The organism is Amycolatopsis minnesotensis (genome assembly GCF_039529815.1).
Lineage (GTDB): Bacteria > Actinomycetota > Actinomycetes > Mycobacteriales > Pseudonocardiaceae > Amycolatopsis > Amycolatopsis minnesotensis.
Genome location: NZ_BAAANN010000049.1, coordinates 1 through 53,323, shown reverse-complemented (window position 1 = coordinate 53,323; position 53,323 = coordinate 1). Strand labels below are relative to the sequence as shown.

The window sequence follows — 53,323 nt, the reverse complement described above, 5'->3', positions numbered from 1 at the left end:
GCCCCCGCAAAACCCTCAACTGGCTCACCCCCAAAGAAAAACTCACCATGCTACTGTCCTAAATAGAGCATGTTGCGACCACCGCATGAATCCGCCGGGCCTTGGGGGAATCTGATGCCGCGAAGGCGCCCTTCGGGGCATGCGCGTCGCCGTGCCGCGCGCCGTGAGGGGTGAGATTGGGGCGTCAGATTCCCTGAAGGTGCCCTTCGGGGAATGGGCTGGGATTCGCAGCTCGTGCCCTCTTTCTCGTGTCCGCACTGGTGTCCCGGAAGGGGCTTTCCTGGGCGTGAATGCCGCGGATGGGGTTTTGTGGGCCTGCTCTGCTCCGCCGCGCATGCCCCGAAGGGGTCCTTGGGGGAATCTGATGCCGCGAAGGCGACCTTCGGGGCATAAGCGTCGTAGTTCCGCGAACGGCACCCGGTTGCGGCTCTGGACGTGTTCCGCGAACCAGGAGTGGAACGCGCCCTGAGCGCAGGCCCGGCTCCCGCGCGGGGTCAGGCCAGGTCGAGCAGGCCGCTCGCGTCGACCTCGATGTCGTGCAGCACCAGCCTGCTTCGCAGCTCGCGGACGCCGTGGTCCCGTTTGAGCAGGTCGACGACGGTTTCGAACTCCGCCGGATCGACGCACGCGAGCCTGAGCTGGTAGTCGTACTCGCCGGTGAGCCGGGCGCCCGCGACCACCTGCGGCACCGAGCGCAGGCCGTGTTCGAAGGCCGTCCGGTCGACGTGCTCGCGCAGGCGGATGTCGCTGACCATGGTGAGCGCGCGGCCGAGCGCCGCCGGATCGACTTCGGCGCGGAAGCCGCGGACCACGCCGGAGGCGCGCAGCCTCCGCACGCGGTCGGCGACCGTGTTGGCGGACAGGCGCACGTCCTTGCTCAGCTCGTGATAGGTCCGGCGGGCGTCCTGTTCCAGCAGCCGGACGAGCGAGCGGTCGATGTCATCCACATCGTCATTGTGGATAACTCGGTGATTAACCACAATCACTGTGGATAACTCGGCGTTTCGGGCCGTCATGGCTCGATTTCCGAGCCATCTGCGCCGTCGTCCGTGGAAACGTCGAGTGCATGGAAGTCCTGGTGCTGCGCCTGGCCCTGCCCCTGCTCACGATGCTGCTCGTCACCGCCGCCCAGCGGCGGTTCGGCCACCGCCTCGGCGGCAGGCTGGTCGGGCTGCCGCTGACGTCGTGCCCGCTCCTCGTCGTAGTCCTGCTCACCGAAGGGCCCGGCGTCGCGGCGGGCACCGCCGCCGGGATGGCGGCGGGGCAGGCCGGGGTCGCCGTGTTCTGCTTCGCCTACGGCAGGTTCGCCGATCGGCTGCGCCGCCCGCTCCTGGTCACGGCCGCCGCGCTCGCGCTGACCGCGGGCACGCTGGCGGCGGTTTCCGCGATCGGGTCCACCGCGGTGGTCTTCGCGCTGGTCGCCGTCCTCGCCGTGGCCGGGCTGCGTGCCTGGAAACCGGCCGCCGTGCCGGTCGGGCGGACCGGTGCGGCCGTGCGATGGGAAACGCCGTTGCGGATCGCCGTCACGGTCACCGTCGTGGCCTGCCTCAGCGGCGCGGTGAAGGCGCTCGGTCCGCACCTGGCAGGCGTGCTGGCCTGCACTCCCGTGGTGCTCGCCATCCTCGCGCCGCTGACCCAGCACGGCTCGGGGCCGCGGGCCGCGGCGGCGTTGACCCGCGGCGCGCTGCGATCCGTGCCCGGGGCGCTGGCGTTCGTCGCGGTGCTCGCCTGCGGCTTGCCGTGGCTCGGCGCGGCGGCGTTCGGTGTCGCCGCGGGCGCGCTGCTGCTCGCCGACCGCGTCACCGGACGGCTCGTCGACACGGCCCGTTCTCCGGTGGTTTTCGGTTGCTCATGACCGTTTCTTCGAGGTGCTGGGCGGGCTGGCCTTTTCCGACGGGCCCGTCGGCTGGCCGGTCACCGGGTGTGCGCCCACCCGCGAGGTGCTCTCCTGATCAAGGCGGGCGATCTCTCGCTCGAAGTGCCGTTGCGCACCGAAACGGACATCTACGGGGTGCACGCACTCCCGTCACCTGGGACGAGCCGTGCCGGACCGCCTACTGGATGTCCATTGTGGAACCCTTTGCTTGTACGTCCACAAAGGACGGTCGATGACCCGTTACGAGGAATTCGGCACAACCGCGTAACGGTTCGCCTCCCGGTGTCGACGGATATGCCATGACGGGGATGAGAACAGCACGATGGGCAGAGCTCCGGCCGGGGCACGTGTGGGTGACCGCCGACGGCAGCACGCGGGTGGTGGACAGGGTGACGCGCGCCGTGTGGCGCTCCACCGGGCGGCGGCAGACCGTGGTCATGTTCGACGGCCACGCGCCGGAGACGTACCCGGACACCTTCGAGGTCACGGTCGTGCCAGCACGCTCCTGATCGGGGAGCTGCGGCCGTCGGGTGTGTGGTGACGGTCAAGGTGCCGCTGTCGTCGGTGCGGGTCCAGCCGGGTTCGTCGCGCACCTCGTGATGAACCCGGCGCAGCGGCCGGAGGTGCGCTTTGTCGATCGCCCGCGCCGTCTCCGGTGAGATGTCACCGCACATCCGTGGCCGCCCAGGCATCGTTCGACGAGCCTGAGCTGATCCATGGTGCTGCCGCTTCTTCGTGAGCGCATCCCGATCACACGCCGCGTAGAGCGCCTGCGCCCGGTCCGGCGGCAGTTCGGCGAACCGGGTCGACGACCCGTGATCCCCCTGCGGATTTCCAATCGCCGAGCCGCGACCTTCCCTTTCGTCGCCGCTCGGACGCCTCGAACACGCGGGAGGCCGCGTACTCGTCAATGAGTCCGGCTTCCATCGCGCCCCCACGTGCGAACCCAGGCGGAGAGTAGTCATCATCACCCACCGTCACCTGGCCGTAGCGTCGGCGAGATTTATGAACATGGACGTTCACCGATGCTGTACTCTCCTCCTTACGCGCACTCAGGTGAGGGAAAAACTGACCGCCGCGAAGGGGTGTCGGGCGAGGGGACCCGGCGCCGGTGGCGAAGACGCGCTCACCCGAATCCCGGCACCGCGTGCGTGTTCGGCTGTTGGCGACCTGGATTGCCGTTCCGGGTCACGGACGAAGGGTTTCGACCGGTAATGAAGATGCGCGCCAAGTCACTGATCGTGGCCGCGGTCACGGCCGTCCTGTCGGTCGGCCCCGTGGTGGCGGTGGCCACCGCGGACACCGGGGTGGCCGCGGGCTGCCCCGGCACCAGGGTCTTCGCCGTCGGCGGGAGGGCCGACCCCGATGCCACCTTCTACCAGAACATCCCGCTCCCGGCGGGCTTCGACCTCAAGCGGGTGCACTACTCGGCCGAGTTCTTCCCGGTCACCGGGCTCAAGACCTACGACGACTCCATCGCGGAGGGGATCGGCAACCTCACCCGCGAGGTGTACGACTTCCACGGTGCCTGCGGCGGTTCGCACATCCTGATCACCGGCTATTCCATGGGCGCGCGCGTCGCCGGTGACACGATCCACAACCTCGGCACGGACAACAAGATCCCGAAGAACCAGATCGACGGCGTGCTCTACGCTGACCCGAGGCGCGTGGGCCCGAACGGCTCGCCGGGCGGGATCGAGACCAACATCCCGACCCCGATCAAGGGCATCACGATGAACGGCCCGCGTGGTTTCGCCGGGATCGGCGTGCACGAGATCTGCAACCAGAACGACGGCGCCTGCCTCTCGGCGAACCCGATCACCAACCTCGCGCAGTTCGCCAACGGCATCCAGGGCGCGGTCGCCGCCGGGGCGCACGGGTTCCCGCCGCCGAACCCGGTCGGTGAACGCGGCAACTACGACACCGTCATCCCGCAGGCGCCGGTGATCCCGTACGGCCCGCCGCTCCCGCTGCCGATCCCGACTCCGTGGGAGCTGTTCAACGGCAAGATCCCCGGCACCCAGGGGCAGGCCGCGATCGCGGACATCCAGCAGAAGCTGACGAGCTTGCTGTCGCCGGAGGCACAGGCCGCGCTGGCGAAGGCCCCGTTCTTCGGCATGGCCTGATTTCCCGGTAGTACCACGAAAACCACCGCGGGTGGTGACACGGAACCGTGTCACCACCCGCGTTCACATGCCGCTGCCCCGTCCGGCAGGCGAGGCGTGCTCACATGCCCCGAAGGTGCCCTTCGGGGCATCTGCGGCTGGAGCCGCCAGTTTGCGAGGGGCGAGTTCGCGGCGTCAGATTCCCTGAAGGACGCCTTCAGGGGTGTGCACGCTGCGGATGCGGCCCTCATGAGCTTTTTCCGCTCCCGCGCGCCTGCCTGAACGTGGACGCCTGCTCTGAACTTGGGCGCCTCCCCTGAACGTGGGCGCTTGCTCTGAGCTTGGGCGCTTGCTCTGAGCCTGGGCGCCTGCTCTGAACTTGGGCTCCTCCTCTGAATTCGCGCTCACGCCCTGAAGGGGCCCTCGAGGGAATCTGAAGCCGTGAAGGTCACCTTCAGGGCATGGCGATCACGATGCTCCGAGCGGTGAGGGGCGAGAATGCGGCGTTGGATGCCGTGAAGGTCACCTTCAGGGCATGACAGCCCCGCCCGCGAGAACACGGAATTACCCGGCGAAGCCGAGGCGCTCGATCGAGGCCGTGGGCATCGTCCTCGACGTCCTCGACGACCTCGGAGCCCGTCGAGGACGTCGGAAAGGATGGGGACCGGTCCCCCCGCCTGGGAGCTACAAAGAGCGAGCAGGCATACCGCGGCGCATTTCTCGCGCATCGGCTGCCATTCGCGCTCAAGGAGGCTTCCATGGGAAAGAAGCACGTTTTCGGGGTGGCTGCGCTCATTCTCCTGTCGGCAGGACCAGGGGCGAACGCCGCTGAGCAATGGGATCCGCGCCAGCCGGGACCCGGCGAACTGTTCACCGCGGCGGACGGCTCGCCGAACTACTTCCGTTCGGCAATTCCCGCGAACCCGAAGCTGGACGCCCACTCGGCGGACATCGTCAAGGGCATCGGGGACGAAACACCCCGGGTGAACGGCCCCGAATGGCAGATCACCGTTTACGATTCGAGCAACAGCGATCCCGAATACCACCCGTCGTTCAGCGAGGACTGGGGCTGTTCGGTCGGGGACGGGATCCACATCCCCGATTACGCCACCCGTGAAGTGCCCTCACCCGGTGACGAATGGGTCGTCGTGCACAACAAGGACGACGGCACGGTCAAGTCCATCTGGGGCGCGAGCAAGGCGGGCGGGAAGTGGAACGGCTCCTGCGGGGGCACCTGGCCCGCCGCGAGCGGGGGTGGCGCCGAGTCCAAGACCGAGGGGGTCGGCACCGGGGCGGAGGTGCAGGCCGGGGCCGGGTTCATCCTGAACAGCGAGGTCCAGACCGGCGCGATCGACCACGCGCTGTACTTCACTTCCACGAACAGCTGCCGTTCTTTCCGCGCGCCCGCGGGAAAGTCCGACGGCGACGGGTCGGGATCCTCGTGCGTGCCGATGGGCGCCCGGATCCAGCTCGACCCGGCGGTCGATTGCACCGGTCTCGACGGGGCGTCCGCCGGGGAGAAGATGATCTGCGTCGCGATGCAGAAGTTCGGCGGCTACGTCCTCGACAGCGGGGGCCCCGGCCCGATCAGCGGAATCGGGGTCGCGGGCGACGATCTCACCGACCCGGACCGGGCTCCGTGGGAGCGGCCCGGTGACGGGATGCGCGAGGGCGGCATCCTGGCGAAGGCCGGCCTGACCGGCTCGCCGGACGCGCTGGCGCACATCCCCTGGGATCGGCTGCGGGTGCTGTCCGGTTGGGACGGTCGATGACCGTGGGCGACCGGTTCTTCCCGCGTACCGGTAAAAAACCGCGCCGTTCCGTCGTCGTGCTGGGTGCTGTCGTCGTGTTTGCCGCGGTCACGGCCACGCCGGTGCAGGCCGTCACGGCGAGCAACCCGCTGGCGGTCACCGACGGCTTCTACGCCGATCCCGATTCGAATCCCGCGCGGTGGGTGCGCGAAAACCCGGAGCACCCCGACGCGGCGGCGATCCGGACCGAGATCGCCGAGCGCCCCGGCGCACGGTGGTTCGCCGATCCCGGCGCCGACACCCGCGCCGAGGTTTCGGCCTACACCTCGGCCGCGCGGACCGCGGGCAAGCTGCCGATCCTGGTCGCCTACGACCTGCCGGACCGCGACTGCGGCGGGCATTCCGGTGGCGGCGCGGCGTCCCCGGCGGAGTACCGGGACTGGCTCAGCGGCTTCGCCGACGGGATCGCGGACCGGCCCGCCGTGGTCGTCATCGAACCGGACGCGCTGGCACAGCTCGACTGCCTGACCGAAGAGCAGAAGGCTACCCGGATCGACCTCCTTTCCTTCGCGGCCAACGAGTTCGCGAGCAAGAACCCGAACACGTGGGCCTACCTCGACGCGGGCAATGCGAACTGGGTCGAGGCGGGGGAAATGGCGAACCGGCTGCGGCGGGCCGGGGTGGGCAAGATCCGCGGGTTCGCCCTCAACACGTCGAACTACTACACCACCGAAGAAAGCGTCGCCAAGGGCAAGGCCATCACCGGCGCGCTGGGCGGCGCGGCGCACTACGTCGTGGACACCAGCCGCAACGGCAACGGCGCCAACGGCGAATGGTGCAACCCGGCCGGGCGCAAGCTCGGCGTGCCGTCGCAGACGAGCGGTGACGCCGAAATGCTGCTGTGGGTGAAGGTCCCCGGCGATTCGGATGGCGACTGCGGGATCGGCACCGGCATTCCCGCCGGGAAGTTCTCCCCTGTCCTCGCCAAACATCTCATCGACGGCGGACCACGCGGGTTCGCGAACACGGCTCCGCGAGGAGACGTGCCGCCGCCGGCGTCGGGGCGGACGCTCACCGTCGGCGAAGGGGGCCGGTACGGCACGATCCAGCAGGCGGCCGACGCCGCTCAGCCCGGTGACAACGTCGAGATCGCGGCGGGCACCTACGCGGGCGGGCTTCGGCTCGAACACGGTGGTGCGCAAGACAGGTACATCACCTTCTACGGCAAGGGCGGCCCCGCGGTGGTCACCGGCGGGGACGGCGACCGCGGGCAGATCGCGATCGGCGACACGTCGTGGTTGCGCTTCATCGGGGTGACCGCCGCCGGATCTGCCGGGTTCGGGGCCATGGCCAACGGCGCGGACCACCTGGTGTTCCAGGACTTCCGGGTCGACGGTTCGCAGGACGGTGGCCTCGTCGTGCTCGGGTCCCGTGACGTCCTGGTGGACGGCTGCGAGATCTCCGGGACGAACGCCAGGGGCACCTCCGCGGACCACGAAGCGATGAGCCTCGGTGAGGGGTCGAGCGGCATCGAGGTGCGGGGATGCCGTGTGCACGACAACGGCGAAGAGGGCATCGACGTCAAGTACGACGACGATGCCAAGGCCAAGATCCACGACAACCTCGTCTACGACAACCGCGGCCCGAACATCTACGTGGACAGCTCTTCCGGCGTCGAGATCTACAACAACACCGTCTACGCCACGAAGAACGAAACCAAGGCGGGCATCGGGCTCGCGGTCGAGGACTACTCGGAAAGCCGCAAGCTCGACAACGTCAGCGTGTACAACAACGTCTCCTACGGCAACGCGGGTGCCGGGCTGGGGTTCTGGATGGAGTCCGACGGCACGATGTCGAACGTGCGGGTCGTCAACAACACCTTCCACGGAAACAAAAAGGGGTCGATCGGCTTCGACGTGCCCGGCGTCGACGGGGAGAACCTGCTGCGCAACAACATCTTCGGGGAAGGCGCCGAGTCGCCGGACGGTTTCACCGCGGATCACAACGCGGTCGGCGACCCGGGTTTCACCGATCCCGGTGCCGCCGACTTCCACCTCGCGCCGGGATCGGCGGCGATCGACGCGGGTACCGGCGACGGTGCTCCCGCATTCGACCGCGACAACGCACCGCGCCCGTCGGGGAAAGCGGTCGACGTCGGCGCCTACGAAAGCCGATGAATTCTGTCGAATTGATTGTGTAGAAAAGGAGAAAATCATGCGGAAACTGATCGTGGCCGGAAGCGCGGCATTCCTGGCCCTGCTGGGCGGCGCGGGCACGGCACTCGCCGAAACCTCCGCGGCACCGGCCGCTCAGGCGGAAACCCCCGCGGCACCGGCAATTCAGGCGGACGGGTGCACCGGCGTCCCGGACGGTTCCTTCGGCGCCGACTTCGGCCCCGCGTGCAACGCGCACGACAACTGCTACGACGTCGGCAGCACGCTTCCGCGGCTGACCTGCGACCGGATCCTGCTGGTGAACCTGTCGGACGCCTGCCAGCGGCAGAGCTTTTCCGTGTCGCTGTGCGTCCAGCAGGCGAACATCTACTTCAACGGCGTGCGCGCGCTCGGCCGCTCCCACTACCTGGGCAGCGGCGACCCCTCGTGAGGCTCCGGGTTCCCCGCGCCGGGGCGATGGTGCGGGGAACCCGGCTGTCACGGCAGGCGTTGGCCGGGCCTGTGTTCCCTGAAGGTGACCTTCGCGGCGTCAAACGCCCCGAAGGTCACCTTCGGGGACGGTGCGGTGCTGGGGAGTCCAGGTCGGCGAGCCTGGCGGCGAGGCGTGCGATCAACCCGGCCGGTTCCGGGGCGGGAGAGGGCGGCATCTCGTCCAGTTCGCGTACGCGCGAGAGCAGTGCGCCGCCGAGGTCCGCGAGATCGGTGCCGAGATCGCGCATTCCCTCGGTGAATACGTCCACATTGGACTGTACGTGGCTCAGCAGCACGGTGCGCTGGGTCAGGTTCCGGTGCAGCGCGCGCACGCGGTCGAGGAGTTCGCGGTCGGTGTCGTTCATCGCGCGAGCCACGCGCGTTCGCAGGGCAGGCAGGTCGGGTCGAACCAGTGGCCGCCGAGTTCGGGAATGTCGGCGCGCGTCACGGTCACGCTGATTCCGCACAGTGCTACAAAGGACGCTCCCTCGGCTGGCGCCCGCCCTTCCAGTGCGTGGCGCAGCCCCTCCGCCTGTTGCCACTGCAACATGATCCCTCCTGGTCAGTGCCTCGTGTTGAGCCGAGAGTAATCACTCGTACACTCAACACCAGCGCGTTGCACCAATGAGACAGGGAGCGGCACCGTGCCACCGAAACCACCTGGGGTCAAAGCGAAGGCGCTCGGCGCGTGGTTGCGCGTCTGCCGTGAGGAAGCCGGTCTCAGCCTCCGCGAAGCGAGCGAAGCGGCGGACTGGGACAAGTCCACGCTGTCCCGGCTGGAGACCGGGAAGCGGAACGTGAGTGCGGACGAGATCGCCCAGCTGCTCGGGGTCTTCCGGGTCCGGGGTCAGGTCAAGAAGGAGATCATGGCGTTGGCGCGCACCATGGACGAGCCAGGCTGGTGGGGGCGATCCGAGGGTGTCGAGGGCCTGCCGAAGGAATCAGTCACGCTCGCCGAGTACGAGGGCATGGCCACGCGGATCACCAACTGGGCTCCGCTGTTGATACCCGGCTTGCTCCAGACCTCGGACTACACCAGAGCGTGGTTGCGGGGCACCGGAACCAGTCCGGTGGGTATCGAGTCCCGTGTCGCCATGCGAGCCAAGCGGCAGCAGATCTTGCGCACCTCGGTCAGGTACGTCGCATACCTCGGCGAATCCGCTCTTCGCGCGCGCGTCGGCGACGCCGCGACATCGGCCCGCCAACTGGCGGCACTGCGAGAAGCCGGCAGTCTCGGCACTGTTTCGATCCGTGTCGTGCCGGGCAATGCCGGCCCTCATGCCGGTCAGCTGGTGACTTTCCTGACCCTGGAGTTTCCGTCCGCCCCACCGGTGGTGCTGGTCGAACTACTTCGATCGAGCATCTTCATGGATGAGCAACGGCAGACCGAGCCCTATTTCGACACCGTGACCCGGCTTGCCGAGGTTGCGATGAGTGAGGCCGAATCGGCTCGGCTCATCACTCATTTGCAGGTGAGGTTGACGGAGCATGGTGAAGCACGGTCGCTGGGCTGAGCCCCCCGGGCGTCACGGCAGTGGTGTCGGGAGCTGGAGCCATTCCAGGTCCATCGGCACGAGTGTCGTGGAGAGCACCAGTTCGCGGATGAGGTTGACGGTGAGCGTCAGCCCGACCGGTTCGCCCACCTCTTCGCGCCGCAGCCCGTGCACGCCCGCGTCGGAAAGGCGTTGCCGCACACGGGAAACGATGTGCTCGACGCGCTTCGCCGTCCACAGGGAACGCGGCTGGTACACGCCGAGTTCGGCGGCCGCCTGCTGGCGCGAGAGCGGCAGCGGCTGCGGGTCGTAGGCGAGGTAGCGCTGCCCGAGCACCGCCAGCACGAGGTGTTCGGTCTGGCTGAGCCGCCACCGCTTCGGCGGGGCCGTGGGGTGATTGGGGCGCGGCGCCGCCGTCCGGGTGTCGCCGTCGGACACGTGGAGTTCGAGCAGGTGCTCACGATCGCGCGTGCCGCGGAGGAACAGCGCGGTGTAGCCGTCGGCCAGCGGCAGCGGGTCGCCGTCGCGGTGCAGCAGGACGGTGTCGGACAGCCGGATCGGGGAGCGCCCGGTGTTGCTCAGCCACCACCGGCCGTGGTCGCGGGCGAGCATGCCGTGCACCCGGCTGATCCGCAGGTCGTCCTCGCCGACGCAGACGTCGACCTCCAGCCGGTTGCGCCCGAAGCTGACCTTGCCGCCGGGCGCCGGTGGCACCGCGACACCCCCGGTGACGGTGAGCGCGCTCAAGGTGCCCGGTTCCACGTCGGTCACGCCGCCGCGGAGGCTGCGCTGGTGATGAGGGTCGATCCGGCCGGTCGTCACGGTCGTGTCCCTCCTCCCGTTCCGGCGGCCCCCCACCCCGCCGGAACGGGAGCGGCGGCGGCGTGTGGTTCTTTTCTACGGCAGCCCCGCGGGGACCGGTCCCCGGTCATGGCAGCCGCGGGACGACCGAGCCAGCCAGCGACCTGGCCGGCCCGCACAGCTGGGTCGCGTCGGCGGGCGCGGTGCCCTCCACGGTCACCACGGCGACTTCTTCGCGGTTCGGTTCGGTGCCGCGGAGAACGGGCAACGCGGGCGTGTAGAACCGGTGCACGATCTGCACCGCGCACGTGGGCCGGTCATCCGGCACCGTCCCCACGACCGCGTTGCGGTCACCGATCCGGATCCGGTCGCCGATGACCTCCGTGTCCGGCTCGATCGGCCATTCCCGGCTGAACCGCACGGTGATCACGCGGGGCTCGGCCTCCCACACGCATCCCCAGCCGCCGAATTCGCTCTCCGCGCGCGCCTTGCGACCCAGCACCGCGGTCGTCTCCGCCGCGTCGAGCAGACCGCAGGCGTCGACGTGGGCGAGCGATTCCGGGGGGAACGGCCGAGCCCGCCGGGGCAGCGGCCCGTTGGTGAGCATCGGCAGCACGCCGGAGAGCACGGACTCCGATATCGCGCACAGCGGCGCGTTCTCCGCGTGCTCGATCGAGCGCGTGGCCACGTCGATCCGGTTGGTGTCGGCCAGCGAGATGCTCCGCACGCAGGTGCCGTCCCGTGCGTCCGGCCGTTCGATATCCCCCATCCGTCCCGGCGTCGGCGGGCGGGTCGGGTAGCGCAGCGCGGTGGTCAGGTCGACCGAGGTCTGCACCTGTCCGGTGCCGTCGGCCAGTTTGGTCGAGACCACGCAGCTCCCGAAGTTCTTCACCTCGGGGTCGACGAACGGCTGCCCGTAAGGGGCGAGCGCGTTGGCCGAGATCGCGGCGCACGGGTCCGCTTCGGCCGGGTCGGCGCCGAGCGTGCCCGGCCCGCCCGCCGGGCTGCTGGCCGGGGGCCCGGAGAGGACGAACCACGCCGCCAGCGCGACCACCACGACGAGCGCGCCACCGGCGAGGACCGCGTGGCGACGCCGCCACCCCCGCCGCCGCCGGGGCACCGGCACGTCCTCGCCGCCGAGCAGGCGCTCGGCTTCGGCGGCGGTCGGCCGTTCGGCGGGGTGCCGATCCATCAGCGCCGCGAGCACCGGCGCGAGCGCCTTCGCGCGCTCGACCGGGATGGACCGCCCTTCCGCCGCGCGCCGCATCTGCACGAACGGGCCGTCCTCGCCGGAACCCCACGGCGATCGGCCCTCGACGGCGGCGTACAGGGTGGCGCCGAGGGAGAAGACGTCCGAGGCCGCTTCGGCTTCGGCGCCGGCGGCGACCTCCGGCGCGACGTAGCCGAGCGTGCCGGTGAGCTGGGCGCCGCCGGTGCGGGTCACCTCGGTCCACCTGGCGATGCCCAGATCGGTGAGCTTGGCGACGTCGTCCTCGGTGACCAGCACGTTGCCCGGTTTGACGTCGCGGTGCACGATGCCGCGGCCGTGCATGGCGCCGAGCGCCGCGGCGAGCTGCGCCCCGATCCGCCGCGCCCGCGTTTCGGGCAGCGGCCCCTCGGCCTCGACGATTTCTTCCAGGGTCCGCGCGGCCAGGTACTCGGTGACCAGCCAGTACGAATCGCGGTCGGGCACGGTGTCGAACACCGTGACGACGTTGGGGTGCAGCAGCCCGGCCCCGATCCTGGCCTCGCGCCGGATCTGCCCGGTGTCCGCGCCGAGCGAGCGCTTGAGCGACACCTCCCGCCCCAGTTCGAGGTCGAAGGCGCGCCAGACCACCCCCATCCCGCCCTGGCCGAGTTCCTCTTCCAGCCGGTAGCGGTCGGCTACGACGCGACCATCGTCCACGCGCGAGAGTGTACGAGACCGGTCCACATCCGCACGCCGGATCGCGTCAACCGGGGACGGGTCCCCGCCGGTGCCCGCTACACACGGGACATGAACGATGCGGGCACTGGCGGGCCGTCCGGTGTTTGGCCGGATCCCACGTTCGTCACCGATCCGATCCCCGACGGCACCTTCGCCGATCTTCGGCCCGATGCCCGGGTACGGCGTCCGGCCGCGCCGGTTTCCGGTGCCGAGATCGAAAAGGTGCTCGTCCTGTGGGACGGGTCCGAACCGGGTGAGGGCGAACTGGCGGCACTGGTGCGGCGGCTCGCGCCCGGCTACGGCGCGGACGGGATGCGGCTCGAAGTGGGCAAGCGGCCGGGGGTTTCGCGCGCGCTGGCCGCCTGGCACGTTCTCCAGGACGAGCAGAAGGGTGAGCTGGCGCCGGGAGCGCCGTCCCGGCTGCGGCAACTGCTCGCCGACGACTCGCCACGGGGGAAGCGCTTGGTGACCGTCGTCAAGGCGCCGGGGCGGCACCGGCCGCAGGCGACGCCGCACGCGTCGGAGTACGAATTGATCCTGCGGCACGCCGCGCGGATCGAACTGGAAGCCCGCCCGGAGTACCTGAAGCTGCCGGCCTGGTCGCGCATGCTCGGGCCGGACTGCCTCGGCTTCGTCGCCGGGGATGACCCGTACCCGCTGCGGTTCGGCCCGTTCCCCAGCAGGGTGCGCGAGTTCGGGGACCTCACCGTGGCGGTGACGCTCGCCGGTACGCGCGATCCGGCGCGCATCCGCGACCAACTGCCCGGCGGGTACTTCGGCGCGTTCGACGCGCTGGTGCGCGACGCCGGGATCCGGCTCGGCGAGTCCACCGTCGCGCACTGGACCCGGTGCGACGACAACGGGAACACCGCGGCCCACCTGAGCTTCCTGCCCCCGCGCGGCCTCCCCGTGCTGATGGCGTGGGAGCTGCTCTCGGCCGAGGAACGCAAGCGCGGCAACAAGATCAGCTGAAGTCCGCCGCGCTGGCCGTGCATGCCCCGAAGGTGTCCTTCGGGGACCGCGCATGCTCCGGGGACCTCGGCGCCACCGTTACGGGAGCCAGCGGACCGGTCAGGAATCGAGAAGCGCGCGCCGGGGACCGCGCTTAGCGTGATCACCATTCACAACACGGTTCTCCCGCACGAGCCGGAGGCCTCGCTGGCCTTCTACCGCGACATCCTCGGCTTCGAGGTCCGCTGAGCAGGGCCGCCGGCACGCCGCGCCGACCGACGCGAACACCGGACATACCGCACGCGGCTGGTTAGATCGAGCCGGGCTATCGCGAGAGCACAGATGGAGACACGATGACCAAGGCCACGCAGTCGCCGCACGCCGCCGACAGCCACGACCTGATCCGCGTGCACGGCGCGCGCGAGAACAACCTCAAGGACGTCAGCGTCGAGCTGCCGAAGCGCAGGCTGACCGTGTTCACCGGCGTCTCCGGGTCCGGCAAGAGCTCTCTGGTGTTCGCCACGATCGCCGCGGAGTCGCAGCGGATGATCAACGAGACCTACAGCGCCTTCGTGCAGGGCTTCATGCCGACGCTGGCGCGGCCCGACGTCGACGTGCTCGACGGGCTGACCACCGCGATCATCGTCGACCAGGAGCGGATGGGCGCCGATCCGCGCTCCACGGTCGGCACCGCCACCGACACCGGCGCGCTGCTGCGGATCCTGTTCAGCAGGCTCGGGAAGCCGCACATCGGCTCACCACAGGCGTTTTCCTTCAACGTCGCCTCGATCAGCGGCGCGGGCGCGGTCACCATCGAGAAGGCGGGCCGCACCGTCAAGGAGCGCCGCAGTTTCAGCATCACCGGCGGCATGTGCCCGCGCTGCGAGGGCCGCGGCAAGATGAACGACATCGACCTGACCGCCCTCTACGACGAAAACAAGTCACTGAACGAAGGCGCGGTCACGATCCCCGGCTACAGCATGGAGGGCTGGTACGGCCGCATCTTCCGCGGCTCCGGCTTCTTCGACCCGGACAAGCCGATCAAGAAGTTCACCAAGAAGCAGCTGAACGACCTGCTGTACAAGGAAGCGACCAAGATCAAGGTCGATGGCATCAACCTGACCTACGCGGGCCTGGTGCCGTCGATCCAGCGGTCCATGCTGTCCAAGGACGTCGACTCGATGCAGCCGCACATCCGTGCCTTCGTGGAGCGGGCGGTCACCTTCACCACCTGCGCCGAATGCGGCGGGACCCGGCTGTCCGCGGAGGCCCGGTCGTCGAAGATCAAGGGCATCAGCATCGCCGACGCCTGCGCGATGCAGATCAGCGATCTCGCCGAGTGGGTGAGCGGGCTGAAGGAGCCGTCGGTCGCGCCGCTGCTGGAGTCGCTCCGGCACACCCTCGACTCGTTCGTCGGAATCGGCCTCGGCTACCTCTCGCTCGACCGCCCGGCGGGCACGCTCTCGGGCGGCGAAGCGCAGCGCACCAAGATGATCCGGCACCTCGGCTCCGCGCTGACCGATGTCACCTACGTCTTCGACGAGCCGACGATCGGGCTGCACCCGCACGACATCCAGCGCATGAACGACCTGCTGCGGCAGCTCCGCGACAAGGGCAACACGGTGCTCGTGGTGGAGCACAAACCGGAGGCGATCGCGATCGCCGACCACGTCGTCGACCTGGGCCCGCGTGCCGGGACCGAGGGCGGCGAGGTGGTGTTCGAGGGCACCGTCGACGGGTTGCGGGCCAGCGACACGATCACCGGGCGCCACCTGGACGACCGCGCCTCGCTGAAGCCGTCGGTGCGGACGCCGTCGGGGGCGCTGGAAGTGCGCGGCGCCACCAGCCACAACCTCCAGGACGTCGACGTCGACATCCCGCTCGGCGTGCTGGTCGTCGTCACCGGCGTGGCGGGCTCGGGCAAGAGCTCGCTGATCCACGGCTCGGTGGCCGGTCGGGACGGGGTCGTCGCCGTCGACCAGAGCGCGATCCGCGGCTCGCGGCGGAGCAACCCGGCGACCTACACGGGGCTGCTCGAACCGATCCGCAAGGCCTTCGCGAAGGCCAACGGCGTCAAGCCCGCGCTGTTCAGCGCCAACTCCGAAGGCGCGTGCCCGAACTGCAAGGGCGCCGGTGTCGTCTACACCGACCTGGCGATGATGGCGGGCGTCGCGACCCCGTGCGAGGTGTGCGACGGCAAGCGGTTCCAGGCCGACGTGCTGGAGTACACCTTCGGCGGCCGCGACATCAGCGAGGTGCTCGCGATGCCGGTGGCGGAGGCCGAGGAGTTCTTCGGCTCCGGCGACGGGAAGATCCTCGCCGCGCACAAGATCCTCGAACGGCTCGTCGACGTCGGGCTCGGCTACCTCACCCTCGGCCAGCCGCTCACCACGCTGTCCGGCGGTGAGCGGCAGCGGATCAAGCTGGCCACCCAGATGGGCGCCGACGGCGGCGTGTACGTCCTCGACGAGCCGACCAGCGGCCTGCACCTCGCCGACGTCGAGCAGCTTCTCGGCCTGCTCGACCGGCTCGTGGACGCGGGCAAGTCCGTCATCGTGATCGAGCACCACCAGGCCGTCATGGCGCACGCCGACTGGATCATCGACCTCGGCCCCGGCGCCGGTCACGACGGCGGGCGCGTCGTCTTCGAGGGCACCCCCGCCGAGCTCGTCGCGGACCGGTCCACCTTGACCGGCGAGCACCTCGCGGACTACGTCGGCGCGGTCCGGAAAGGACGGAAGAAGGCGCGCAGTTCCCCGGCGTAGGGCTTCGGCTCCGCGAATCGCGGGTCTGCCGCCATGCCCTGAAGGACGCCTTCGGGGACTCAGATGCCCCGAAGGCGCCCTTCGGGGCATGCGCGGCTGGGGTCGCCATCTCGCGAGGGGCGAGTTCGCGGCGTCAGATTCCCTGAAGGACGCCTTCAGGGGCGTGAAGGCCGCGAATGCGGCTCTCGCGAGCTTTCCTCGTTCGAGCTTTCTTCGTTCCCGCGCATCTGCTGCGCTTCCGCGCTGATGCCCTGAAGGGGCCCTTGGGGGAATCTGATGCCGCGAAGGCGTCCTTCAGGGCATCAGCCTCGCTATGCCGCGCGCCGCGAGGGGCGAGAATGCGGCGTCAGATGCCCCGAAGGCGACCTTCAGGGGCGATAGCAGCCCGCCAAAAAGGAGGCGGTTACGCGCTGGCGGGTACTCCTTGCTCTTCGGTGCTTCCCGGTTTTCTCGCGCTCGCAGGCGATCCGGCGGCCCCGGCGGCCGCACCCGATGCACCCGAAGCACCCAAAGCACCCGGAGACTCGGCGGTGCTGGAAGCTCGGGCACTTCCCGAGGTGCTCGAAGACCCCGGAGACCCGGCAGACCCGTGCGTCGAACTGCCCTTGCCCGTGGTCTGCGTGATCGCCTTGTCGACGACCTCCAGCGATTTCACCACCGCGAGCAGCAGCGTGGTCAGGTTCTGCCCGCTGGAGAGCAGCGCGCCCATCTTCCCCGCGATCTGCCCGCCGTACTGGGTGGCGACCCGCACGCATTCCGGGATCGCCGCCGCCACGCTCGCACCGCCGGTGACCTGCGCCGCGGCCATCGCCTGCGTCATGATCGTGGTGATCTGCCCGCTCGCCTCGCCGACCAGCTCCGTGACGATCCGCTGCGCCTGCCCGACCACCTCGCTCGCGCCGGACATCGCGCTCGACACCCCGGCGCTCGCCTTGCTGATGGCGCGGAGCTGGTCGGCGAGCTTGCCCGAGGTGTTCTGGTAGCCCGACGCGGCCTCACCCGACCAGCCGCCGGTTTCCTTGCCAGCCGCCTGCTGGTAGGAGTCGGCGTGCGAGGCCAGCGACTGCCCGGCGCCGTGCATGTCCCGCGCGCTGGAGTTCATCGAACCCGGGTCACCCGCCAGCGTTTTCAGCGGTGCGGCGAGGAAGTCCACGAGCCCGGTCAGCCAGCCGAAGCCCGCGTTGACGATGCCCGAGAGCGGATCGGATCCCGAGCCGAGCAGGTCCGCCGCCGTGGTCGCCCCGGACAGTCCGGCGGTCACCCAGTCGTTGCCCTGCACGGCGACGAGGGTCGATTCGAGATCGCCGAGCGTCTGGGTGATGTCCACCTGCCCGGCGTCCGGCGCGGTCGCGGGCGCGGTCATCGCCGTTCCGTTCCCAGCAGCTGGGTGCCGCCGTCCTCGTCGGTGCGCTCGTAGCGCTCGGCGGCGCGGGTGAGCTTGGTGCTCATCTCGTCCACGGCGGCGGCCCCGTGCTCGACGGATCGGGTGACCCGGTCCATCGTGCTCCGCAACCCCGCGGTGAGGAACTGGACGAAGCTGCCGAGCGCGTTGCCGTCCGGGCCGCCGCCCCGCTGCCCGCCCGCGAGGGACGAGAGCTGCGCGGCGACGTCGCCGACGGTGCGGGCGTGCGCCCTGATCTCTTCGGGGTCGACCTGGAATCGGCTCGGTGCGGTCATGAGGTGATCTCCGGTGGGTCGATGAAGTACTGGTCGTCCTCGCGGTCGTCGGGACGCGGTCCGTCCTCGGCGGGGGAGCCCGGCAGGTTCCGCTTGACGACCTCCAGCGCGGGGCCTTCGCCGACGTAATCGGTCATGATCTCGACGACCCGCGCGCCCGCCGCGCGCTGCGCCTGCCGCGCGGTGGCGAGGATGAGCTGCGCGAGCTGCTCGGCTTCGAGCGCGCGAGACGCGGGCGTCAGGTCGAGGCTTTCGAGTGCGCCGCTGGGGCCGACCTCGACCGCGACCTCCCCGCGCGGTGAGGTCGCGGTACCGCCGACCTGGCTGAGGTTTTCGCTCGCCGCCTTGGCGTTCGCCGATGCCCTGGCGAGCGTCTTCTGGTAGTTCCTGAGCCATTCCGTTGGATCCACCGTGCTTCCCCTTTCAGCGCTCGGCGCGGGCGATCGTGGCCATTTCGTTGAGCGCGTTCCGCACCTCGTTCTGCCGCAACGGGTTCACGCTCACCCACCCGTCTTCGGCGCGGCGCACCATGACCCTCCCCTGTGGACCGTCCAACCAGGACAGTTCGGTGCCCGCCCTGATGCTGGCGGCGGCGCGCCGCGTCGCGCCGAGCTGCCCCCGTCCGGTCAGCGTCGGGAGCAGGCCGGCGAGGGCGTCGAGCACACCGGGATCGCCGCCGCAGTCGCGGACGAGGTCGCGCAGCCGCCGCTGGATCTCCGCGTCGTTCTCGACGCCCGCGATGAGCCGTGTCGCGGCGCACACCGCGCGGTCGGGCAAGGTGATCGGCATCGATCTGGCGGCCGCGCGCTCGGGAACCAGCGCGAACAGCTCGTTCGCCAGCGCGGTGTCCGCGATCCGCCGGACCTGCACGGTGTTCGTGAGTTCGCCGTGCCACGGCTGGCGGCAGAGCAGCGCCGACGAGCGGTAGACCATCGCCACCACACCGGTGGTCCCGTCCCGGCCGGTCAGCACGAGGTCGACGGTGCCGCGGTGCTCGCGCAGCGCGTCGACGATCTCGGCCGCGGCGCCGATCGGCCCGGTTTCGTCGGCGAGGCCGCGGATCCACAGGGCCTGGCCCGCCGCGGCCAGCAGCACCTCGCGTTCGCCTTCGATCCGCCCGAACGACGGCACGCGCAGCGGGAACGGGAACGGTGCCCCGGCGTACGCGGCGAGCAGGTCCAGCTCGACGAGTCCGAAGTGGACGTATTCGTCCACTTCGGACTCCGGGAGGTCGAGGGTCGTGGTCATGTCGCCTCGATGTGCCGGAGCGCCGACGCGACGTCGGCGTCTCGTTCGGAATACCGGTCGGCGGAGGTCCGCAGCGCGCGGTGGAAGTCGTTCAGCTCGGCGCCGGCCGCGTGCACCTCGCCGGTGTGCCCCGACCGGCCGGCCGCTTCCCGCAGGCTCATCGCGAGGTGGATCGCGGGCGGCGCGGTGCCCAGCATCGGAACGCGCTCGGCGAGCCGGTTCGCCGACGCCGCGAGTGCGTTCGTCTGCTCGCCGAGCTCGGCGAGCGTCTTCGCCTGCGCCGTCAGTTCCTGCGGCGCGACCTCGTACCCGTGGTCCGGCAAGGGTTCACTCCCGTCGTTCACAGTCCGATGACCGGTTCGCTCGCCAGTGCGTCGACGCCGAACAGGTTCTGGTCGATGGTGGGGAGGCGGTTCTCGTGCACCTGGTCCTCGCCGCCCTGCCCGCGCGCGCCGGGCGGGTACAGACCGCCGCCGCCCGCCGCCCGCGCGGCGGCGAGCTGGTTCATCGCGGCCTGGCGGGCCAGCATCGCGCGGTTCAGCGCACCGGCGCCGGTGCGCAGCCCCGACGCCACCCCCGCGCCCATCGCGCCCGCGCCGGTCAGCTGTGCCCATGACGGGCCGCGGCCCGCCACCTCACCACCGGCCAGTGCCGCACCGCCACCGGCAGCGCCACCGGCGATGGCGGAGCTGGCGCCGGTCGTCTGCTCCCCGGCGCCGGACAACACGGTTCCGGTCGAGCCCTTCGGGACCCCCGCGACCTTGTGGCTGCTGTCGCGAAGGCTCGTTTCGTAGCGCTGCATCACGTGCACCGCTTCGGCTTTGCGCTCGGCGGCCGCGACGTTGGCGAGGAACAGGCTGCCGCCACCGCCGGCGACGGCGCCGATCGCGGCACCCATCAGCGCGCCCGGCCCGGCGCCGATCCCGCCCGCGCCCGCGCCGAGCACGCCGCCGATCGCCGCGCCCGCACCGGCACCGGCGAGTGCGCCGGACACCGCGAGCCCGGTCGGGTCGCCGGGAGGCGGCGGCATCGTGTTGCGCGCGACGGCGAGCGCGTCGCCCGCGTCCTGGGTGGCCTTTCCGACCGTGCCCGCGCGGTTGCCGATGTCGGAGGTCCGCTCGCCGAGCGCGCCGAGCCGGTCCGCCGCGGGTTCGGCGGCCCGCCCGCTCCAGTTGCCGGACAGGGCGGTCCGCTGCCCGCGCAGGGTGTCCGAGTGGCCGGTCAGCTCGGTGCCGTGCCGGTCCCATTCGGCGGCGACCGAGCTGACGTCACCGACGTCGGCGCCCTGCCACAGCATTTCGCGGAGCTGCGCGTGGGTGTAGGCGTTCCAGTTCGTGGCGCCGGGTGGGACCGGCGCGCCGAAATAGCCTTCCCACACGTTTCTCAGCGCGCCTACGACGGGTTTCGCGAGCAACCCGACCGGTCCGCTCTTGTCGAGTGCCGAAGTGACGGCGTCCGCAAGCCCTGCCGCGCCGGCGGACACCGCTTCCCGCATGGTTCCCGTGCTGGAATCGTCGGCCATTACCCGTCCTTCGTGCCGAGGTGTCGGAACGAAGTTAACGAAGGGCGATGAAGGCCTGATGAAACGCGGTTCGCCGGTTCATCGGGGTGTCATCCGCCCCGGTTAGCGTCCTCGCCGACGGGAGGGCCGCCGCGATGTGCTTGGTAGGCGCGGGTCAGGTGGTGCTGCAGCCTGGCGTGGCGGAACTGGTAGACCGCGCCCGCCTGGCGCAGCACCCCTCGCTGGTAGGCGTCGTCGAGGAAGGCGAGCACCGCCCAGGGCAGCCGCCCGGTGAGCGGCAGCCAGATCCGGGAGAAGACCACCCACTGGCCCCACGCGGTCAGCACGAACGCGTACCCGAGCGCGCCGCCGAGCCCGCTCAGCGTGCCGAGCTTGACCGCGGCGCCGACGCCCCACGCCAGCGGGCCGAGCAGATCGCGCAGGAACCAGACCACCACGCTGGCCGCGATGCCGACCACCAGCCCGAAACTGGGCACCCACACCAGGAACTGGGCGGTCACCGTGGCGCGGTTGCTGTCGAGCAGGCGGGCCGGGCTGACCGCGGACCTGATGTCGAACGGGGTCTCCAGCCAGCCGAGGAGGGTGAACGCCAGCCCCGCGCCGAGCGCGAACACCAGCCCGTAGACGACCCCGATGCCGACGCCGGTCGCCAGCCCGTCCGCGAGCCCGCCACTCGTCTCGAACTGCTTTTTCGTACCGACGACGAGCCCGTAGCCGCTGCCGAAGGCGAACCCGCACAGCGCCCCGATCAGGAACCGGGGGACGGATCTGTCCTTCGCTGCCGGGGTCCGGCCGCGCAACCTCAGCCGCACCCACGACGGCGCGATCGATCTGCGCTTGCTCGCGACCGTGAGCCAGTGCACGAGCCCGAACATGAGCCCGGCCAGCAGGCCGACGACCAGCCCGTCGAAGAGCTGGCGCACGAGGCCGTTGAAGAACAGGCCGACGACGACGTCGGCGAGCCCGATCGCGAGCCCGGCCACCACCGCGGTGACGACCGTGCGCTGCCAGCGCTGGAGCGTGCCGCCGAGCTGCCACCAGGCCAGGTCGGGGGTGCCGAGCCGGGTCAGGTGCACGGCGAGGTAGCCGAGCCAGCGCTGGGCCCGGTCCGGGTCGAAGCGGTCGCGCGGCCCGCCGGGCAGGCGCCGGTAGACGGTGGGGACGAAGTCGTCGAGCAGGTGCTCTTCCAGCGCCTCGATACTGCCGAACCGCGCGGTGTCCAGCAGCGCGGCCGGGTCGTGGTCGGGGGTGTCGCTGTAGATGGCGCGGGCGAGCGTGACCATCAGCGGGGTGGTCAGCACCGCGATGAGATTGCCGCCCGCCTCGGTGGCCGGGTGCTCGCGCAGTTCCGCCAGCACCGGGTCCCACGCGGTCTTCGCGCCGTCCTTCTTGCGGGTGGTGCGCGGCAGGTAGCCGTCGAGGTCGTCCAGCGTGAGATCGGTCAGGTCGATGGCGGCGGCGGAGGTGAGCACGTCGGTCTCCGCGACCGCGGCGGCGTACTCGCCCGGCCTGCTGGTCAGCAGCAGCGGCAGGGTGGTGGTGTTGAGCGCTTCCAGCGCGGGGCGGCGCAGCCCGTCCGCGATCTCGTCGAAGCCGTCCAGGATCGGCAGCACCCAGCCCGCCTCGACCAGCGCGGCGGCCAGGCTCGTCCCGCCGGGGCCCCCGGCGGCGAGGCCGGGGTGGTCGCGGGTCAGCTGGGCGGCCAGCCAGTCTCGCAGCGTGATGCCGGTCGGGTTCCACGAGCCGATGCTGAAGATCACCGGCACCGGCTCGGCGCGGGCACGGGACTTGAGGCAGTCCAGGACGAACCGCAGGCCGAGGATCGTCTTCCCCGAGCCGGAGCGGCCGAGCACCACCAGCCGCCTCGACGGGATGCGCCGGTAGACGGCCACGATCTCGGTCAGCGTGCCGGCCAGCGCCAGCGGCTCGGCCGTGCTCCCCGCCGGGGCGCGGCGGATGTTCGCCCAGTGGTCGGTCAGCTCCTCCGGTGCCCGCCGCCAGCGCACCGGCAGCGGGAACGGGTCGTGGATCTGCCGCTGCTCCTCCTCGCGCCGCGAGCGGGCGGCGACCGCGTGCGCGAGCTGCCCGGCGGCCTCGGCCAGTGCCTCGTCCGGCACCGCGGCCGGTTCGACCGGCTCGACCGGCTCCGCCTCGGCCGGGCTCGCGGGCCCTTCGTCCACGGCTCTGCCCACAGCTCTGCCCACGGCGGCGCCGAGCAGATCTTCGCGCTCCTGGGGCCGCAGCTCCAGCGCCTCGGCGAGCAGCCGCACGGTGGTCACCCTCGGGTCGGCGCGCTCGCCGGTTTCCAGGCCGCGGATGGTGCGCACGCCGACCCCGGAGCGCTCCGCCAGCGCCTCCTGGGTGATGCCCGCCTGTTGCCGGAGCCGCCGAAGCAGCCCGCTGAACTCAGTGCTCACGGATCGGGGCCCTTTCGCGCGCGGCGTCGTAGTTTCCCAGGTGGGGGACTCTATCGGCCATTAACGGCCGGTCGGCTGGCCTGTCCAAGGTCTGGCTGTTCGACCAATGTCGAAGGCACAAACAGTCCGCAGACACCGGGGGGACCGCATGCTGACGACCGCGACGACCGAGCAGCCCGACACCGCGCTGAACCACCGCGAACGAGAGGTGCTGCGCGCCGTCGGCCGGGGCCTGACCGACGCCGAGATCGCCGCCGAGATCGCCGTCCCCGAGGGCGCCGTGGCCGGACGGCTCGACCGGATCCTCGGCAAGCTCGGGCTGCGCGACCGCGCCGCCGCCATCGTGCACGCGTTCGACTGCGGCCTGGTGGTCCCCGGCCAGGGGCCGCGGCGGCCGGACGCCCGGCTGCGGATTTCCGTGCTCGGCCCGCTGCGGGCGTGGCGCGACGGGCGGCCCCTCGACCTGGGCCCGGTCCGCCAGCAGGCCGTGCTCGCGGCCTTGGCGCTGTGCCCGGACCGGGTGGTCAGCCAGCAGGAGCTCCGCGACGGCGTGTGGGGGCTGGAGCCGCCGGCCGGGAACGTGGTGCCGGTGTACGTCTACCGGCTGCGCAAGATCCTGGACACCGGCGACGGCCGCGACTCGGTGATCCGCCGCGATCGGTGCGGCTACCGCTTCGCGGGCGACTCGGTCGAACTGGACGTGACCAAGCTGGAGCGGCTCGTCACCGCCGCCGAAGCCGCCGACGAGCCCGCGGAAGTGGTGCGCGCCTGCACCCGCGCGCTGGACCTGTTCCGCGGCGAGCCGCTGGCGGGGCTGCCGGGGCCGTTCGCCGAACTGGAGCGGATGCGGCTCGCCGACCGCCGGATCGCGCTGGCCCAGCGGAAGCTGGACTGGCAGCAGCGGATGGGCCACCACGCCGAGGCCGTCGCCGAGCTGTCCGCGCTGGCCGCGGCGCAGCCGGAGAACGAACCGGTCGCCGCGATGCTGATGCGCGCGCTGTACCGCAGCGGCAGGCGGTCCGAGGCACTGGCCGTGTTCACCCGCACCCGCCGCCTGCTGGCCGACGACCTGGGGCTGTCCCCCGGCGAGACGCTCCGGCAGGCGCACCAGGCGGTGCTGCGCGGGGACGAAACCAGCTTCGGCCGGACCCGGACCGGAGCCGTGCGCTGATGGAAGGTGTGGCGTGACGGGATGTCCTTCGCGAGCCCGCGACGAAGAGCTGTTGCTGGCGAAGATCTCCGCGGCGGCGGGCCGTCAACGCCTCGGCAAGCGGCGGGTCACCTACCCCGGCGTGCCCGCCGGGCCGCGTCCGGACGCGGCGAACGGCCTGGCGCTGCTGAAGGCCTGGTGCGCCGGGGTCGTCGTGGTGTGCGCCGTGGCCGCGGTGGTGTGCGGGATGAAGAGGGCGGTCCTCGCCGCCATCGCCGCGGCCGTGGTGGGGGTGGTCTCCCTCGGCGTGCTGGCGTTCGCCCAGGTCGGCCCGCGCAAGCGCGCCGCGAGGAGCACCAGCAGGCACGCGCGGCTCGACCTGTACGAGCACGGCCTCACCGTCGCCGTCGAGGGGCGGATCCACGCCGTTCGCTACGACACCACCACGATCGTCCGCAACGGCGTCGACTACACGCTCACCGACGTCAACGGCGCGCGGATCGTGCTGCGCGGCGGATCGGAACGCGGTACCGCGGCGGTCAGCTCACACGGTGAGTTCCGCGCCGCCGACGAGTGGGGACCCGAGATCCAACGCGCCGTACGGGGCTAGCTCTCCGGCGAAGGTTCGAGGTCGAACACGGCCCACGTGGTGGACGAGGTCTCCGTCGCGCTGGTCCCCCAGTCGGCGGCGAGCTCTTCGACGAGGATCCGGCCGACGGTGATCTCCGGCGACAGCGGCTCCCGTGTCGTCGCACGCGGCTTCTCCCGCGTGACCGAGATGTGCAGCCGCGCCGGTGCCACGGTCCGGCTCAGTTCGAGCCCGCGCGGCGACGCGCCGCCGCGGCCCGCGTCCGCGATCAGCTCCTCGACGAGCAGGGACGCCTCCTTGACGACTTCCGCGGGCAGATCGCACAACGCGGTGCGGATCGTCGTGTGCACCACCGGGGTGTGCAGCATGCCGGTCAGGTTCGCGGACGTCGCGGCCGAAGTGGGCCGGGTTTCCGTCTGGTGCGGAGCCATTTCCGGGCGTCCCTTCGCCGTCGATCGGGTCGAAGGTGCCTGTACCCACTCGGCACCGCCGTCAAACGCGGTTCCGCTCAGCCGATCGGTGGGGTGGCCCCGCCGTTCGGCCGGTCGCGGCGACCGGTGGCTCGGCCGATGCGCGCGCTGCCGTCGCGCTGGGACGCTGAAGACCTGGTCAGCGGCGTTTCGGAGGGGGATTGCGATGAGCGGGTCAGAACGGGCCGAGATGGGTCGCCGTGGCGTACTGGCAGGCGCGGGCGCCGTGGTGGCGGGCGCGGTGACCGGCGCGGTGACCGGCGCCGTGCCCGCTGCCGCCGGTGAAGCGCCGGAAGCGGCGGCGGTCACGATCCGGCCGGGTGATCGCCGGTACGACGGCCTGCTGCGCGGGGACAACTTCCGGTTCGCCGGGCGGCCGGACGAGATCCGGGTGGTCTCCTCGACCGGTCAGGTCGTGGCCGCGGTGTCGGACGCGGTGCGGTCCGGCAGGCGGGTCGCGGTGCGCAGCGGCGGGCACTGCTTCGAAAACTTCACCGCCGATCCGGGGGTGCGGATGCTGCTGGACCTCTCGCCGATGGACGCGGTCGGCTTCGACGCCGGGCGGCGCGCGTTCGCGGTCCAGCCCGGCGCCACGATCGGGCAGGTCTGCACCACGCTGTACCAGCGCTGGGGCGTGACGATCCCGGCGGGCGGCTGCCCGGAAGTGGGCGCCGGCGGGCACTTCGCCGGTGGCGGGTACGGCCCGCTGTCGCGCCGGTACGGCTCGGTGGTGGATCACCTGCACGCGGTGGAGGTGGTGGTGGCCGGGGCGGACGGCCGGGTGCGCGCGGTGGTGGCCACCAGGGAGCCCGGCGACCCGAACCGCGACCTGTGGTGGGCGCACACCGGCGGCGGGGGCGGGAACTTCGGCGTGGTGACCCGGTACTGGCTGCGCGCGCCGGAGGCCACCGGCGACGACCCGTCCCGGCTGCTGCCGCCCTCGCCCGCGGAAATGCTGGCGTGGCAGGTCGTCTGGCGGTGGGACGAGCGGATGACCGAGCGCGCGTTCACCACGTTGTCGCGCAACTTCGGGACCTGGCACGAGCGCAACAGCGCGCCCGGCGCACCGGCCGCCGGTTTGTACGCGGTGCTCATCGCGTCGCACCGCAAGGCGGGCAGCCTCCAGCTCGTCGTGCAGATGGACGCGGACCTCCCGGACGCGAAGCGCCTGCTGGCCGAGTTCCTCGCCGAGGTCAGCGCGGGCACCGGGCTCACGCCGATCGTGCACGACGGGATCACCATGCCGTGGCTGCACATGACGACCTGGCCAGGCAACGGCGAGGGCGGCGACAAGGTCACCCGCCGGTCCAAGCTCAAGGCCGGGTACCTGCGCCGCTCGCTCACCGGCGCCCAGCTCGCCACGATCTACGCGAAGCTCACGGACTCCGCCGGTACCGAAAAGGACGGCATGCTGCTCATCGGGTACGGCGGCCAGGTCAAGGCGGTGCCGCCGGGAGCCACCGCGGTCGCGCAACGCGACGCGATCATGAAGGCGGTGTACCAGACGACCTGGCAGTCCGAGACCGAAGACAAGGCAAGGCTGGCGTGGATCCGCGCCTTCTACCACGCCGTGTACGCCGACACCGGCGGCGTCCCGGTGCCGAACGAGGTCAGCGACGGCTCCTACATCAACTACCCGGACGTCGACCTCGCCGACCCGGAGTGGAACACCTCCGGCGTGCCGTGGTCCACGCTCTACTACAAGGACGACTACCCCCGGCTCCAACAGGTCAAGGCCCGCTGGGACCCGCGCAACGTCTTCCACCACGCACTGTCGATCGAACTCCCCGCCTGAGCGCAATTCCCGATCTGGAGCCGGTGCTCGAATTCCAGGAAGTGCGTCGGACCGCGCACCGACCTGGTCCTGCACGCTGGCTTGGCGCCCAACATCTCAGCGCCCCATGTCCGATGTTCGTCGTCAGCGAGCATGGTCTCGAAATCGATGTGCCGCTCCGCGACGGCTGAGCTAGCGTCTCTGGCTACGGCGGTAACATTCCGTGCAGCTTCTCCGCAAAGCTCTGTGCTCGTGTGCATGCTTCGTTGGTATCACCCATATTGTTGCTGACAATTACGACCGCTTGCGAGGAAGGTTGAACTTCCATTGCAATGTTGCAATCACCTTTGGTTCCGATCGGCTCGGCTGTTTGAATGACCACTCGCGAGCCGATGTGGGCAGATTTCGCATTGCCTGAGGATGGCCTTTCGTTTATTGCTTTGTCGGGTTGCAGAAGGAGGCTCACCCCGCCAAACCCTTGCTTCTCGCTTTCGCAAGATTTTTTCGGGTCCGCTATAGATGGGACAGGCGTGCTGTAACCCATTCCGGCGGTCGCCTGACCGAGCATGTCGCAGGAGGAAAATTTCGCGAGTGGTTTGGCGTTGTCGGCATTCGATGGTTGGGCGGGCGTCGCCTGTGGCGTCGCGGCACCCTGCACGGCCGATGTGCACGACGCAAGTAGTCCTGCGGACGTGAGGGTCAGCAGGACTGCCGTCAACCTTGTCCTCATGTGCTTTCCTGGTTCAGTTTAGCGAAGTTGATCTTAGCTTCGTGATCCGACTCGTCGTAGTTTTTCTTTGCTATTTCAAGAGTCTCTAGCATGGTTCGATAGCCGTCGGCCATGAGCTCGAGATTTGGAATTAGTGAATCAGGACTGCCGTCTGCTACTTGAACGTTGAAGGTGGCAACGGCGTTCGCGTAAGGAAAGTCGCCTAATGGGGCATTCTTCTGAAGTATTTCCAGTCGTCGCTTGTTTGGGCCGTAATTGTCGATAAACTTCCTGCATAAATTTGTGTACGTATCGAACCCGGCTTGATTTATTGCAAATCCACCCTTCTTGGCGATCCCCTTCAGTTCGTGAGCGGTTTTGTTCATCGCCTTGGCTTTATCGCCGTCCACGATCCCGCTCATGTCGAAGAAGCCATCGACTGGGAGCGCCTCGTCGCCGCCTCCGGTGTCAGACGGCGGTGGTTGCTGATCGTCGAACTTGAACTCGTCGGCCATAGCCCACCTCTCACACGGTCGCGTGTGGTCATCACGTTCGGCGGCACGTGGAACCTGGACGCACACTCGCGAGCACGGCTCTCCCAAGATCACCTGCGCCTGTTCTCCTGACGCTGACGGTAGTCGTCTGGATGCGGGCGGTCGACCAGAACACGACGGGTGTTTGCAAACGGGACGAAGGGCTGAACGTCGTCGGGGATGAGACTCGGCTCCTCATCGGGGCGAGCTGACGCAGCGATCTTGGGAGAACAGGTAGCTCGAACACGGCAACGGCCCCTATCGATTCGTGACCGCCGGCGGCGGTCGGTCACCTCGCGTGGCCCGGCGTTCGAGCGCAATTCCCGATCGCGGTTCCGCAATCGTGCGCATGGGCTCGCGGCCGGGGTTTTCCTAGCCTCGGGGCGTGCCTGAAATCGAGCCGTTCACGATCGACGTTCCCGATGCCGGCATTGCCGATCTGCGGGCGCGCCTGGAGCGCACGCGGTTGCCGGAGCGGGAGACGGTGCGGGGTCCGTCGCAGGGGCTTGAACTGGAGCGGATGCGCGCGCTGCTGGATGCGTGGCGGCAGCACGACTGGCGGGAGCGGGAACGGCAGTGGAATGCGATTCCGCAGTACCGCGCCCGCGTCGGCGGCCTGCGGATCGCGTTCTGGCACGTGCGTTCGCCGGAAGCGGGTGCGGTGCCGCTGGTGCTGACGCACGGCTGGCCGGGTTCGGTGCTCGAGTTCGAGGAGGTGCTCGGGCCGCTCACCGATCCGGTCGCGCACGGCGGCTCCGCGGACGACGCGTTCCACGTGGTCGTGCCGTCGTTGCCGGGATTCGGGTTCAGCGACCGCCCGGCCGAGCCCGGCTGGCACCCCGGTCGCACCGCGCGGGCGTGGGCGGAGCTGATGAGCGCGCTCGGCTACCAGCGGTTCGGCGCGCACGGCGGGGACTGGGGAGCGTTCGTGAGCACCGAACTGGCGCGCCTGGTTCCGGAGCGCGTCCTCGGCCTGCACCTGACGACGCCGCTCGCGTCGCCCCTGCCGGAGGACCGGGCTTCGCCGACCGAGGCGGAACAACGCCTGCTGGACCGGCGTGACCGCCACCTGGCGGACGGGTACGGCTTCGGGCTGCTGATGGGCACGCGCCCGCAGACCCTGGGATACGCCCTGCTCGACTCGCCGTCCGGGCTCGCCGCCTGGCTCGGGGAGAAGTTCGCGGCCTACTCCGATGTCAGGCCGGAGGCGGGCGGCGGGCTCACCCCGCGGCAGCAGGTGGACGGCATCGCGCTGTACTGGCTGACCGGCACCGCCGCGTCCAGCGCCCGCTGGTACTGGGAGGCGATGCGGTGGGTGCCGCGGAGCGCGGAGGAAGAGAACGCGCGGCCGGTGACCGTGCCGACCGCGTGCTCGCTGTTCCCCGCCGAACCGTGGCCGACGGCACGGCGCTGGGCCGAACGGCGCTATCGCGATCTCCGCTCGTGGCGCGAACTCGACCGCGGCGGGCACTTCCCCGGCCTGGAACAGCCGGATCTCCTGGTCTCCGAGCTCAGGAAAGCGTTCCGCCCGTTGCGTGGCCCGGAAGTCCGTAAGTCCGTAAGTCCGTAAGTCCGTAAGTCCACTGTGGACATATCTCGGCACCCGCAAGGCCCGGATCGGAGGCCCAGTAAGAAAAGCCAGCAAGGCTGACTGATCGGGCACGGGGCCGGTCCATACCTGGCCCGTGCCCGTGCCAGGCGTGAAGACTTGGCACACGTTCGATACCACGATGGTCGGAGGAACGGGAACAATGCGGAAAATCCTGGCAGGAACGGTTCTTGGCTTCGGTGTGCTACTGGCCACCGCGACATCCGCCTCGGCTGCCGATCTCCACTACTCCGGGTACCACTACCCCACGGTGCGGGCCTGTGAAGACGGCTACTGGAACCTGATCCCGCACGGCCCGGGGGACCCGAACTGGGACGGCCCGCACGAGTGCCGGTGGAATCCGGTCGGTGTCTACGAGCTGTGGTGGTCGCGGTGACGATGCGGCGGTGAGACCAGGTGCGGATCTCATGGGATCGGTGGGCCGTGCCCACCGTCACCGGTGACGACGAGTTCGAGGTGACCTTCGGCGTCGGCTATGCCCAGGCGATGACGAACGCGACGCAGGTGCTGGAGATCTACGGGATCGCCAGGGGGACGGCCGCCGCGCTGTGGGGGCCGCGGTTCGTGGCCGAGGACACGTTCACCGCCGAACTCGGCCTGGCGGCGTTGACCGGCGAGTGGTTCGAAGCGCAGGCACCGGAGACGCTGGCCAGGATCGCCGCGTTTTGCGACGGGTTCAACGAGGCGTGCGCCGACGACGAATCCCGTGGCACGGTCCGGCGGGAGGCGTTGCCGGTGACGCCACGGGACGTGATCGCCCAGGCGGTGCGGTTGTTCACGCGGTTCTCGACGGTCGATCCCGGCAGCCTGGCGTTCTCGCCCACCGCGTTCGCCGAATCCGCCGGTTCCAACGGATGGGCGATCTCCGGGAAGCGGTCGTCGACGGGCAACGCGATGCTCGTCATCAATCCGCACCTGATGTGGCGGGGTTACCAGCGGTGGTTCGAGGTGCGGGCGATCTCGCCCGGCCGGGATTTCCACGGCGCCGCGCTGCTGGGGTTGCCGTGGCAGAACCTCGGCTACAACCCCATGGCGGGGTGGGGGCACACGATGAACCCCATCCCGAACAGATCCGTGTACGAAGTTCCTGTCAGCACGGGAAAGTACCGCTTCGACGGGCAGTGCCGTGCCGTGCGGACGATCGAGCACGAGCTCGACGTGGCCGGCGAAGGCCCGGTGACGGTGCTGGAACGGCGAAGCGTGCACGGCCCGATCGTGACCGCGCCCGACGGCACCGAGGTCGCGGTGCGCATCGCCGGGGTGTCGCACCATCCCGCGACCTCGGCGCTGGAGAGCTGGTGGCGGATGTCGCTGGCGGGCAGCGTGGCCGAGCTCGTCGCCGTCCAGGACGAACTGCCGCTGCCGATGTTCACCCTGCTCGCCGCCGACGCGCACGGCTCGATCGCGGCGATGTACTGCGGGACGCCACCGGTGCGCGCCACCGGTGACTTCGACGACAGCCGCCGCAGGCTCCCCGGCGACGATCCCCGGTGGCTCTGGGACGAGGTGCACCCGGCCGGTGCGATGCCGCGCGTGATCGACCCGGACTGCGGATGGGTGCAGAACTGCAACGAAACCCCTTGGCACTACACAGATCCACCGCTTCCGCAGGACGCCTACCCGCCCGCGATCGCCCCCGGCGTCTGGCAGGTGGAGGAACTCCGCTCGGCCGTGTCCCGTAGCTGGCTCGCGGAACGGGACACCATCAGCCCGCAGGACCTGCTCGATCTGAAGTTCGGCAAACGCGCGCTGCTGGCCGACATCGCGCTGGACGACCTGTGCCGCGCGGCTTCGCCCTACGACGATCTCCATGCCGCGGTCGAGGTACTGTCCACATGGGACCGCCACGCCCAGCACGACAGCCGCGGTTACGTGCTGTTCTGGCTGTGGGCGCTCTTCACCGGCCCCGCGCTGCTCGACCGGACCCTGTTCACCCCGGTTTCCGAACCGGGCGCCATCCCCGGCGGCCTCGCCGACGCGGCGGCGACCCTGCCGGCGTTGCGCCTCGCCATCGAGACACTGGCCGGTCTCGGGCTGCCGCTGGACGCCGCCGTCGGCGAAGTCCGCGCACTCGACGGCATGGTCCCCGCCGACGGCGGGTCGGGCGCGCTCGGCATCATGAAGTCGTTCGAACTCACCCTCGCCGGCCGCGGGATCGACGTGCTGCTCGGCGACACGTGGATCTCGCTCGTCCAGTTCCAGCCGGACGGCCGGACCACCGCGGAGAGCCTCCTCGTCTACGGCAACACCACCGAGCCCGGCGCGCCACCGTCCGAATCGCAGTACGACCTCTGGGCCGACGACCAGTTGCGCGTGTCCAGGTGGAGCAGCGATCGCGAGCCACACCTGGTGACCCACCAGGACTGAGGCCGCGGTTGCCTTCTCGGGATCCGCCGCCACCCCGTGGGCCCGCGCCTGTGCCGCCCCGCAACCTTGCGTAGTACTGGCAGGGCCAGCCAAGCCCTTGGTGATCGGCTGGATGACGATCAGACTCAAGGCATGGGCAAGAACGACTTGGGCGAGTTCCTGCGGGCTCGCCGTGCCGGGCTCACGCCGGACCAGATCGGCCTGCCGGTCGAGTTCGGCGCCGGTCGCCGGGTCGCCGGGCTGCGGCGCGGTGAGGTCGCGCGGCTGGCCGGGGTGAGCACCGAGTACTACACCCGCCTGGAACAGGGCCGCGCCCGGCAGCCGTCCGAACAGGTACTGGACGCCCTCTGCGACGCGTTGCGGCTCGACGACATCGAGCGGCGGCACCTGTTCGCCCTCGCGGGTGCCATCGCCGGGCACCGGGATCCGGCCGGGCCATCGGCGCGGCTGCGACCGGCGCTGCGGCAGGTACTGGAGTCGATGGATCTGGCCGCCGCTTTCGTCAGCGACCGGAACCTCACCGTCGTCGGCGGGAACGCGTTGTGGGCGTTGTTGTTTCCCGCGGTGGCCGAGCTGCCGCGCCGGGAACGCAGCATGGCGCGCTGGACGCTGCTGGACCCGCGTGCCCGCCTGGTGTGGTGCGACTGGGAACGCGTCGCCCGCGACTACGTGCACGGGCTGCGGCTGGCCGCCGCCGCCCAGCCGCGGAACCAGCGCATCGCCAGCCTGATCGGTGAGCTGATGATGCGCTCACCCGAGTTCCCGGCCTGGTGGTCGGAACACCGCGTCCAGGAACGCAGCACCGGCCTCAAACGCCTCCACCACCCGGTCGCCGGTGACCTGGAACTGCGGTACGAGGTCCTCACCCCGGTCGCCGACCCCGGCCACACGCTGGTCGTCTACAGCGCGCCGACCGGCTCGCCCGCCCAAGAACGCCTGCGGCTGCTGGCGAGCTGGGGCAGCGAACCCGCCACGGCGACCACCCGGGACACCACCGGGTCCTGACGCCCCCACCCGCACACGACCCCGCGGGGTCGATGCCGCCATGCCCTGACCCAGCCACGAAAGGAAACCCGCAGTGCGCAAGACATTCCTCATCACCGGCGTCAGCACCGGCCTCGGGCTCGCCATCGCCCGAAAGGCACTGGCGGCAGGGCACCGGGTCGCCGGCACCGTGCGCACCGAGCAGCACGCGACCGCCTTCGAGGCGCTGGAACCCGGCCGTGCCAACGCCTTCATCCTCGATCTGTCCGAAACGGACCGGATCGACCCCGTGGTACGGGCCGCCGAAGCGGAACTGGGCCCGATCGACGTGCTGGTGGCCAACGCGGGCTACGGCCTCGAAGGCACTTTCGAAGAGTCATCGATGGCCGACCTGCGCCGCCAGTTCGAGGTCAACGTGTTCGGCACGGTGGCGACCGTGAAAGCGGTCCTGCCCGGCATGCGGGAACGGCGTGGCGGCCACATCTTCGTCATCACCTCGATGGGCGGGCACACCACGTTCCCCGGGCTGGCGTTCTACGAAGGCAGCAAACACGCGCTGGAAGGCATCACCGACACCCTTGCCCAGGAGGTCACCCAGTTCGGCGTGCGGGTCACCGCGGTGGCTCCCGGCGCGTTCAAAACCGACTGGGCGGGCAGGTCACTGGTCCGCGCACCACGCGGCATCGCCGACTACGACGCCCTGTTCGACCCGATCCGGACCCGCCGCCAGGCCCTCGCCGGTCAGGGCATCGGCGACCCCGATCGCGCGGGTGACGCCATCCTCACCCTGCTGGAGGCGGAAAAGCCTCCCGTGCACATCCTGCTCGGCTCGGACGCGCTACGCCTGGTCACCGCCGGGCGCCAACGCGTCCAGGACGACTTCGACGCCTGGGAGGACCTCAGCCGCTCCACCGACTCCACCGAAGGCGGCGTGACAGTCGCCTGACCCCGGCCAGTCCACCGCCAACCGGCCGCGGAATGCCGGAAACCGGGGTTTCAGGCACTGGCGAGCACGATCGTCTCGGTGGCGGGTGACTGGCTGCTGCGGCGGAGTTCGAGCAGGCTGACGCCCGCCGCGACCCGGCGGAACGCGGCGGCGGAACGGCTGGCCGCCACCGTTTCCGCTTCGGCCGCGAGGCACAGCGCGGCGGTGCGGATCGCCGTCGCGGCGCCCGCGGTGAGTTCGCGTTCACGGCCGAAGACGGGCATGGCGAGCCGTTCCAGCCGGACCACCACCTCGCCGAGCCTGCCTTCGGCCGGGCCTGCCCCGGCCAGGACATCTTCGCAGGCGCGCTGGACCTCCACCCCGAGCGAGCCTGGCGGCACGACGCGGTCGGTGGTGCCGATGCCCACGGCGGCCACGAAAGCACGCGCGAAGGCACCTTGGAACCGGTGCCAGTCCGCGGTTTCCCAGCCCTGGGACTCGTGCAGCGCCTGCGCGAGGGCACCGGCCGGGGCCGGCCCGGTGAGCCTGGTGAACTGCCGTTCGAACTCGGCGGACGGTGCCGGGTCGCGCTCGGCGTCGCGGGCCAGGTCGAGGCCGAGCACGATGTCCAGTTCCCGGTCCAGGTCCAGTTCGAGTGCCCGGTCGAGGTCTTTGCCCAGCGCGTCGGCCAAGCGGCGGGCGTAGTCGAAATCGCGGGACAGGGACCGGTCGAGGTCGTGCACCAGGCCGCTTTCCTTGTCCGCGCCGCGATTGCGGGCCGCGTCGAACGGGCGCCCCAAGGAAAGATCCAGTGCCAGCGTGTTGTTCAGCGTGTGCAGACGGCCGAGATCGCGCAGGCGCGCCAGGTCGAGAGCGTGCGCGCGGTCGACCTCCCGGCCGACCGCGCGCGCCAGATCCGCGGCGCGTGCCGTCGCCGAATCGAGCCGCCGGGCCAGGACGGGGTCACCGGCGCGGGCCAGCTTCGCCGCGCCCGCCAGTCCGCGGACCAGATCGCCGGTCAGGTCGTGGGCACGGGCGCTCGCCACGCCGTGATCGAGATTGAACGAGACGGACCGCAGCAGCACGAGGGACCGGATCACCAGCCACCTGGCCAGTGTCGTCGCCGAGCCGTGGAGATCCTGGGTGACGTGCTGGACGAGGACACGGGAGGGGATCGTGTGGGGGTGCGGGTCGCCCTCCGCCGTCCACAGTTCCGGCGCTCCCGGCCCGGCCGGCCGCACCCACACGCTGAGGCTGCCGGGCGGCTCGGCGGGCTGACCGAGCGCGCGCCGCACCGCGGGATCCTCGATCTCGGCGCGGCTGGGCAGCCGGTAGCCCGGCTCACCGCCGGTGATTTCGTTGACCCACCGGATGAATCCGAGCACGTCGGCCGGGCGGACCCCGACCACCGGGCCACCGGTTCCCGGGACGAACGGCCGCGGATCGTCGGGACGTTCGGTGCCGGTATCGGCGAGGAACAGCCAGTAGATGTCCACGGTGATCGGCTGGACGCAGATGCGCGCGGCCCCGGCGGCGGGGGTGAGATCGCGCAGGTGCCGGTTCACCATCACCCGCGCCATCAGCCTGCGGCGACGGGGATCGGTGCCGGCGTCGTAGCTCGAGTGCAGCAACCGGTCCAGCCGGTCCCGCAGCGCGGGATCGATCTCGCGGGCATGCTGCGCGCAGTCGAACGCCAGCGCCAGCGCGATGACGCTGCCGGACACGAGACAGGCCCGGATGATCGGATCGGCGTCCGCGCGGGCGGAGTAGAGCAGCGTGCATTCCCGCCACCACTCGTCGTCGACGCATCCGGGGAGCAGGCCGGACGGCCCCTTGTCCTGGATGTGCGCGGCGGCGAGGTGTTCCTGGAAAGTGTGGTGGGCGAAGGAGTACAGGCCGTTCTCGCGTTCGACCAGCAGCCCGCTGGCACCGACGCCGGTCAGGAACGCTTCCGCGGTGAGGTCCTTGGAAACCCGGCGCAGCATCGGTTCGAGCGCGGCGAGCACCCCGGAGCGCGGGAAGTCCCGTACCCGGCGCTCCATCATGGTGAACGCGAGCTGGCGCAGCAGCAGTTCCTTCTGGTCCCCGCCGAGTTCGACCGGCAGCCGCTTGGCACTGTGCCGCCGCCACAGCATCACTTCGCAGATCTCGCTGTAGAGCTCGGCCCGGCTTCCCGGCAGCGCACTGCGGTAGTGATGCACGTTGGCGATCATGGTCAGCAGCAACGGGTTCACGGTGAGTTCGCGCAGCGCGGCCGAATTCCGCAGCCGATCAAGCAGGTCGTCGGCCGCGGAGACGGCGCGCGTCTCCAGCTCGCCCGCGTCCACACCGGTGGTTTGCCGCTCGATCGACCGGTACCACCCGCGCACGAAGCGCGCGACCTGTTCGTCGGTGAACCGCCGCACCTGGAACACCGTGGCGCCGGTGATCGCGGCCGCCCGGTACCCGTGCGGGCGGGAGGTGATCACGTAGTCGTTGCCGGGGTACTGGCCGATCTGCCGTTCCACCCAGTCCGAGATCGAGCGGCGGTCGGCGGGGGCCGGTACTTCGTCGAGACCGTCGAGCAGGACCACGCACGAACCGTCGCGCAGCTTCTGTTCGAACCAGCCCCGCGGCTCGTCCGCACGGTACCGCCCGAGCGTTCCGCGCTGGAGATCCGCCAGCGCCACTTCCGGGGTGGCCAGGATTTCGGCCGCGTGATCGCGCAGGAACAGGAAGATCGGCACCGTGCGCCGCCGCTTTCCCCTGGTGCGGCAGATCTTGCGGGCCGTGTGGCGCAGCAAGGTCGTTTTCCCGCTGCCCGCCGCGCCGACCACCGCCAGCACGCTCGGGGAAGGCCGGTCGAGCCGGTCTCCCAGCGACGAGCGCTCGGTCAGTCCGGCGGGCACGTCGGCCAGCGGGTCCGACATCACCTGGTGCGGGCTTCGCGGTACCAGCCAGGGTTCCACGAAGACCTCGTCGAGCTGAGGAGCGTAGGGCCCGATGGTCGCCAGGCCCTTGAGGTCGACGAACCGCAGGGTCCCGAGGACGAACTCCCGGTACCGCCGGTCGAAGCGCACCAGCTTGCGCCCGAGGCTCTGATCGATCCGGTCGACGAGCCGCGCCCGCCAGCGTTCGAGGAGTTCCGACCAGACTCCCTTGGCGAACGACAGGACCGCGAGCACACCCTCGTAGAGGATCAGCAGGACCACGGCGAGCACGGAATGCTCGTGGACCCAGCCGGACCAGAGCCCGGCCGTGGCTCCCGGCGGCACCAGGATCGCCGCCAACCAGCCAAGCTGCCCCTTCGCGTTGCTCGTCGGCATGCTGCGGCCCCTCCCGTGCACGATGTTCCAGGATACCCGCTGGCTCCCGCCGCCATAGCGGGAAAACGACCGTGCGGGACATCGGAGCGAGCGGCCGCCCGGTAACCGGAATGCTGTTCGAGCCCCGCTTACGGGAGCACGAGTTCCTATTGCGTGCCAGGCAAAGAAGACTCGCCGCCATGGGCGGCGGTGGCTCGCACGCCGGCGAGCACGATCGCGCACACCTGGTGCGCGTCGGCCCGGGTGAACGCGCGGGCGCCACGGGTGACGAAGAGCTGGACGGGTCCGGTGAGCAGCTCGCCGAGGAAGCGGGGGTCGATCGCGGGCAGCTCACCGCGTTCGACCGCGGTCCGCAGGCGGTCGTGCAGGGTTGCCTGCCGCCGGCCGGAGACCTCGTCGACGACGGCCCGCAGCTCGGGGTTCTCCCGGGCCGCGGCCACCACGCTCTGCAGGGACCGGCCTTGCGGGCTCGCCATGGCGGCGGCGAGGGTCTCGAGGAAGTCGACGAGGTCGGCGTCGATGTCGCCGGAGTCGTGCAGGGGAGCGGCGTCGGCGGCGAAGGCGGTGAGCGCGTCGGCGATCAGCGTGGTGCGGTCGGGCCAGTTGCGGTAGACGCTGGTCTTGTTGACCTCGGCGAGCTCGGCGACCTGGTCGTAGCGCAGGCCGCCGATCCCTTCGCGGGCGATCAGGGTGGCGGCTGCCTCGAGAATCCGGTGCCGCACCCTGGCGGTGCGCCCGCCAGGGCGGCGGGCAGGTCCTCGCGTCGGTCCGTCCTCGGCCACGGACGGCAGCCTACAGCGGCTGCGCCGCGCTCAGCCGTGCGTTGCGCGCCGCGATGGCCTCCCAGGTGGCGGGGACCATGAGGTCGGCCCCGCCGCGCGCGAACTCCTGGGCCGCCGCCGCGTGGGGGCGGTGGCGCTGTTCGTAGGCGCTGAAGGCCGCGTCCAGGTCGTCGCCGTGACGGCCGAGCTCCTCGGTGAGCGTCCACGCTCCGAGCAGGGCCAGCGAGACGCCGCGCCCGGCCATCGGGGTCGCGCAGTGCGCCGCGTCCCCGATCAGCACGACCCGTCCCCGGTACCAGCTCGGCATGACGATCTGGGCGAGCGCGTCGAAGTAGAGGTTGGGGTCGTCCTGGACGGCCTCGACCAGCTCGGGGACCTTCCAGTCCTCGATCCCGGCGAAAGCCTCGGCCAGGATGCGCTTCTGCGCGCCGAGGTCGTGGTAGTCGTAGTCGATCGGCCCGGACCGGAACTCGAAGATGCCCAGCGCCTTGTCGCGGTAGCGGGCCACGCCGGCGAAACGCCCCGGCAGGTTGAGGATCTCCGTCACGCGTGCGGTGCCGGGAGTTTCCTGGCCGGGTGCGTCCCCGATCGCGACGTAGACCCCGAGGTGCTCGGTGAACTCCTCCTCCGGGCCGAACACCAGCCGTCGCACCGCCGAGTGCACCCCGTCGGCGCCGACGACGATGTCGTAGGCGGCCTCGCGGCCGGAGGCGAAGGTGACCGCGACCCGGTCCCCGTCGTCGGCCAGCGCGACGATGCGCTCCTCGAAGCGCAGATCGACCCGCTCGGGCAGGGCCTGCCGCAGGATGGTCATGAGGTCCTCACGGGGGAGCTCGATGTCCTCGGGCGTCTCGTTGATCTCCTGCATCGCCAAGGGGGCGACGGCCGCGCCGGACCGGTCGACGAACCTCGTCTGCTCGGTCATCGTGATCCGGTGTTCGCGCACCGCGTCGAGGATGCCCATGCCGCGCGCGGTTTCGATGGCCTCGCCGCGCACGTCGATGGGGGAACCGTTGGCGCGCAGGCGGTTCGTCCGCTCGACGAGCTCGACGTCGTGACCGGCACGCGCCAGGTCGATGCCGGCGCTCAGCCCGGCCGTTCCCGCTCCACTGACCAGAATCCGCATAGTCGCTCCTTCGTTCGCCGGGTTGCCCAGTGACCTCACTATAGCAACATTTCGTTGCTTTAGTGAGTCCTGGGCAACTCCTTCGGCGAGCGGTCGGTCACACCTGCGGCTTGGCGCACCGGGGCCGCCAAAAGGGAAGACCGGCTTCCCGGCCGCTGCTACGTTGACGCGGGTGCCCACCTTCGAGGAGATCACCCGACACCACGACCCCGACCCGGCCGAGAGCCCGTGGGTGAACGGCCCGCCGCCACCGGAAACGATCGCGATCGTCGGCTACGACCCCGAGTGGCCGCGCCGCTACCGGGCCGCGGCGACGGGGATCCGCGCGGCGCTCGGCACGGCGGTGGTGGACATCGAGCACTTCGGCTCGACCGCCGTCGAAGGGCTGGCCGCCAAGGACGTCATCGACATCGACCTGACGGTGGCCGATCCCCGCGACGAGGAGCGGTACGTCCCGCCGCTCACGCGGATCGGTTACGTCCTCACGGTCCGGGAGCCGTCCTGGCACGAACACCGGTGCCTGAGGCTGGCCGAGCCCCGCGTGAACCTGCACGTGTTCGGACCGGAGTGCCCGGAGCTCGTCCGGCACCGCATGTTCCGCGACTGGCTGCGCGCCCATCCCGAGGACCGCGCCCGGTACGAGGACGCCAAACGCGCGGCGGTGCCGGGAGGCGGGCGCGTCATGGACTACAACGCGCGCAAGCAGGAGACCGTCCGCGCGATCTACGACCGGCTCTTCCGCGCGGCGGGAATGCTGTAGTCAGCAGCGAGCAGTGCGCTCGCTGACCAGGCAGTTTGTCGTCGGAGAAGGAAAAGCGCGGTACCGAGGGCGCCGCGCCCGCGGCGCCTTCACTGCTTTCCGGGATTTGCACGTGGTCAGCCAGGTGTGCCGGTAGCCGATGGATTCTTGCGTACGCAGGTTTGAGGCTGGTGCTGGCCCGCCCGCGCGCAACGTGACGACTCGTCAGCCGACCACCCTCGAGTCCGGTCATCCTGGCCGCGAGCGGCGCGGATTCCAGCTTCGGTGCTCGCCTGGCCGGGACGTCGATGCAGCAAGGGAGCTATCCACGGCTGGTACTCGTTCTGAGCCCCCGTAATGGTTGCGCGAACATCTCACCAACTACCGTCTTCGGGGCCACGGGGGCCCGTCCACAGTAGACTTCCCGGGCGGCGGTCCCGAGATCAGCAGAAGGGGCGAGGCGGGGCCCAATCGCAGCCGGTGAGTGAAGCCGGAGTCCCGCGGCGGAACCGGTCGCCGACCGCCCGGTTCCAGTCCGGCGCGCGTGAACGGCCATCGAACCGGGCACGGCTATCCCGCGGGAAGGGCTGGCCGCCAAGCAGCACGATCAGAAGGGCGGGTAATGATGCGGGCCTGGGTCGAGGAGCTGAGCCCGCACGGTGCGGTCGACGTCGCGCAGGCGGCGTGCCCGTGGCCGATCATCGAGCAGACCATCGCACTCGTCGGGGAAGATCCGGTGCGCTGGGCCATCGAGCTGGGCGGCGAGGTCGCGGCACAGATCCTCGCGGACGTGCCGTCCCTCGGTGGCGGCGCCGGGGCCCGCGAACGGCTCCGCCGCGGCACCGAGGCGTCCGCCGTGCAGGTGCTGGCCGCCCTCGTCGGGCCGTCCGGGGAGCGCCCGGCGATCAGCGAGCCCACGGCGGAGGGGATGCGTGAGTACGTCCACCGGGGCATCCCGCTCGAGCAGGTGTTGCGCGGGCTGCGCATCGCGCACGCGCGGACGACCGAGGCGTTCCACCGTGCCTGCGCCGAGCTCCTCGATCCGTCCGCGGTGATCGAAGAACTCACGGCGGTCACGCAAGAACTGTTCGGCCGCATCGACAAGCTCGCCGACGCGATGATCCGGGAATACCTCACGGAACACGCCGCGTGGAGCGTCAGCACGGCTGCCGCGCGCGCCGGTGTCGTTCGCGCGCTGCTTTCCGGCAGTCCGCCCGCGGACACCGAGCAGGCCTCACGCACCCTCGGGTACGACCTCGACCGTACGCACGTGGCTGTCGTCCTGTGGTCGGACTCGCCCACCGCGAACCCCGCGCTGCAGACGGCCGCGACCGAAATGCTGCGCTCACACGGCGCGACCGCGACGCTGGTGGTGCCGATGGCGTCCGGCCAGGTGTGGGCCTGGGGTGCCCTACGCGCGCCGATGTCCGGTCTGGCGGACGTCCGTGCGCTGGCACCCGGCCTCGGGCCAGGGCACGGACTGCACGTGGGCATCGGCCTTCCCGCCGGCGGTGTCGACGGTTTCCACCGCTCGCACACCGAAGCCTGCCGGACGGAACGGTTCGAACACCTGCGCCGCGAGGCCGGGCAACGGCCGCGCGAGTCGACGGCTTACGCTGACGTCGCCGTCGCGGCGCTGCTGACCGCCGACCTGACCGCGGCCGGCGAACTCGTGCGTCGCGAACTCGGTGCGCTGGCCGAACGCACCGAGACGATGGCGACCCTGCGAACGACCTTGCGGCACTACCTCGACGCCGAGCGCAGCTTGGTGACGGTGGCCCGGCGCCTGCACATCGCGCGCGGCACCGTCACCTATCGCGTACGGCGGGCTCAAGAGGTACTCGAACGCGCAGTGGACGAACGACCTTTCGCCCTGCGGACCGCCCTGGAGCTCGCCGAAGAACTGGGCGACGCGGTCCTGCGCTGAGCCGGGCAAGGCAGCCGCGCGCAATGTCGTGGCGCGGTCTTGCGCTCGCAGACCAAGAGACACCCGCCGTCGCCACGGTCTCATAGGTGCTGCCGGAGCACTTCCGGCGCCCCGCGACCGGAAGGCCCAGCGATGATCGACCGAAACAACTTCACCGACCTGGTGAGCGCACTGTGCTCGCCGGTCACCGTGGTGACCACGATGACCAGTGAGGGTCCCTACGGCAGCACTGTTTCCAGCTTCACCTCGCTCTCGAACGACCCGCCGCTGATGAGTTTCGCCCTCGCCCGCGACTCCGGGCTGCTGAAGTACCTGCGGCCCGGCGCGCGGGCCGGGGTGAACATCCTCGGTGCCGACCAGCAGGACATCGCGTCCGCGTTGGCGCACCGCAACCGCGGGCCGTGCGTGAAGTTCGCCGGGATCGACTGGCGGCTTCGCGGCGGGCTGCCGCATCTGCCCGAGTCCGCGGGCTGGACCGCCGGTTACGTGGAGCGCCACATCGACGGCGGCGACCACGTACTGCTCGTCCTGCGTGTCGAAGAAGCCGCGTCGACCACCACCGCTCCCCTGATCTACGCGCGCCGGGTCTTCGGCACGCATTCCGCCCACGCCCTCGCCGGCTGACCTCGCGCGACCCGAAAGGCAGAAAACCATGAGCATCGCCCTGGACGCACCGCACGTCACCGACGAAGCCCGCGAGCTGCGCGCCGAACTCGTCGAGCGGGCCGCCAAGCTGCGGCCGCTGATCGCCAGCAACGCCGACCGGGCCGACCGCGAGCGCACCGTGCCCGCGGAGAACGTCGCCGCGCTGGCCGAGAGCGGCCTGCTCTCCCTGCTGCGGCCCGCTCGCTACGGCGGCCTGCAGACCGACCTCCGCACGCTGCTGGAGGTCAGCCGCGAGATCGGCCGGGCCTGCGGCTCGACCTCCTGGGTCACCACGCTGTTCAACGTCAACTCCTGGTTCGTCGGGCTCTTTCCCGCCCGGGCGCAGGACGACGTCTGGGCCGACACTCCGCAGTCCCGCGTCGCCGGCGTCATCTCCCCTTCCGGGACCGCGGCGGCGGCCAACGGTGGATACCTCGTCAGCGGCCGGTGGGCGCCTGCCTCCGGCAGCGCCCACGCCGACTGGGCGATGCTCGGCGTGAAGCGGCCGGACGCGGAAGGCACCACCGACGCCACCGGGCTGGTGCTCGTGCCGATGTCGGAGCTGACCGTCGAGGACACCTGGTTCGTCAGCGGGATGCGGGGAACCGCCTCGAACACGCTGATCGGCAAGGACATCTTCGTTCCCGCCCACCGCTTCCACTCCACGCCGGACGCGGTCGAAGGTCACTACGCCACCCCGTACACCGAGGAAGCGCTCTACCGGTCGGCGTTCGTGCCGGTCGCCACGCTCGTGCTGGCAGGGCCCCAGCTTGGACTTGCCGAGGCCGCCGTCGACATCCTGCGGGAGAAGGCACCACAGCGGTCGCTGTCCCAGACGTTCTACGACATCCAGGCCGAAGCCCCGTTCGTTCAGCAGGCCGCCGCAGCGGCCGCGTCCCTGGTCGACTCCGCCCAGCTGCACGCCTACCGCGCGGCGGCGGACATCGACGAGGCCGCGCACCACGCGATCCTGCCGGACTACGACGCCAGGGCCCGGATCCGGATGGACGCCGCGGTCGCCGCCGCCCACGCGCGCGAGGCGATCAGCCTGGTGTGCTCCGCGCAGGGCGCCTCGAGCTTCGGCGAATCGAACCCGCTTCAACGGATCTGGCGCGACAGCGAGACCGGGAGCCGGCACGGGGGGCTGCGCTCCGATGTCGCCTCGGACGCCTACGGCAAGTCCCTCTTCGGCATCCGCGGCACCGTGACCGCATTCGTCTGAGCGCTCTGCTCCGACCCAGGGACGGATTCGCCCGGTGCGCCGCCGAGGGCACGCTCAGCGGCGCGCCGGGCGTAGGGAGAAACATGACCATCGAGACACGAGGGCGGAAGCCCCGTCACCGTAAGGCACTACCCCTCGCCGGAACGCCCGGCTTGACGATTCACCGGTGTGAGTGTTCAATCAATAACATGAGCAAGACGTTGTCGAAGTCCGAGCAGCGGCGGTCGAGCGTCATCGCCGCGGCGGTCGAGGTGTTCGCGAAGTCCGGTTACCGGGCCACACCGGTGGCCGAGGTGGCGGCGGCCGCCGAAATCTCCCCCGCCTACGTGTTCCGGCTGTTCCCGACGAAACAGGACCTGTTCGTCGCCGCGACGAGCGCGTGCTTCGACCGGATCATCGACACGCTGCGGGCCGCCGTCGACCAGTTGCCCGCCGCCAGTCCCGGCCGCGTGCTCGCCGCGATGGCCGAGGCTTACGCCGCGCTGATCACGGACCGCAAGCTGATCATGCTCCAGGTCCACGCGCTGGCCGCCAGCGACGAGCCGGCGATCCGGGACGCCCTGTGCGGCGGCCAGGCCCGCCTGGTCGACTACGTGGCCGGCCGCTCCCGGGCCGCGCAACCCGATGTCCAGGCGTTCTTCGCTCGCGGACAGCTGTGCCACCTGGTGGCCACCCTCGGGATCGAGGACTCGGCCGCCGGCTGGGCGCTGCAGCTCACCGAAGGGCTCGTGCACTACACGGACGCGACCGGATAGGCGCGGCCAACCCGGTCCGGCCCGTGCGCGGGCCCTTTTTTCGGGAGATAAAGTGACTGATCAATCACACACTACTGCCGGGTCGCTCACCACGACCCATCGGCGTACCGGCCGTCAGGGGCTCGCGCTCGCCGCGCTGGCCGCGGCGCAGTTCATGGTCGTGCTGGATTCGTCGATCGTGAACGTCGCGCTGCCGTCCATCGGCGCCGGTCTCGGCCTCGGTCCGGCCGAGCTGTCCTGGGTGGTGGACGGCTACCTCGTCGCGTTCGGCGGCTTGCTGCTGCTGGGCGGCCGGCTCGCCGACGTGTTCCGTCGCCGCGGGGTGTTCGTCGCGGGCCTCGCCGTGTTCGTGGCGGCATCGGCCGCATGCGCGCTCGCTCCGAACGGGCCGGTCCTGATCGGCGCGCGGCTGGCGCAGGGAGCCGGCGGGGCGGTCATGGCGCCGGCGGCCCTGTCCCTTGTGATGGCCCTGTTTCCCGACGGCGCGGGGCGCGCCAGGGCGATGGGCATCTGGGGCGGGGTGTCCGGCGCGGGCGGTATCGCGGGTGTCCTGCTCGGTGGCGTGCTGAGCCAGACCCTGGGCTGGCCGTGGATCTTCCTGATCAACGCACCGATGGGACTGCTGGTCGCCGCGGTGGTGCTGTGGACGGTGCGGCCGTTCCCGGCCGCGGGCGGCACGTTCGACATCGGCGGCGCGGCCACCGTCACGCTCGCCATGGCGAGCATCGCCTACGGCCTGGTCAGCGGTGCGCAGGCGGGTTGGACGGCCGGTGTCACCCTCGGCGCGCTCGCCCTCGGCGTGATCGCGTTGGCCGCTTTCCTCTTCGTCGAGCGGCGCGTCGCCCGGCCGCTGGTGCCGCTGCAGGTGTTCACCCGCGCTCCGCTGGTCACGGCCAACACGATCATGGCACTGCTCGGCGCCGTCAGCGTCGGCATGTTCTACTTCCTGCCCCAGTACCAGCAGATCGTGCTGGGAATGAGCCCGGTAGCGACCAGCGTCGCCCAGGTGCCGATCGCGGTGGCGATCACCGCCGGCGGGCTGCTGGCGCCGAGGATCGCCGCGGTCGTTGGCGCGCGCACCGCGCTCGCCGCCAGCCTCGTGTCCCTGACTGCCGGGCTCGCGTGGCTGGCCATGGAGCCCGGCCCGGCCTACGCCGCGTTGGTGGGGCCGTTCCTGTTGATCGGCGCGGGAATCGGGATCAGCCTGGTGTACGTCACCACCCTCGCGGTAGCCGATTCCGCTCCGGGCGAAGCCGGGCTCGTCAGCGGCCTGGTCAACACCACGCGCCAGATGGGCGGTGCGCTCGGCCTGGCGACGCTGGTCGCCGTCGCCGCCGGTCCCGTTCCGCACTTCGCCACCGCCTTCGCCACCGCGGCCGGACTCGCGGGCCTGGCGTTGCTGCTGTCGTGGGCACCAGCCCTTCGCAAGCACTGAAACCGCTGCAGGAAAAGGAGATCACCATGACGACCAAGCCCTACCTGACCGGGCACTACACCCCTGTCCCGGACGAGACAACCGCGGTCGACCTGCCGGTCACCGGCGCACTGCCGCCGGAGCTGAACGGCGAATACCTCCGCAACGGCCACAACCCGAAGCCCGGCATCACCCCCAGCCACTGGTTCAAGGGGTCCGGCATGCTGCACGGCGTCCGCCTGGAGAACGGGCGCGCCCAGTGGTACCGCAACCGCTGGGTCAAAACCCCGGCTCTCGACGGTGCACCGCTCGTGCGCGAAGACGGCAGCATCGATCTCACCGCCAGTGTCGCGGGTACCCACATCGTCGAGCACGGCGGCCGGCTCCTCGCGCTCCAAGAGTCCAACCTGCCCTTCGAGGTCACGCCCGAACTCGACACGGTCGGCCCGTTCGACTTCCACGGCAAGCTCACCTCGGCGATGACCGCGCACCCGAAGCAGGACCCGGCGACGGGCGAGTTGCACTTCTTCAGCTATTCGCCGTTCCCGCCGCACCTGACCTACTACGTCGCCTCGCCCGAGGGCCACATCATCCGCAGCCAGGTCGTCAACGGCAGCGGCCCGAGCCTGATGCACGACTTCGCCATCACCGCGACCAAAGCCGTGTTCCTCGACCTGCCAGTCGTTTTCGACCCCGAGGAGACCTCGGGCATCCCCTACCGCTGGCATGACGACTACCCGGCCCGCATCGGCGTCCTCGACCGCATCGGCACGCCGCACGTGACCTGGATCCCGGTCAGCCAGCGCGCCCTGCTGCACGTCACCAACGCCTACGACACGCCGGACGGCAAGATCGTCCTCGAAGGACCCGCCTACGACCAGGCGTCCTGGGCGACCTCGTGGAAGTGGTGGACCGGCGCGCCCGGTTACCCGACCGCCCCGGTCAGCGGGGCGATCGCGACCCGGTGGCTGCTGGACCCGGCGACCGCGACCGCGACCGAACAGGAACTCGACGACCTGGTGACGGATTTCCCCACCATCAACGAGGATCGCACCGGCCTGCCGTCGGACATCAGCTACTCGGTCGCCTTCCCCGGAGCGGGCCTCGACGAGTTCGCCATCGTCAAACTGAACACGACGACCGGGCAGCGGCACCTGCACCGGCCGGGACCCGACCGGCATGCCGGGGAAGCCGTCTTCGTCCCCGCCGCGGGCGCCACCGGCGAGGACGACGGCTACCTGCTGACGATCGTCAGCGACCTGCGCGCCAACGCATCCCAGCTCCTCGTCCTCGACGCACACGACCTGAGCACCACCGCCACGGTCGAGCTGCCCCGGCGCGTGCCCAGCGGAATCCACGGCTCATGGATCCCGGACACGCACCTCACGTCGTGATCACCACACCGGCACACCCAGGACCGGCACCGGTGGCCGAGGCGCGGATCTCGCGCCGGCCGCCGGTGCCCGGACTCGGCCGGGTCGTTTCAGGGCTTTTACCCGGTGTTAGGCATTTCAAGCTCAAGTTTTCGATTGCCGACGGTCAGTCCGGGCTCCGTTCTGTCCCCGTTCTTCCTGCTGTGCTCACAAGACCGGCAAATGCCGCCTGAGGTGTGGGAGAGCGACCGGGAAGCAGCAGTGCTGGGGATCCGGTGATCCCGCGCTTCGCCGTTTGGGTGCGGGACCCGCACAGCTGTGCCGGCCTGGTTCGTAGAGCCCGGTTGAGCGATGTGGGTCATGCGTTTCGGGCGGCGCGGTCCTGTGGCCGTCGCGGGCGGGCTCTCAGCGGTCGTCCACGCGACCACCGCGTTGGTGGCCGAGGTCAGGCACCACGCCTGCTCGGTCTCCTGCTCCAGGTGCTGGGCTCGGACGGCACCCTCGTGGCGTAGAGCAGGTCGCGCTTGAGTGCGTGCAGCGACTCGCCCTTGTTCAGCGGGTGGGAGATCTTGCGCCGGTGGGCGGGGTAGCGGGCGGCGTAGATGGTGCGCCGCAGCGCTTCGTGCTCCTTGAGCGCCCCGGCGAGCGCGTTCTGCCGTCCGGACGCGGACAGCTTGCCGAGCAGCGGCGAGGCGGTGGCGTGCCCGAACTTCGGCGACCCGGCCAGCCGGAGCAGGATCGGTGTTGAGCTTGCGGGTCAGCACCGGATCCGCGGGGACAGCTGCAACCCGAGCAGGTCGTAGGAGATCCCGCAGGCGTCGGCCACCCTGGTGAGCGCGCCGGGCTTCCCACCGCGGTCCGCGTACGAGAAGACGATCTGCTCGACGCCGTCACCCGCTTCTTCGCCGACCGCATCTTCGGCCAAGACCGCAAAGCCATCGCGGTCGGACAGTCCTATCTGCCGTCTCCTGCATGTCCGGGGGTCGTGCCGTCGACGCCATGTGTGACAGGAGAGCCGAATATCACCTGAGCGCCCCGCTGCGCGCTACCGTGAATGTGTCCTTAGTCACGAATTCGCCGGCAGGAAACCCGGCGCCCTGTCTCCCTCGACTACCCCGACGAAACCGCGGGCCGGGTCCTCGGCGCAAGCAGTTCGCGGTGCCATATCAGTGGTGGGTTCGAGACGAGGAGGATGGGAATGGTCCTGCGGGAGATGGTGGCGATAGCCGGCGCGGCCGTAGCGGCTCTTGGGCTCACCGTGCCGACCGCGGCGCAGGCGGCGCCAACCTGGAGGCCGTGCACGCAGCTCGCACCGTCGTGGCCGAAGCAGGCCGGTACGAGCACCGAATGCACGACGGTGACCGTGCCGGTCGACTACGCCCGGCCGGACGGCCGGGCGCTGCAGCTCGCGGTGGACCGGATCCCGGCGTCCGATCCGGCGCACCGGCGCGGCGTGCTGATGCTGAACCCGGGCGGACCGGGCGGCACCGGGATGTCGATGCCCGAACTCGTCCGCACCAGCAAGCTCGGCGAGCTGGGCAAGTACTACGACCTGGTGAGCTTCGACCCGCGTGGCACCGGGTTCAGCGGGCAGGTCGATTGCCAGGGCCTCGGCGGTGCACCGCGGCCGCGGCCCGGACAGTCCGAAAAGGACTATCTGGTCACCTGGATCACCTGGCATTCGGACATCTACGGCGGCTGCGCGGCGAAGGACCCGGAGTTCGCCGCCCACCTCGGCGTCGAGACCATTGCGCGTGACATGGACCGGGTCCGGGAAGCCCTCGGCGAGCGGAAGATCGACTACTTCGGCATTTCCTGGGGCACCGGCCTCGGCGCGGCCTACCGAAGCCTGTTCGACGACCACGTCGGGCGGATGGCGATCGATTCGGTGCTGCCCCCGGACCTGGATCTCGACCACTTCGAGGCGGACGAGACGAAAGCCCAGCACGACAACATGCTCCGGTTCGCCGGCTGGATGGCCGAACGCGACGCCGTGCTCCACCTCGGCGCGACCGGCGACCAGGTGTACGCGACCGAACTCGCGCTCAGTGCCGAGCTCAAGGCTCATCCGCGCAAAGTCGTGGTGAACGGCGAGACGGTCGAGCTGAACGACACCTGGGTACAGAACATGGCCTCGTCCCGTTCGCCGGACTGGGGCTACGGCGCCTCGGCGCTGGCCGCTGTGCAGGCTGGGAAGAACCCGCCTGCACGGCAGCCCAAGGCGGCACCCGCGGCCGGGTTCGGCTGGGACGAGAAGCGCCCCTACACGCTCAACCGGTTCGTGCAGCACGGGATCAACTGCGCCGATACCACCGGAACCCGCGATCTGGATCAGGTGTGGCAGGAGTTCAGCGCACTGCGCGAGCAGTACCCGATGTCCACCGCGGATGTGCCGATCTACGCCGGCAGCTGCGTGCGGTGGCCGTACGCCGGGAAGAACTTCGACTACCGCCCCGGCCGCAGCGATCTGCAGATCATCGGGCACCGGTACGAATCCGTGACCCCCTACGCCGGGGCGTGGGAAATGCGTCAGCGCATCGGCGGTTCGGTGCTGACCGTGCAGGACGACATCCACGGCTCGCTGGCGAACCTGCCCTGCGCGAGCAAGGTGGTCCGGTTCTTCGAGACCGGGGTGCCCGCCATCGGCAGCTGCGACGGGGCACCGATCCCGGAACCGGTGCCGGCGCCCTGAACCACGCCGTCCCGGTGCCGGGCACCGGCACGTCGCGCCCGGAGCGTCAGTTTCCAGAAGGCGACGTTCATCGGGTGAGCTTCTACCGCACAAGGTGTCTTTCCCACACACGCGGGGGTGGCCCCACATCAGCCTCATCGTCGACATCGAGCCCCGCATCTTCCCCGCATCGTGCTCACCGCCGACACCTACACCAGCGTCTTGCCCAGCCTGGCCCGGCAGTCCGCTGCGGCCACCGCACGCCTGGTACTCGACGCCGCCCGCACCACCGGGACGCGCCTCCGTGCACGGCGACTGCGTAAGGCGACGATGCGTCGACCAGTGACCGTCGGCAGGCGACACCTTCAGCACAGCTGGCACGGTCCGCACATCCGTCGACGCTACTTCTGCTCCCGACACTGAAAGGGCTCAAGAATCAGGGGTAAACCCTGCCCGAAAGGCTCTGCTGGGTGCTGAAACTCGGTGTTCGCGAGCTCGGGCCCTCGATGAGCCCACACGGAGCCCAGCCATGATCATCCAGCCACTCACGGTCCGCAAGGCGGGACATCTTCGATGGTCAACACGCGTGCCGATGTTGTGGGCCGCCAGGGGCTCGAACCCTGGACCCAAGGACTAAAAGCTCACGTGTGCGATCGCGATGATCATTGAAATGATCTTTACTTAAAGGGCTTCTACCTGCTGTTTTGTCGACTTCAAGATCATGTTTGCGATTGCTAGCGGTCAGTCTGGGCTCCGTTATGTCTCCGTTCTTCCTGCTGTGCTCACAAGACCGGAAAGTGCCGTCCGGGTGAGGGACCTGCATGGCTGCGGAGAACGAGCGAATTCCCACGACACCTGCGGGCGCCCCATCGGGACGAGTTTGCGGCCCCTCCTGTCACCCTCCGCCGTCGCTGTCTTGGACAACCCGAACTCGTCAGTGCGGCTGCGATCCTCATCGCCCGGAAGGCCGATGCCCCACCTCGTCGTTGCGATACTCGTCGGCCCCGAGGGCCGATGTCACGCAGCTCGTCGGCGAACATCGAAGCGGCGAGGGTGTAGTCGCGACCCTCATCGGTCCTGGACAGCCGATGCGACGTCCGTACCACCCGCCCCCATCGCCACTTCGATGTCGGCACGCCGCAACGCGGGCGCATCGTTGACGCCGTCACCGGCCGTCGCGATGGCCTCGCCGCAGTCGCGCAGCGTGTCGGCGATCCGCAGCTTGTTGTTTAAGGATGCGGGTGGTGGTGTGGGCCCTGGGTGATCATGGGTGCAGCCCTTGGTCGATGATTCCTCTTGCGACAGATGGAAGATTGAGCCAAGGGCTGCGTGATTAGTGTGCATGATGGTGACTGGGTGCGGGCGTTGGGGGATCTGGACCGGTTCCGGCTGGAGTTCTACGACTGCTTGGGCAGGCGTGCGGATGGTTGTTCGAGCTGGCTGATGCGGTGTTGTGCACTGATGGGCCGGTTCGGTCGCTGGTGGGGTTGCCGCTGCCCCGTGCCGCCGGTGGCCGGCTGGTACTCGCGGTCGATGTCTCGCCCTGGTCGCGGCCCGACGGTGCTACCTGCCCGGACCGCTCGTTCTGTCACACCTACGGGCGGGGCAGGGACGAGCACCGCATGATCCCCGGCTGGCCCTATTCCGTTGTCGCGGCCCTGGAGACCGGCCGTACGTCGTGGACGGCTGCGCTCGACGCGGTCCGGTTGCTGCCCGGTGCCGATGTGGCCGCGGTGACCTCAGGCGCCGGCTCGCGCGCTTGGTGTCGGCGCCCGGGCCGAGCGCCGACACTACCCCGGCATTGGCCAGGATGAGCAGGGTGACATCAGTCCAATGGGCGTCTCCCCGGAGCAGCCCGGCGGCCTGTGACCTGGCCACAGTGATCTGCATTGCCCGCTCCATTCGCTTCCTCGCTCGTTCGAACGTTCCGGCGCCGCGAGTCACCTGGATCAGTGCCAAGGTGAAAGCGCGATCCTCGACCTGGAGCAGGCACAGTTTGCTCACCAGCGTGACGAACGAGCGGTGCGGGTGGTCGTCGGCCACCGCCTCGTCCGCGATGCGCGTGCAGGCGACGAGTTGCGCATCGAACACCGCGGCGACAAGCGCCTGCCTGGTCGGGAATCGAGGATAAAGGGCCGCGGTACCGACTCCTGCCTGGCGGACGATCTTGGTCAGGGGTGTCGACAGACCCTCTGCGGTGAAGACCTCCCGTGCGGCAGCGATGATGGTCGCACGGTTGCGCGCGGCGTCCGCTCGCAGCGGATTTACCAGCTGTTCGGGTAACCGAGAGTTCGGCTCATGCTCTTCTCCCACTTTACCTGTAAGTGGTCGACGTCGCCCACTTGGAGCGTTAGCGTCGGGCATCAACGCTTGACGACTGCGAAATCCACGCGCCACCCCGGCAAGGAGGAATCCGATGACCGACACGAAACGCGATCAAGAACCGAATTTGCCCCCGCGCGACAAGGCTCAGGTACTCGCGACCGAAAACTATGTCGATCGCGAGACCGAAGATAGCTACCAGCCGATCCCTGGTTTCGAGGGGCTGGAACAGCGAGCGTTCTCGATCTGGCGCGGTACCGAGGGTCGATACGGCATGTACAGCATGCGGGTGACCGAGAGCTTCACCGGAAGCGGCGAGGTGCCCTGGCACACCCACTCCTCGGACCAGATGGAGTACATCGTCGAGGGTTGGATCATCGCCGAATACGAGGGTCTTGGGGTGATCAGACTGGAGAAAGGCGATGTGATCTTCGAAGACAAGCGCAACCGGCATCGGCAGCTGGAGGTCTCTCGAGACTTCAAAAGCATCCAGGTCCTCATTCCTGCCGAAATGAGCACGACTTTCCTCAACTGGGACGCGTCGCAGGGTTGCTATCAGTCCGCCACAATCGAGCACACCGAACTCACTCCCTGACACCGTGGCCCGCTCGACCGCGAGCGCCAGGCGGCCCTTTCCGGTGTATTCGGGTGCCACCCCTAGTGTCGCGCGTCGTTAATTGGTTTACGGCTGTGGGTTTGCGATGATGGGGCATGCCTTCGTCGGGTTTGATGGTCAGTGGTGAGGACCGGGCGA

The 53,323-nt window shown here is 70.3% G+C and carries 48 protein-coding genes and 2 pseudogenes; 28 read left to right on the top strand and 22 right to left on the bottom strand.

Annotated features, from left to right (window positions below; genetic code table 11):
- Nucleotides 1-494: 494 nt before the first annotated feature.
- On the bottom strand, nt 495-947 hold the full coding sequence (locus tag ABD256_RS39145) for an Lrp/AsnC family transcriptional regulator (RefSeq protein ID WP_344430560.1): 453 nt from the start codon (nt 945-947) through the stop codon (nt 495-497).
- A 119-nt stretch (nt 948-1,066) separates the two neighbouring features.
- Here ABD256_RS39145 and ABD256_RS39140 point away from each other — a divergent pair, with 119 nt between their 5' ends.
- The 6 genes from ABD256_RS39140 to ABD256_RS39115 all read left to right on the top strand — a co-directional run bounded on the left by ABD256_RS39140 (nt 1,067) and on the right by ABD256_RS39115 (nt 8,336).
- Nucleotides 1,067-1,855, top strand: coding sequence for a hypothetical protein (locus ABD256_RS39140; RefSeq protein WP_344430558.1), 789 nt, complete (start codon nt 1,067-1,069; stop codon nt 1,853-1,855).
- 329 nt (nt 1,856-2,184) lie between these two features.
- A complete protein-coding gene (locus tag ABD256_RS39135; RefSeq protein WP_344430556.1) occupies nt 2,185-2,385 on the top strand; it encodes a hypothetical protein in 201 nt (66 codons plus the stop codon).
- A 711-nt stretch (nt 2,386-3,096) separates the two neighbouring features.
- Complete coding sequence (locus tag ABD256_RS39130; protein WP_344430554.1) at nt 3,097-4,002, top strand: PE-PPE domain-containing protein; 906 nt, start codon at nt 3,097-3,099, stop codon at nt 4,000-4,002.
- A 737-nt stretch (nt 4,003-4,739) separates the two neighbouring features.
- Nucleotides 4,740-5,753 carry a hypothetical protein gene (locus tag ABD256_RS39125; RefSeq protein WP_344430552.1) on the top strand — a complete coding sequence of 338 codons (1,014 nt, stop codon included), beginning with the start codon at nt 4,740-4,742 and terminating at the stop codon, nt 5,751-5,753.
- On the top strand, nt 5,750-7,909 hold the full coding sequence (locus tag ABD256_RS39120; RefSeq protein WP_344430550.1) for a glycoside hydrolase family 6 protein: 2,160 nt from the start codon (nt 5,750-5,752) through the stop codon (nt 7,907-7,909). Before ABD256_RS39125 ends, ABD256_RS39120 begins: the two co-directional genes overlap by 4 nt.
- Nucleotides 7,910-7,946: 37 nt before the next feature.
- Nucleotides 7,947-8,336 (top strand): phospholipase A2, encoded by a 390-nt coding sequence (locus ABD256_RS39115; protein ID WP_344430549.1) that lies wholly within the window; start codon nt 7,947-7,949, stop codon nt 8,334-8,336.
- A gap of 115 nt (nt 8,337-8,451) precedes the next feature.
- Here the strand turns inward: ABD256_RS39115 and ABD256_RS39110 are convergent, their stop codons facing one another.
- Both ABD256_RS39110 and ABD256_RS39105 read right to left on the bottom strand, forming a co-directional pair.
- Nucleotides 8,452-8,742 (bottom strand): hypothetical protein, encoded by a 291-nt coding sequence (locus ABD256_RS39110; protein ID WP_344430548.1) that lies wholly within the window; start codon nt 8,740-8,742, stop codon nt 8,452-8,454.
- Nucleotides 8,739-8,927, bottom strand: a complete 189-nt coding sequence (locus ABD256_RS39105; RefSeq protein WP_344430546.1) for an HC3 family zinc finger protein — start codon at nt 8,925-8,927, stop codon at nt 8,739-8,741. Before ABD256_RS39105 ends, ABD256_RS39110 begins: the two co-directional genes overlap by 4 nt.
- Before the next feature lie 94 nt (nt 8,928-9,021).
- On the opposite strand from ABD256_RS39105, the gene ABD256_RS39100 reads away from it, so the two are divergent.
- Entirely contained in the window at nt 9,022-9,891 is an 870-nt protein-coding gene (locus ABD256_RS39100; protein WP_344430544.1) for a helix-turn-helix domain-containing protein, read from the top strand.
- Nucleotides 9,892-9,903: 12 nt separating this feature from the next.
- On the opposite strand, the gene ABD256_RS39095 is transcribed toward ABD256_RS39100, so the two are convergent.
- Both ABD256_RS39095 and ABD256_RS39090 read right to left on the bottom strand, forming a co-directional pair.
- Nucleotides 9,904-10,692 carry an FHA domain-containing protein gene (locus ABD256_RS39095; protein ID WP_344430542.1) on the bottom strand — a complete coding sequence of 263 codons (789 nt, stop codon included), beginning with the start codon at nt 10,690-10,692 and terminating at the stop codon, nt 9,904-9,906.
- A gap of 106 nt (nt 10,693-10,798) precedes the next feature.
- Nucleotides 10,799-12,577, bottom strand: coding sequence for a serine/threonine-protein kinase (locus tag ABD256_RS39090; protein ID WP_344430540.1), 1,779 nt, complete (start codon nt 12,575-12,577; stop codon nt 10,799-10,801).
- Nucleotides 12,578-12,667: 90 nt separating this feature from the next.
- Here ABD256_RS39090 and ABD256_RS39085 point away from each other — a divergent pair, with 90 nt between their 5' ends.
- The 3 genes and pseudogenes from ABD256_RS39085 to ABD256_RS39075 all read left to right on the top strand — a co-directional run bounded on the left by ABD256_RS39085 (nt 12,668) and on the right by ABD256_RS39075 (nt 16,314).
- Nucleotides 12,668-13,570 (top strand): hypothetical protein, encoded by a 903-nt coding sequence (locus ABD256_RS39085; protein WP_344430538.1) that lies wholly within the window; start codon nt 12,668-12,670, stop codon nt 13,568-13,570.
- A 138-nt stretch (nt 13,571-13,708) separates the two neighbouring features.
- Nucleotides 13,709-13,795: pseudogene (locus tag ABD256_RS39080) on the top strand (VOC family protein); the annotation flags it as partial.
- A 107-nt stretch (nt 13,796-13,902) separates the two neighbouring features.
- Nucleotides 13,903-16,314 carry an ATP-binding cassette domain-containing protein gene (locus ABD256_RS39075; protein ID WP_344430536.1) on the top strand — a complete coding sequence of 804 codons (2,412 nt, stop codon included), beginning with the start codon at nt 13,903-13,905 and terminating at the stop codon, nt 16,312-16,314.
- 403 nt (nt 16,315-16,717) lie between these two features.
- Here ABD256_RS39075 and ABD256_RS39070 read toward each other — a convergent pair whose 3' ends face one another.
- From ABD256_RS39070 to ABD256_RS39040, 7 genes are all read right to left on the bottom strand, one after another.
- A complete protein-coding gene (locus tag ABD256_RS39070) occupies nt 16,718-17,677 on the bottom strand; it encodes a WXG100 family type VII secretion target (protein ID WP_344430534.1) in 960 nt (319 codons plus the stop codon).
- The gene (locus tag ABD256_RS39065; protein ID WP_344430532.1) at nt 17,674-17,991 is read right to left on the bottom strand and encodes a type VII secretion target; all 318 of its coding nucleotides are present in this window, start codon (nt 17,989-17,991) and stop codon (nt 17,674-17,676) included. The genes ABD256_RS39070 and ABD256_RS39065 overlap by 4 nt, the downstream gene beginning before the upstream one ends.
- Entirely contained in the window at nt 17,988-18,401 is a 414-nt protein-coding gene (locus ABD256_RS39060) for a YbaB/EbfC family nucleoid-associated protein (protein ID WP_344430530.1), read from the bottom strand. The genes ABD256_RS39065 and ABD256_RS39060 overlap by 4 nt, the downstream gene beginning before the upstream one ends.
- Nucleotides 18,402-18,414: 13 nt before the next feature.
- A complete protein-coding gene (locus ABD256_RS39055; protein ID WP_344430528.1) occupies nt 18,415-19,239 on the bottom strand; it encodes an ESX secretion-associated protein EspG in 825 nt (274 codons plus the stop codon).
- Complete coding sequence (locus tag ABD256_RS39050) at nt 19,236-19,562, bottom strand: hypothetical protein (RefSeq protein ID WP_344430526.1); 327 nt, start codon at nt 19,560-19,562, stop codon at nt 19,236-19,238. The genes ABD256_RS39055 and ABD256_RS39050 overlap by 4 nt, the downstream gene beginning before the upstream one ends.
- A 17-nt stretch (nt 19,563-19,579) precedes the next feature.
- Entirely contained in the window at nt 19,580-20,761 is a 1,182-nt protein-coding gene (locus ABD256_RS39045; protein WP_344430524.1) for a WXG100 family type VII secretion target, read from the bottom strand.
- 89 nt (nt 20,762-20,850) lie between these two features.
- Entirely contained in the window at nt 20,851-23,178 is a 2,328-nt protein-coding gene (locus tag ABD256_RS39040; protein WP_344430521.1) for a helix-turn-helix domain-containing protein, read from the bottom strand.
- Nucleotides 23,179-23,326: 148 nt separating this feature from the next.
- Here ABD256_RS39040 and ABD256_RS39035 point away from each other — a divergent pair, with 148 nt between their 5' ends.
- Together ABD256_RS39035 and ABD256_RS39030 are read left to right on the top strand one after the other, a co-directional pair.
- Nucleotides 23,327-24,349, top strand: coding sequence for an AfsR/SARP family transcriptional regulator (locus tag ABD256_RS39035; protein WP_344430519.1), 1,023 nt, complete (start codon nt 23,327-23,329; stop codon nt 24,347-24,349).
- A gap of 13 nt (nt 24,350-24,362) precedes the next feature.
- Entirely contained in the window at nt 24,363-24,938 is a 576-nt protein-coding gene (locus tag ABD256_RS39030; protein WP_344430517.1) for a hypothetical protein, read from the top strand.
- Here ABD256_RS39030 and ABD256_RS39025 read toward each other — a convergent pair.
- The gene (locus ABD256_RS39025; protein ID WP_344430515.1) at nt 24,935-25,348 is read right to left on the bottom strand and encodes an ATP-binding protein; all 414 of its coding nucleotides are present in this window, start codon (nt 25,346-25,348) and stop codon (nt 24,935-24,937) included. The two genes, ABD256_RS39030 and ABD256_RS39025, sit on opposite strands and share 4 nt — an antisense overlap.
- Nucleotides 25,349-25,553: 205 nt before the next feature.
- On the opposite strand from ABD256_RS39025, the gene ABD256_RS39020 reads away from it, so the two are divergent.
- Nucleotides 25,554-27,182, top strand: a complete 1,629-nt coding sequence (locus tag ABD256_RS39020) for an FAD-binding oxidoreductase (protein WP_344430513.1) — start codon at nt 25,554-25,556, stop codon at nt 27,180-27,182.
- 184 nt (nt 27,183-27,366) lie between these two features.
- Here the strand turns inward: ABD256_RS39020 and ABD256_RS39015 are convergent, their stop codons facing one another.
- Both ABD256_RS39015 and ABD256_RS39010 read right to left on the bottom strand, forming a co-directional pair.
- On the bottom strand, nt 27,367-27,879 hold the full coding sequence (locus ABD256_RS39015) for a hypothetical protein (RefSeq protein ID WP_344430511.1): 513 nt from the start codon (nt 27,877-27,879) through the stop codon (nt 27,367-27,369).
- An 8-nt stretch (nt 27,880-27,887) separates the two neighbouring features.
- Nucleotides 27,888-28,385 (bottom strand): hypothetical protein, encoded by a 498-nt coding sequence (locus ABD256_RS39010; RefSeq protein WP_344430510.1) that lies wholly within the window; start codon nt 28,383-28,385, stop codon nt 27,888-27,890.
- A 403-nt stretch (nt 28,386-28,788) separates the two neighbouring features.
- Here ABD256_RS39010 and ABD256_RS39005 point away from each other — a divergent pair, with 403 nt between their 5' ends.
- From ABD256_RS39005 to ABD256_RS38985, 5 genes are all read left to right on the top strand, one after another.
- On the top strand, nt 28,789-29,973 hold the full coding sequence (locus ABD256_RS39005) for an epoxide hydrolase family protein (RefSeq protein WP_344430509.1): 1,185 nt from the start codon (nt 28,789-28,791) through the stop codon (nt 29,971-29,973).
- 181 nt (nt 29,974-30,154) lie between these two features.
- Nucleotides 30,155-30,388: a hypothetical protein gene (locus ABD256_RS39000; protein ID WP_344430507.1), complete on the top strand. Its 234-nt coding sequence runs from the start codon at nt 30,155-30,157 to the stop codon at nt 30,386-30,388.
- Nucleotides 30,389-30,408: 20 nt separating this feature from the next.
- Nucleotides 30,409-32,379 (top strand): penicillin acylase family protein, encoded by a 1,971-nt coding sequence (locus ABD256_RS38995; protein ID WP_344430505.1) that lies wholly within the window; start codon nt 30,409-30,411, stop codon nt 32,377-32,379.
- 132 nt (nt 32,380-32,511) lie between these two features.
- Entirely contained in the window at nt 32,512-33,384 is an 873-nt protein-coding gene (locus tag ABD256_RS38990) for a helix-turn-helix transcriptional regulator (RefSeq protein WP_344430503.1), read from the top strand.
- Nucleotides 33,385-33,457: 73 nt separating this feature from the next.
- On the top strand, nt 33,458-34,309 hold the full coding sequence (locus tag ABD256_RS38985) for an oxidoreductase (RefSeq protein WP_344430501.1): 852 nt from the start codon (nt 33,458-33,460) through the stop codon (nt 34,307-34,309).
- 50 nt (nt 34,310-34,359) lie between these two features.
- Here the strand turns inward: ABD256_RS38985 and ABD256_RS38980 are convergent, their stop codons facing one another.
- From ABD256_RS38980 to ABD256_RS38970, 3 genes are all read right to left on the bottom strand, one after another.
- Complete coding sequence (locus ABD256_RS38980) at nt 34,360-37,593, bottom strand: NACHT domain-containing protein (RefSeq protein ID WP_344430499.1); 3,234 nt, start codon at nt 37,591-37,593, stop codon at nt 34,360-34,362.
- Between the two features lie 146 nt (nt 37,594-37,739).
- Nucleotides 37,740-38,375 carry a TetR/AcrR family transcriptional regulator gene (locus ABD256_RS38975; protein ID WP_344430497.1) on the bottom strand — a complete coding sequence of 212 codons (636 nt, stop codon included), beginning with the start codon at nt 38,373-38,375 and terminating at the stop codon, nt 37,740-37,742.
- Between the two features lie 10 nt (nt 38,376-38,385).
- Nucleotides 38,386-39,501, bottom strand: a complete 1,116-nt coding sequence (locus ABD256_RS38970; RefSeq protein WP_344430495.1) for an FAD-dependent monooxygenase — start codon at nt 39,499-39,501, stop codon at nt 38,386-38,388.
- A gap of 172 nt (nt 39,502-39,673) precedes the next feature.
- Between ABD256_RS38970 and ABD256_RS38965 the strand changes: the two genes are divergently transcribed.
- The 7 genes from ABD256_RS38965 (at nt 39,674) to ABD256_RS38935 (ending at nt 47,597) form a co-directional block, all read left to right on the top strand.
- The gene (locus ABD256_RS38965) at nt 39,674-40,261 is read left to right on the top strand and encodes a GrpB family protein (RefSeq protein WP_344430493.1); all 588 of its coding nucleotides are present in this window, start codon (nt 39,674-39,676) and stop codon (nt 40,259-40,261) included.
- A gap of 601 nt (nt 40,262-40,862) precedes the next feature.
- Nucleotides 40,863-42,167 carry a PucR family transcriptional regulator gene (locus ABD256_RS38960; protein ID WP_344430489.1) on the top strand — a complete coding sequence of 435 codons (1,305 nt, stop codon included), beginning with the start codon at nt 40,863-40,865 and terminating at the stop codon, nt 42,165-42,167.
- A gap of 132 nt (nt 42,168-42,299) precedes the next feature.
- Entirely contained in the window at nt 42,300-42,791 is a 492-nt protein-coding gene (locus tag ABD256_RS38955) for a flavin reductase family protein (RefSeq protein ID WP_344430487.1), read from the top strand.
- A gap of 28 nt (nt 42,792-42,819) precedes the next feature.
- A complete protein-coding gene (locus ABD256_RS38950) occupies nt 42,820-44,034 on the top strand; it encodes an acyl-CoA dehydrogenase family protein (RefSeq protein WP_344430486.1) in 1,215 nt (404 codons plus the stop codon).
- A gap of 188 nt (nt 44,035-44,222) precedes the next feature.
- A complete protein-coding gene (locus tag ABD256_RS38945; RefSeq protein WP_344430484.1) occupies nt 44,223-44,789 on the top strand; it encodes a TetR/AcrR family transcriptional regulator in 567 nt (188 codons plus the stop codon).
- 52 nt (nt 44,790-44,841) lie between these two features.
- Nucleotides 44,842-46,224: an MFS transporter gene (locus ABD256_RS38940; protein ID WP_344430482.1), complete on the top strand. Its 1,383-nt coding sequence runs from the start codon at nt 44,842-44,844 to the stop codon at nt 46,222-46,224.
- Between the two features lie 26 nt (nt 46,225-46,250).
- The gene (locus ABD256_RS38935) at nt 46,251-47,597 is read left to right on the top strand and encodes a carotenoid oxygenase family protein (protein WP_344430480.1); all 1,347 of its coding nucleotides are present in this window, start codon (nt 46,251-46,253) and stop codon (nt 47,595-47,597) included.
- A 424-nt stretch (nt 47,598-48,021) separates the two neighbouring features.
- Here the strand turns inward: ABD256_RS38935 and ABD256_RS38930 are convergent, their stop codons facing one another.
- Entirely contained in the window at nt 48,022-48,261 is a 240-nt protein-coding gene (locus tag ABD256_RS38930) for a Tn3 family transposase (protein WP_344430563.1), read from the bottom strand.
- Nucleotides 48,262-48,333: 72 nt separating this feature from the next.
- Nucleotides 48,334-48,501: a hypothetical protein gene (locus ABD256_RS38925; protein WP_344430478.1), complete on the bottom strand. Its 168-nt coding sequence runs from the start codon at nt 48,499-48,501 to the stop codon at nt 48,334-48,336.
- Nucleotides 48,502-48,774: 273 nt separating this feature from the next.
- Between ABD256_RS38925 and ABD256_RS38920 the strand changes: the two genes are divergently transcribed.
- Nucleotides 48,775-50,268, top strand: coding sequence for an alpha/beta fold hydrolase (locus ABD256_RS38920; RefSeq protein ID WP_344430476.1), 1,494 nt, complete (start codon nt 48,775-48,777; stop codon nt 50,266-50,268).
- Between the two features lie 1,047 nt (nt 50,269-51,315).
- Here ABD256_RS38920 and ABD256_RS38915 read toward each other — a convergent pair.
- Nucleotides 51,316-51,591: a hypothetical protein gene (locus ABD256_RS38915; protein ID WP_344430565.1), complete on the bottom strand. Its 276-nt coding sequence runs from the start codon at nt 51,589-51,591 to the stop codon at nt 51,316-51,318.
- A gap of 104 nt (nt 51,592-51,695) precedes the next feature.
- Here ABD256_RS38915 and ABD256_RS44580 point away from each other — a divergent pair.
- Nucleotides 51,696-51,920: pseudogene (locus tag ABD256_RS44580) on the top strand (transposase); the annotation flags it as partial.
- Here ABD256_RS44580 and ABD256_RS44575 read toward each other — a convergent pair.
- Nucleotides 51,811-52,611: a TetR/AcrR family transcriptional regulator gene (locus ABD256_RS44575; protein WP_425546597.1), complete on the bottom strand. Its 801-nt coding sequence runs from the start codon at nt 52,609-52,611 to the stop codon at nt 51,811-51,813. The pseudogene ABD256_RS44580 and the gene ABD256_RS44575 sit on opposite strands and share 110 nt — an antisense overlap.
- Before the next feature lie 52 nt (nt 52,612-52,663).
- On the opposite strand from ABD256_RS44575, the gene ABD256_RS38900 reads away from it, so the two are divergent.
- Entirely contained in the window at nt 52,664-53,164 is a 501-nt protein-coding gene (locus tag ABD256_RS38900) for a cupin domain-containing protein (protein WP_344430472.1), read from the top strand.
- Nucleotides 53,165-53,323: the final 159 nt, after the last annotated feature.

Coding starts and splice junctions, on each gene's coding strand:
- ABD256_RS39135 (WP_344430556.1), top strand. CDS start 2,185: ATGAGAACAGCACGATGGGCAGAGCTCCGGCCGGGGCACGTGTGGGTG.
- ABD256_RS38950 (WP_344430486.1), top strand. CDS start 42,820: ATGAGCATCGCCCTGGACGCACCGCACGTCACCGACGAAGCCCGCGAG.
- ABD256_RS38915 (WP_344430565.1), bottom strand. CDS start 51,591: ATGCACACTAATCACGCAGCCCTTGGCTCAATCTTCCATCTGTCGCAA.
- ABD256_RS39120 (WP_344430550.1), top strand. CDS start 5,750: ATGACCGTGGGCGACCGGTTCTTCCCGCGTACCGGTAAAAAACCGCGC.
- ABD256_RS39000 (WP_344430507.1), top strand. CDS start 30,155: ATGCGGAAAATCCTGGCAGGAACGGTTCTTGGCTTCGGTGTGCTACTG.
- ABD256_RS38935 (WP_344430480.1), top strand. CDS start 46,251: ATGACGACCAAGCCCTACCTGACCGGGCACTACACCCCTGTCCCGGAC.
- ABD256_RS38920 (WP_344430476.1), top strand. CDS start 48,775: ATGGTCCTGCGGGAGATGGTGGCGATAGCCGGCGCGGCCGTAGCGGCT.
- ABD256_RS39125 (WP_344430552.1), top strand. CDS start 4,740: ATGGGAAAGAAGCACGTTTTCGGGGTGGCTGCGCTCATTCTCCTGTCG.
- ABD256_RS39025 (WP_344430515.1), bottom strand. CDS start 25,348: ATGGCTCCGCACCAGACGGAAACCCGGCCCACTTCGGCCGCGACGTCC.
- ABD256_RS44575 (WP_425546597.1), bottom strand. CDS start 52,611: ATGCCCGACGCTAACGCTCCAAGTGGGCGACGTCGACCACTTACAGGT.
- ABD256_RS38970 (WP_344430495.1), bottom strand. CDS start 39,501: ATGCGGATTCTGGTCAGTGGAGCGGGAACGGCCGGGCTGAGCGCCGGC.
- ABD256_RS38990 (WP_344430503.1), top strand. CDS start 32,512: ATGGGCAAGAACGACTTGGGCGAGTTCCTGCGGGCTCGCCGTGCCGGG.
- ABD256_RS38955 (WP_344430487.1), top strand. CDS start 42,300: ATGATCGACCGAAACAACTTCACCGACCTGGTGAGCGCACTGTGCTCG.
- ABD256_RS39055 (WP_344430528.1), bottom strand. CDS start 19,239: ATGACCACGACCCTCGACCTCCCGGAGTCCGAAGTGGACGAATACGTC.
- ABD256_RS38980 (WP_344430499.1), bottom strand. CDS start 37,593: ATGCCGACGAGCAACGCGAAGGGGCAGCTTGGCTGGTTGGCGGCGATC.
- ABD256_RS39065 (WP_344430532.1), bottom strand. CDS start 17,991: ATGACCGCACCGAGCCGATTCCAGGTCGACCCCGAAGAGATCAGGGCG.
- ABD256_RS39020 (WP_344430513.1), top strand. CDS start 25,554: ATGAGCGGGTCAGAACGGGCCGAGATGGGTCGCCGTGGCGTACTGGCA.
- ABD256_RS39130 (WP_344430554.1), top strand. CDS start 3,097: ATGCGCGCCAAGTCACTGATCGTGGCCGCGGTCACGGCCGTCCTGTCG.
- ABD256_RS39075 (WP_344430536.1), top strand. CDS start 13,903: ATGACCAAGGCCACGCAGTCGCCGCACGCCGCCGACAGCCACGACCTG.
- ABD256_RS39010 (WP_344430510.1), bottom strand. CDS start 28,385: ATGGCCGACGAGTTCAAGTTCGACGATCAGCAACCACCGCCGTCTGAC.
- ABD256_RS39140 (WP_344430558.1), top strand. CDS start 1,067: ATGGAAGTCCTGGTGCTGCGCCTGGCCCTGCCCCTGCTCACGATGCTG.
- ABD256_RS39105 (WP_344430546.1), bottom strand. CDS start 8,927: ATGTTGCAGTGGCAACAGGCGGAGGGGCTGCGCCACGCACTGGAAGGG.
- ABD256_RS38900 (WP_344430472.1), top strand. CDS start 52,664: ATGACCGACACGAAACGCGATCAAGAACCGAATTTGCCCCCGCGCGAC.
- ABD256_RS39045 (WP_344430524.1), bottom strand. CDS start 20,761: ATGGCCGACGATTCCAGCACGGGAACCATGCGGGAAGCGGTGTCCGCC.
- ABD256_RS38945 (WP_344430484.1), top strand. CDS start 44,223: ATGAGCAAGACGTTGTCGAAGTCCGAGCAGCGGCGGTCGAGCGTCATC.
- ABD256_RS39115 (WP_344430549.1), top strand. CDS start 7,947: ATGCGGAAACTGATCGTGGCCGGAAGCGCGGCATTCCTGGCCCTGCTG.
- ABD256_RS39085 (WP_344430538.1), top strand. CDS start 12,668: ATGAACGATGCGGGCACTGGCGGGCCGTCCGGTGTTTGGCCGGATCCC.
- ABD256_RS39110 (WP_344430548.1), bottom strand. CDS start 8,742: ATGAACGACACCGACCGCGAACTCCTCGACCGCGTGCGCGCGCTGCAC.
- ABD256_RS39035 (WP_344430519.1), top strand. CDS start 23,327: ATGCTGACGACCGCGACGACCGAGCAGCCCGACACCGCGCTGAACCAC.
- ABD256_RS39070 (WP_344430534.1), bottom strand. CDS start 17,677: ATGACCGCGCCCGCGACCGCGCCGGACGCCGGGCAGGTGGACATCACC.
- ABD256_RS38960 (WP_344430489.1), top strand. CDS start 40,863: ATGATGCGGGCCTGGGTCGAGGAGCTGAGCCCGCACGGTGCGGTCGAC.